The 56520-nt window shown below is 69.9% G+C and carries 56 protein-coding genes (2 of these 56 only partly in view); 38 read left to right on the top strand and 18 right to left on the bottom strand.

What is annotated here, in order from left to right; translation table 11 throughout:
• The 5 genes from dnaK to G528_RS0102315 form a co-directional block, all read left to right on the top strand.
• On the top strand, window positions 1-1575 hold the 3' portion of the coding sequence (gene dnaK / locus G528_RS0102335; protein ID WP_026917569.1) for a molecular chaperone DnaK. It extends 267 nt beyond the left edge of the window; the window shows 1575 of its 1842 coding nt (coding positions 268-1842); the start codon falls outside the window, past its left edge; it ends in the stop codon at window positions 1573-1575.
• Window positions 1572-2198, top strand: coding sequence for a nucleotide exchange factor GrpE (gene grpE / locus G528_RS0102330; RefSeq protein ID WP_026917568.1), 627 nt, complete (start codon window positions 1572-1574; stop codon window positions 2196-2198). Before dnaK ends, grpE begins: the two co-directional genes overlap by 4 nt.
• Before the next feature lie 106 nt (window positions 2199-2304).
• Window positions 2305-3486 carry a molecular chaperone DnaJ gene (gene dnaJ / locus G528_RS0102325; protein WP_026917567.1) on the top strand — a complete coding sequence of 394 codons (1182 nt, stop codon included), beginning with the start codon at window positions 2305-2307 and terminating at the stop codon, window positions 3484-3486.
• A 6-nt stretch (window positions 3487-3492) separates the two neighbouring features.
• On the top strand, window positions 3493-3918 hold the full coding sequence (locus G528_RS0102320) for a heat shock protein transcriptional repressor HspR (protein ID WP_026917566.1): 426 nt from the start codon (window positions 3493-3495) through the stop codon (window positions 3916-3918).
• A 186-nt stretch (window positions 3919-4104) separates the two neighbouring features.
• Window positions 4105-4527, top strand: coding sequence for a DoxX family membrane protein (locus tag G528_RS0102315; protein ID WP_026917565.1), 423 nt, complete (start codon window positions 4105-4107; stop codon window positions 4525-4527).
• A gap of 25 nt (window positions 4528-4552) precedes the next feature.
• Here G528_RS0102315 and G528_RS0102310 read toward each other — a convergent pair whose 3' ends face one another.
• A complete protein-coding gene (locus G528_RS0102310; protein WP_026917564.1) occupies window positions 4553-5707 on the bottom strand; it encodes an FAD-binding oxidoreductase in 1155 nt (384 codons plus the stop codon).
• Window positions 5708-5905: 198 nt separating this feature from the next.
• Here G528_RS0102310 and G528_RS0102305 point away from each other — a divergent pair, with 198 nt between their 5' ends.
• Window positions 5906-7033, top strand: coding sequence for an amidohydrolase family protein (locus G528_RS0102305; RefSeq protein WP_026917563.1), 1128 nt, complete (start codon window positions 5906-5908; stop codon window positions 7031-7033).
• 78 nt (window positions 7034-7111) lie between these two features.
• Window positions 7112-7984, top strand: coding sequence for an SDR family oxidoreductase (locus G528_RS0102300; RefSeq protein ID WP_026917562.1), 873 nt, complete (start codon window positions 7112-7114; stop codon window positions 7982-7984).
• A gap of 49 nt (window positions 7985-8033) precedes the next feature.
• Here G528_RS0102300 and G528_RS16125 read toward each other — a convergent pair whose 3' ends face one another.
• Entirely contained in the window at window positions 8034-8651 is a 618-nt protein-coding gene (locus G528_RS16125) for a TetR/AcrR family transcriptional regulator (RefSeq protein ID WP_051198184.1), read from the bottom strand.
• A gap of 110 nt (window positions 8652-8761) precedes the next feature.
• On the opposite strand from G528_RS16125, the gene G528_RS0102290 reads away from it, so the two are divergent.
• Entirely contained in the window at window positions 8762-9595 is an 834-nt protein-coding gene (locus G528_RS0102290; protein WP_026917561.1) for a sulfurtransferase, read from the top strand.
• A gap of 18 nt (window positions 9596-9613) precedes the next feature.
• Here G528_RS0102290 and G528_RS16120 read toward each other — a convergent pair whose 3' ends face one another.
• The gene (locus tag G528_RS16120; protein WP_051198183.1) at window positions 9614-10219 is read right to left on the bottom strand and encodes a TetR/AcrR family transcriptional regulator; all 606 of its coding nucleotides are present in this window, start codon (window positions 10217-10219) and stop codon (window positions 9614-9616) included.
• Between the two features lie 124 nt (window positions 10220-10343).
• Here G528_RS16120 and G528_RS0102280 point away from each other — a divergent pair, with 124 nt between their 5' ends.
• Window positions 10344-11525 carry an oxygenase MpaB family protein gene (locus tag G528_RS0102280; protein ID WP_084637976.1) on the top strand — a complete coding sequence of 394 codons (1182 nt, stop codon included), beginning with the start codon at window positions 10344-10346 and terminating at the stop codon, window positions 11523-11525.
• A gap of 3 nt (window positions 11526-11528) precedes the next feature.
• On the opposite strand, the gene G528_RS0102275 is transcribed toward G528_RS0102280, so the two are convergent.
• Entirely contained in the window at window positions 11529-12446 is a 918-nt protein-coding gene (locus tag G528_RS0102275) for a TIGR03564 family F420-dependent LLM class oxidoreductase (RefSeq protein WP_026917559.1), read from the bottom strand.
• A gap of 235 nt (window positions 12447-12681) precedes the next feature.
• Between G528_RS0102275 and G528_RS0102270 the strand changes: the two genes are divergently transcribed.
• Entirely contained in the window at window positions 12682-13896 is a 1215-nt protein-coding gene (locus G528_RS0102270) for an oxygenase MpaB family protein (protein WP_026917558.1), read from the top strand.
• 57 nt (window positions 13897-13953) lie between these two features.
• On the opposite strand, the gene G528_RS0102265 is transcribed toward G528_RS0102270, so the two are convergent.
• Window positions 13954-14580, bottom strand: coding sequence for a TetR/AcrR family transcriptional regulator (locus tag G528_RS0102265; protein ID WP_026917557.1), 627 nt, complete (start codon window positions 14578-14580; stop codon window positions 13954-13956).
• An 80-nt stretch (window positions 14581-14660) separates the two neighbouring features.
• Entirely contained in the window at window positions 14661-16091 is a 1431-nt protein-coding gene (locus tag G528_RS16115; RefSeq protein ID WP_051198182.1) for an alpha/beta fold hydrolase, read from the bottom strand.
• A 173-nt stretch (window positions 16092-16264) separates the two neighbouring features.
• Between G528_RS16115 and G528_RS0102255 the strand changes: the two genes are divergently transcribed.
• The 3 genes from G528_RS0102255 to G528_RS0102245 all read left to right on the top strand — a co-directional run bounded on the left by G528_RS0102255 (window position 16265) and on the right by G528_RS0102245 (window position 19280).
• The gene (locus G528_RS0102255; RefSeq protein WP_026917556.1) at window positions 16265-17344 is read left to right on the top strand and encodes a mechanosensitive ion channel family protein; all 1080 of its coding nucleotides are present in this window, start codon (window positions 16265-16267) and stop codon (window positions 17342-17344) included.
• 71 nt (window positions 17345-17415) lie between these two features.
• On the top strand, window positions 17416-18426 hold the full coding sequence (locus G528_RS0102250) for an ABC transporter substrate-binding protein (RefSeq protein ID WP_051198181.1): 1011 nt from the start codon (window positions 17416-17418) through the stop codon (window positions 18424-18426).
• Window positions 18426-19280: an MTB12 C-terminal domain-containing protein gene (locus G528_RS0102245; RefSeq protein ID WP_245569645.1), complete on the top strand. Its 855-nt coding sequence runs from the start codon at window positions 18426-18428 to the stop codon at window positions 19278-19280. The genes G528_RS0102250 and G528_RS0102245 overlap by 1 nt, the downstream gene beginning before the upstream one ends.
• A 4-nt stretch (window positions 19281-19284) precedes the next feature.
• Here the strand turns inward: G528_RS0102245 and ilvD are convergent, their stop codons facing one another.
• Window positions 19285-20997 (bottom strand): dihydroxy-acid dehydratase, encoded by a 1713-nt coding sequence (gene ilvD / locus G528_RS0102240; protein ID WP_026917553.1) that lies wholly within the window; start codon window positions 20995-20997, stop codon window positions 19285-19287.
• 379 nt (window positions 20998-21376) lie between these two features.
• On the opposite strand from ilvD, the gene G528_RS0102235 reads away from it, so the two are divergent.
• Window positions 21377-23185 carry an amidohydrolase gene (locus tag G528_RS0102235; protein WP_026917552.1) on the top strand — a complete coding sequence of 603 codons (1809 nt, stop codon included), beginning with the start codon at window positions 21377-21379 and terminating at the stop codon, window positions 23183-23185.
• Between the two features lie 81 nt (window positions 23186-23266).
• Window positions 23267-24172, top strand: coding sequence for a homoserine O-acetyltransferase MetA (gene metA, locus G528_RS0102230; protein WP_026917551.1), 906 nt, complete (start codon window positions 23267-23269; stop codon window positions 24170-24172).
• 67 nt (window positions 24173-24239) lie between these two features.
• Here metA and G528_RS0102225 read toward each other — a convergent pair whose 3' ends face one another.
• Window positions 24240-24938: a type 1 glutamine amidotransferase domain-containing protein gene (locus G528_RS0102225; protein WP_026917550.1), complete on the bottom strand. Its 699-nt coding sequence runs from the start codon at window positions 24936-24938 to the stop codon at window positions 24240-24242.
• Between the two features lie 216 nt (window positions 24939-25154).
• Between G528_RS0102225 and clpB the strand changes: the two genes are divergently transcribed.
• A complete protein-coding gene (clpB, locus tag G528_RS0102220; RefSeq protein ID WP_026917549.1) occupies window positions 25155-27707 on the top strand; it encodes an ATP-dependent chaperone ClpB in 2553 nt (850 codons plus the stop codon).
• A 201-nt stretch (window positions 27708-27908) separates the two neighbouring features.
• On the top strand, window positions 27909-28397 hold the full coding sequence (locus tag G528_RS0102215; RefSeq protein ID WP_026917548.1) for a hypothetical protein: 489 nt from the start codon (window positions 27909-27911) through the stop codon (window positions 28395-28397).
• 151 nt (window positions 28398-28548) lie between these two features.
• Here G528_RS0102215 and G528_RS17965 read toward each other — a convergent pair whose 3' ends face one another.
• Window positions 28549-29595: a helix-turn-helix transcriptional regulator gene (locus tag G528_RS17965; RefSeq protein WP_051198180.1), complete on the bottom strand. Its 1047-nt coding sequence runs from the start codon at window positions 29593-29595 to the stop codon at window positions 28549-28551.
• Between the two features lie 251 nt (window positions 29596-29846).
• Entirely contained in the window at window positions 29847-30497 is a 651-nt protein-coding gene (locus tag G528_RS0102205) for an NAD(P)H-binding protein (RefSeq protein WP_026917547.1), read from the bottom strand.
• Between the two features lie 62 nt (window positions 30498-30559).
• On the opposite strand from G528_RS0102205, the gene G528_RS0102200 reads away from it, so the two are divergent.
• The 4 genes from G528_RS0102200 (at window position 30560) to G528_RS0102185 (ending at window position 33214) form a co-directional block, all read left to right on the top strand.
• Window positions 30560-31309: an ABC transporter ATP-binding protein gene (locus G528_RS0102200; protein ID WP_084637975.1), complete on the top strand. Its 750-nt coding sequence runs from the start codon at window positions 30560-30562 to the stop codon at window positions 31307-31309.
• A gap of 17 nt (window positions 31310-31326) precedes the next feature.
• Window positions 31327-32097 carry an ABC transporter permease gene (locus tag G528_RS0102195; protein ID WP_051198179.1) on the top strand — a complete coding sequence of 257 codons (771 nt, stop codon included), beginning with the start codon at window positions 31327-31329 and terminating at the stop codon, window positions 32095-32097.
• Window positions 32094-32681 (top strand): TetR/AcrR family transcriptional regulator, encoded by a 588-nt coding sequence (locus G528_RS0102190; RefSeq protein ID WP_026917544.1) that lies wholly within the window; start codon window positions 32094-32096, stop codon window positions 32679-32681. The genes G528_RS0102195 and G528_RS0102190 overlap by 4 nt, the downstream gene beginning before the upstream one ends.
• 137 nt (window positions 32682-32818) lie before the next feature.
• Window positions 32819-33214 (top strand): PPOX class F420-dependent oxidoreductase, encoded by a 396-nt coding sequence (locus G528_RS0102185; protein ID WP_035718538.1) that lies wholly within the window; start codon window positions 32819-32821, stop codon window positions 33212-33214.
• Between the two features lie 66 nt (window positions 33215-33280).
• Here G528_RS0102185 and G528_RS0102180 read toward each other — a convergent pair whose 3' ends face one another.
• A complete protein-coding gene (locus tag G528_RS0102180) occupies window positions 33281-34483 on the bottom strand; it encodes a M20 family metallopeptidase (protein ID WP_026917543.1) in 1203 nt (400 codons plus the stop codon).
• Between the two features lie 68 nt (window positions 34484-34551).
• Here G528_RS0102180 and G528_RS0102175 point away from each other — a divergent pair, with 68 nt between their 5' ends.
• Genes G528_RS0102175 through G528_RS0102165 form a run of 3 tightly spaced genes read left to right on the top strand, consistent with a single transcriptional unit; the run spans window position 34552 to window position 36866 of the window.
• Window positions 34552-35556, top strand: a complete 1005-nt coding sequence (locus G528_RS0102175; RefSeq protein ID WP_026917542.1) for a type III secretion system chaperone family protein — start codon at window positions 34552-34554, stop codon at window positions 35554-35556.
• 58 nt (window positions 35557-35614) lie between these two features.
• Entirely contained in the window at window positions 35615-36169 is a 555-nt protein-coding gene (locus G528_RS0102170) for an orotate phosphoribosyltransferase (protein WP_026917541.1), read from the top strand.
• On the top strand, window positions 36162-36866 hold the full coding sequence (locus tag G528_RS0102165) for a TrmH family RNA methyltransferase (protein WP_245569644.1): 705 nt from the start codon (window positions 36162-36164) through the stop codon (window positions 36864-36866). The genes G528_RS0102170 and G528_RS0102165 overlap by 8 nt, the downstream gene beginning before the upstream one ends.
• 22 nt (window positions 36867-36888) lie before the next feature.
• On the opposite strand, the gene G528_RS0102160 is transcribed toward G528_RS0102165, so the two are convergent.
• Window positions 36889-37614 (bottom strand): DedA family protein, encoded by a 726-nt coding sequence (locus tag G528_RS0102160; protein WP_026917539.1) that lies wholly within the window; start codon window positions 37612-37614, stop codon window positions 36889-36891.
• 141 nt (window positions 37615-37755) lie between these two features.
• Between G528_RS0102160 and fbaA the strand changes: the two genes are divergently transcribed.
• Window positions 37756-38796 carry a class II fructose-bisphosphate aldolase gene (gene fbaA / locus G528_RS0102155; RefSeq protein ID WP_281170324.1) on the top strand — a complete coding sequence of 347 codons (1041 nt, stop codon included), beginning with the start codon at window positions 37756-37758 and terminating at the stop codon, window positions 38794-38796.
• A 103-nt stretch (window positions 38797-38899) separates the two neighbouring features.
• Here the strand turns inward: fbaA and G528_RS0102150 are convergent, their stop codons facing one another.
• Window positions 38900-40135: an Rv0361 family membrane protein gene (locus G528_RS0102150; RefSeq protein ID WP_026917537.1), complete on the bottom strand. Its 1236-nt coding sequence runs from the start codon at window positions 40133-40135 to the stop codon at window positions 38900-38902.
• A gap of 118 nt (window positions 40136-40253) precedes the next feature.
• Between G528_RS0102150 and G528_RS0102145 the strand changes: the two genes are divergently transcribed.
• The 4 genes from G528_RS0102145 to G528_RS16105 all read left to right on the top strand — a co-directional run bounded on the left by G528_RS0102145 (window position 40254) and on the right by G528_RS16105 (window position 43474).
• Window positions 40254-40697, top strand: a complete 444-nt coding sequence (locus G528_RS0102145; protein ID WP_026917536.1) for a DUF3151 domain-containing protein — start codon at window positions 40254-40256, stop codon at window positions 40695-40697.
• Window positions 40698-40708: 11 nt separating this feature from the next.
• On the top strand, window positions 40709-41836 hold the full coding sequence (locus G528_RS0102140) for an FUSC family protein (RefSeq protein WP_026917535.1): 1128 nt from the start codon (window positions 40709-40711) through the stop codon (window positions 41834-41836).
• A 62-nt stretch (window positions 41837-41898) separates the two neighbouring features.
• Entirely contained in the window at window positions 41899-42843 is a 945-nt protein-coding gene (locus G528_RS0102135) for a cation diffusion facilitator family transporter (protein ID WP_026917534.1), read from the top strand.
• Between the two features lie 79 nt (window positions 42844-42922).
• Window positions 42923-43474, top strand: a complete 552-nt coding sequence (locus G528_RS16105) for a polysaccharide deacetylase family protein (RefSeq protein WP_051198177.1) — start codon at window positions 42923-42925, stop codon at window positions 43472-43474.
• Here G528_RS16105 and G528_RS0102125 read toward each other — a convergent pair.
• Entirely contained in the window at window positions 43458-44234 is a 777-nt protein-coding gene (locus tag G528_RS0102125) for a site-2 protease family protein (protein WP_026917533.1), read from the bottom strand. The genes G528_RS16105 and G528_RS0102125 overlap by 17 nt on opposite strands.
• Window positions 44231-44866 (bottom strand): hypothetical protein, encoded by a 636-nt coding sequence (locus G528_RS0102120; protein WP_051198176.1) that lies wholly within the window; start codon window positions 44864-44866, stop codon window positions 44231-44233. The genes G528_RS0102125 and G528_RS0102120 overlap by 4 nt, the downstream gene beginning before the upstream one ends.
• Window positions 44867-44948: 82 nt before the next feature.
• On the opposite strand from G528_RS0102120, the gene G528_RS0102115 reads away from it, so the two are divergent.
• From G528_RS0102115 to G528_RS0102090, 5 genes are all read left to right on the top strand, one after another.
• Window positions 44949-46235 (top strand): adenylosuccinate synthase, encoded by a 1287-nt coding sequence (locus tag G528_RS0102115; protein ID WP_026917531.1) that lies wholly within the window; start codon window positions 44949-44951, stop codon window positions 46233-46235.
• Window positions 46236-46252: 17 nt separating this feature from the next.
• Window positions 46253-47848, top strand: a complete 1596-nt coding sequence (locus G528_RS0102110; RefSeq protein ID WP_026917530.1) for an adenylate/guanylate cyclase domain-containing protein — start codon at window positions 46253-46255, stop codon at window positions 47846-47848.
• Between the two features lie 10 nt (window positions 47849-47858).
• Window positions 47859-49253 carry a formate-dependent phosphoribosylglycinamide formyltransferase gene (gene purT / locus G528_RS16100; RefSeq protein ID WP_156890323.1) on the top strand — a complete coding sequence of 465 codons (1395 nt, stop codon included), beginning with the start codon at window positions 47859-47861 and terminating at the stop codon, window positions 49251-49253.
• 770 nt (window positions 49254-50023) lie between these two features.
• Window positions 50024-50167: a hypothetical protein gene (locus tag G528_RS18360; RefSeq protein ID WP_156890322.1), complete on the top strand. Its 144-nt coding sequence runs from the start codon at window positions 50024-50026 to the stop codon at window positions 50165-50167.
• Window positions 50168-50238: 71 nt separating this feature from the next.
• Entirely contained in the window at window positions 50239-50760 is a 522-nt protein-coding gene (locus G528_RS0102090; protein WP_026917528.1) for a helix-turn-helix domain-containing protein, read from the top strand.
• Window positions 50761-50836: 76 nt separating this feature from the next.
• Here G528_RS0102090 and G528_RS0102085 read toward each other — a convergent pair whose 3' ends face one another.
• Window positions 50837-51910, bottom strand: coding sequence for a FecCD family ABC transporter permease (locus tag G528_RS0102085; RefSeq protein ID WP_026917527.1), 1074 nt, complete (start codon window positions 51908-51910; stop codon window positions 50837-50839).
• Window positions 51907-52881 carry a FecCD family ABC transporter permease gene (locus G528_RS0102080; protein WP_211220591.1) on the bottom strand — a complete coding sequence of 325 codons (975 nt, stop codon included), beginning with the start codon at window positions 52879-52881 and terminating at the stop codon, window positions 51907-51909. The genes G528_RS0102085 and G528_RS0102080 overlap by 4 nt, the downstream gene beginning before the upstream one ends.
• A 247-nt stretch (window positions 52882-53128) precedes the next feature.
• Between G528_RS0102080 and G528_RS0102075 the strand changes: the two genes are divergently transcribed.
• Window positions 53129-53668, top strand: coding sequence for a hypothetical protein (locus G528_RS0102075; protein WP_026917525.1), 540 nt, complete (start codon window positions 53129-53131; stop codon window positions 53666-53668).
• An 84-nt stretch (window positions 53669-53752) separates the two neighbouring features.
• Here G528_RS0102075 and G528_RS0102070 read toward each other — a convergent pair whose 3' ends face one another.
• A complete protein-coding gene (locus G528_RS0102070; protein WP_026917524.1) occupies window positions 53753-55141 on the bottom strand; it encodes an FAD-dependent oxidoreductase in 1389 nt (462 codons plus the stop codon).
• Between the two features lie 202 nt (window positions 55142-55343).
• Between G528_RS0102070 and G528_RS0102065 the strand changes: the two genes are divergently transcribed.
• The 3 genes in view from G528_RS0102065 to G528_RS0102055 are tightly spaced (at most 13 nt apart) and all read left to right on the top strand, a layout consistent with a single transcriptional unit that may run on beyond the window.
• Window positions 55344-55844 carry an Rv0361 family membrane protein gene (locus G528_RS0102065; protein WP_026917523.1) on the top strand — a complete coding sequence of 167 codons (501 nt, stop codon included), beginning with the start codon at window positions 55344-55346 and terminating at the stop codon, window positions 55842-55844.
• Window positions 55841-56254, top strand: a complete 414-nt coding sequence (locus tag G528_RS0102060; protein ID WP_026917522.1) for a rhodanese-like domain-containing protein — start codon at window positions 55841-55843, stop codon at window positions 56252-56254. Before G528_RS0102065 ends, G528_RS0102060 begins: the two co-directional genes overlap by 4 nt.
• A gap of 13 nt (window positions 56255-56267) precedes the next feature.
• Window positions 56268-56520 carry the 5' end (the start) of an O-succinylhomoserine sulfhydrylase gene (locus tag G528_RS0102055; RefSeq protein WP_026917521.1) on the top strand. The gene runs 947 nt beyond the window's last position, so 253 of the gene's 1200 nt are visible here — the first part of the coding sequence; the start codon lies at window positions 56268-56270; its stop codon lies off the right edge, out of view.

The raw sequence follows: 56520 nt of genomic DNA, 5'->3' as shown, positions 1-56520 counted from the left end.
CAGGAGATCAGCGCCCGCACGCTGATGAAGCTCAAGCGCGACGCCGAGAGCTACCTCGGTGAGGACGTCACCGACGCCGTCATCACCGTGCCCGCCTACTTCAACGACTCGCAGCGCCAGTCCACCAAGGAGGCCGGCCAGATCGCGGGCCTCAACGTCCTGCGCATCGTCAACGAGCCCACCGCGGCCGCTCTCGCCTACGGCCTCGACAAGGGCGAGAAGGAACAGACCATCCTGGTCTTCGACCTCGGCGGCGGCACCTTCGACGTCTCGCTGCTGGAGATCGGCGACGGAGTGGTCGAGGTCCGCGCCACCTCCGGCGACAACAACCTCGGCGGCGACGACTGGGACGAGCGCGTCGTCGAGTGGCTCGTCGACAAGTTCAAGGCGTCCTCGGGTATCGACCTGACCAAGGACAAGATGGCCATGCAGCGTCTCCGCGAGGCCGCCGAGAAGGCGAAGATCGAGCTCTCGGCTTCGCAGAGCACCTCGATCAACCTGCCGTACATCACCGTCGACGCCGACAAGAACCCGCTGTTCCTCGACGAGCAGATCTCGCGCAGCGAGTTCCAGAAGATCACCAGCGACCTGCTCGAGCGCACCCGCACCCCGTTCCAGGCCGTGATCAAGGACGCCGGCATCGCGGTCGGCGACATCGACCACGTGGTCCTCGTCGGCGGCTCCACCCGCATGCCGGCCGTCACCGAACTGGTCAAGGAGCTGACCGGCGGCAAGGAGCCCAACAAGGGCGTCAACCCGGACGAGGTCGTCGCCGTCGGCGCCGCCCTCCAGGCCGGTGTGCTGCGCGGTGAGGTCAAGGACGTGCTCCTGCTCGACGTGACCCCGCTGAGTCTCGGCATCGAGACCAAGGGCGGCGTGATGCACAAGCTGATCGAGCGCAACACCACCATCCCGACGAAGCGGTCGGAGACCTACACCACCGCCGAGGACAATCAGCCGTCGGTGCAGATCCAGGTGTACCAGGGTGAGCGCGAGATCGCGTCGCACAACAAGCTGCTCGGCTCGTTCGAGCTGGGCGGTATCGCGCCGGCGCCGCAGGGTGTCCCGCAGATCGAGGTGACCTTCGACATCGACGCCAACGGCATCGTGCACGTCACCGCGAAGGACAAGGGCACCGGCAAGGAGAACAGCATCCGGATCCAGGACGGCTCGGGTCTCTCGAAGGAGGAGATCGACCGCATGGTGAAGGACGCCGAGGCGCACGCCGAGGAGGACCGGACCCGCCGCGAGGAGGCCGAGACCCGCAACCAGGCGGAGTCGCTGGTCAACCAGACCGAGAAGTTCCTCAAGGAGAACGAGGACAAGGTCCCCGGCGACGTCAAGGAGAAGGTCGAGTCGGCGGTCTCGGAGGCCAACGAAGCCCTGAAGGGCACCGATTCGGCGGCCATCCGCAGCGCCATCGAGAAGCTGTCGCAGGAGTCCCAGGCGATGGGCCAGGCGATCTACGCCAGCGCTCAGGCCGAGGGTGAGGCCGACGGCGGCGGCGCCGACGGTGCCGACGACGTCGTCGACGCCGAGGTGGTCGACGATCCCGAGGAGGGTGACGGCAAGTGACCTCACCCGACGACGGTGCGCGCGAGCCGAACGCGGTGACCGACGACGAGCGGGCGGCCCCGGACACCGGGGACGTGCGTGACGGGTCGGCCGCCGGCGGTGAGCCGGAGACCGCGGCCGACGCCGCCGCCGAGTCGCCCGCGGGCGACGAGGCGCAGGCGGCCGAGGCCGACGCCGCGGGAAGCGACGCCCAGGTCGCCGAACTCACCGAGGCTCTGCAGCGGGAACGTGCACAGTTCAACAACTTCCGCCGCCGCAGCGCGGAGGAGCAATTGCAGGCCGCCGATCGCGGCAAGCAGATCCTGGTGGAGAAGCTCCTCCCGATCCTCGACGATCTCGACCGTGCGCGTGAGCACGGCGACCTCGACGAGGGGCCGCTGCGGGCGTTCGCCGACAAGCTCGGCGACGTCCTGGCCGGTGAGAAGTTGGTGAAGTTCGCGGAGCCGGGCGAGGTTTTCGACCCGGAACTCCACGAAGCGATTCAGAATGATGGAAGCGGGGACAGCCCCGTGATCGGAAACGTCTACCGGGTGGGCTACCGCCTGGGCGACAAGGTGATCCGCCACGCGATGGTGACGGTCACCGATCCGGAACCGGCCGCGGAGCCCGCGCCGGAGCAGTGATGTGAGCGCGGGGCCGCCCACGGCGGCCCCGCGACCACACCGCGACACCGTGTCCCGAACAGGAGCGACACATAACAACGACAGACTTTTCAGGAGGTGACGTCTGATGGCTCCCCAGCGTGAGTGGCTCGATCGCGACTTCTACGCGGACCTCGGCGTTTCTTCCGACGCCTCGGCCGATCAGATCAAGAAGGCCTACCGGCGACTGGCACGCGAGCTGCACCCGGACGCCAACCCCGGCGACACGGCGGCCGAGGAGCGCTTCAAGCGCGTGTCGGAGGCGCACAGCGTGCTGGCCGATGAGACCAAGCGCCGCGAATACGACGAGGCCCGCACCCTCATGGCCAGCGGACGTTTCCGCGGCGGCGGGGGCGGTGGCGGCTTCAGCGGTGGCGGGTTCAGCGGCGGAGCCGACGGATTCGACCTCGGCGACCTGTTCGGCGGCGGCGCGGCCGGCGGTGGCGGCGGTGGCCTGGGCGACATGCTCGGCGACCTGCTGGGCGGCCGCGGCCGCCCCGGCGGCACCCAGCAGCGGCAGCGGCGCGGCAACGACCTCGAGACCCAGACGACGCTCGCGTTCCGCGACGCCGTGCAGGGCACCACGGTCAGCCTGCGGGTGACCAGCCCGTCGCCGTGCACCGCCTGCCACGGCAGCGGTGCGCGCCCGGGGTCGAGCCCGCGGACCTGCCCCACCTGCAACGGGTCGGCGTTCGTCACCCGCAGCCAGGGCCACTTCGGTTTCTCCGAGCCGTGCCCCGACTGTCAGGGCACCGGCACCAAGATCGACCAGCCGTGCACCGACTGCGGCGGCAACGGCGTGACGGTGCGGCCGCGGACCATCAACGTCCGCGTGCCCCAGGGCGTCGAGGACGGTCAGCGGATCCGGCTGGCCGGACAGGGCGAGGCCGGGATGCGCGGGGCGCCGTCGGGCGACCTGTACGTGACCGTGCACGTGAAACCCGATGCGGTGTTCACGCGCAGCGGCAACGACCTCAAGGTGCAGTTGCCGGTCAGCATCTCCGAACTGGTGCTCGGCGCGACGGTCTCGGTGCCGACGCTCGACTCCTCGGTGGGGGTCAAGATCCCGGCGGGCACGTCCGACGGTCGTACCCTGCGGTTGAAGGGGCGTGGCGTCCCGAAGCGGTCCGGCGGGTCCGGCGACCTGCTCGTGACGGTCAAGGTGTCGGTGCCGACGACGCTGGACGAACCGGCGATCGACGCGATGACACGGTACGCGGAGGCAGAGAAGGCCAGCGGGTTCGATCCCCGCGCCGGATGGGGGCGGTGATGCACGATGGCTCGCACACACGGTGGGTCCGGAAGCGGACGAGGACACGGCGATGACGCCGCGACGTTCCTGATCTCGGTGGCCGCCGAGCTCGCCGGAATGCACGCGCAGACCCTGCGGACCTACGACCGACTCGGCCTGGTGACGCCGCAGCGCACCCGCGGCGGCGGCCGCCGGTACTCGAACCGCGATGTGGAGATGCTCCGCGAGATTCAACGACTGTCGCAGGACGAGGGCGTCAACCTCGCCGGCATCAAACGGATCATCGAGCTCTCCGACCAGGTGGAGGCGCTGCGGTCGCGCGTCGGCGAACTCCAACGCGATCTGGACGCGGTCCGCCGCACCGGCCGGCCGGGCGCCGAACTGGTCCCGGTGCCCAGGACGAGCGCCCTCGTGGTGTGGCAGCCGCGCGGCAAGAAACCCGAGCGGTGACCCGCGGCGGTCACCCGGTGCGGTGCCGCGCGCAAAAGTGATCTTCGATACGTCTGGGGCGTCGATTTCCGGTGATCGGGAATCGACGCCCCCTCGTCGTCGTTGGACCGCCGTGACACGCACGAGAACCGATGCGCCGACCGTCGGCACGCTCGCCGACCGAGGCCGTGACCCGAAGGGAACCCCATGACCGTGACCGCCCACTCCGTCCTCGGTACCGCCGGCCGACTCCTCACCGGAGTGCCGCTGATGATGTTCGGTTACGAGGCGGCGAGCGATCCGGGGCCGCGGGTGGGGATGGCGGCGCCGCTGCTCGACAAGATGCGCGAGGTGGTTCCGGTGCCGGTCGACAATGAGACCATCGTCCGCGCCAACGGTGCCGCCCAGGTGGTCGGCGGTGCGCTCATCGCATCGGGTGTCGCCCCGGTGGCCGGTGCGGGGCTCATCGCCGGTTCGCTCATCCCGACGACGGCCGCGGGCCACGCCTACTGGGAGATGGAGGATCCGGCGATGCGGAACGCGCACAAGACGCACTTCCGCAAGAACATCGTCCTCATCGGTGCCGCCCTGTCGGCGGCCGCTGCGGCCTCCCGCATCGCGGGCAAGTAGCCGCGCGGCACCGCGCGCCGGACCGTCAGTCGAGGGGGTCGTGCGAGATCGCGTCCCCGGGCACTCCGGCCGCGCGGAGCTGCAGCGCGGTGTGGAAGACCATCGGCGACGGACCGCAGATCAGCACCTGCCGGTCGGTCCAGTCGCGGTATCTGGCGGCGACCTCGCCCACCCGGCCGTAGACGAGTTCGGTACCCCACTGGCGGGGGTCGGCGGCGCCGGTGATCCACCACGGATCCTCGGTCTCCTCGCTGACGGCGGTCACCCGCAGCCACGGATTGGAGCGGGCGAGCTGATGCAGCACGCCGAGCTCGTACAGTTCGCCCGGGTAGCGGGTGCCGTAGAAGATGTGGGTGGCGGGGGCGTCGGCGTTCGTCGCGAGATCGAGCAGTAGGGCGCGCAGCGGTGCCAGACCGCTGCCGCCGGCGATCATGAGGACGGGCCGGTCGGGGTCGACGCGCATGGTGCCGTGCCGTTGACCGAAGGTCCACACGTCGCCGACCGTGGTGTCGCGGACGATCGTCGGGCTCAACCGTCCGCCCTGCACGGCGCGGACGTGGAACTCGAGGTGGCCGTCGTCGTTCGGCGGGATCGCCGGTGAGAAGTTGCGCCACACCCGCGGCCACTGCGGGATCTGCGTCTCGAGGTACTGGCCGGCCGCGAACGGGGGCGCCTCGCCGTCCACGACGAGCCGCACGACGGCCCGTTCGCGGTTGATCGTGAACTTCTGGACCACGCGGGCCGTCCAGCGGGCGGGGTCGGTGACGCTGTCGGCGGCGCCCCGCATCACCCCGGTGGTCAACTGCATGGCCTGCGAGACCGTCTCGGTGGTCTCGGGGGTCCAGCGGTCGCCGAAGACGTATTCGAACTCCGACATGAGGGCCTCGTACATGAGCCAGTAATGCTCGCCGAGGACCCCGTATTTGCGGTGGTCGCGGCCCAGCTGCGCCAGGAAGTCGACGAGTTCGTCGTGCCCGCCGGATGCGGGGATGGCGTCCAGGACGTGGTCGATCACGTCGACGAACACCGAGCGCAGCTCGGCCATCTCGACGGGGAACAGTTCGCGCAGCCGCGGCTGGAGTGCGAAGAGGCGTGCGAAGACGCTGCGCGCGAATCGATCCGGGTCCGCGGCGATCAGCGAGCGCGCCTGCGCGAGGATGGGTTGCCCCGGCTCGGTCACTGTTCCGCCTCCATCGCTGCCGTTCCCATCGCTGCCGTCCCGATCGCTGCCGTTCCGATCGCTGCCGTTCCGATCGCTGCCGTTCCAATCGCTGTCAGTGGCCCCGCGGTTGGTGCACGGCTCACTGTAGTCGCGTGCGGGAATCGAACCCGCCATCGACAGGCGCGCGACGGCGTGCGGTGTGGCACTCTATGCGATGTGACGACGCTCGACGGACTGCTGCCCGGGATCGTCGATGCGCACGTGCACTACTTCGATCCGACGCGTTCGTCGTGGGCGTTGGCCCGCTTCGCGCGGATCGCGGCGCTGCCCATGCGTCGACTGGTCCCCGGTCCGATCCTGCGGGCCTCGGCGCGGTTCACCGATCCCGACGAGCGTCGTCTCCTCATCGATCCGGCGGTCCTCGGCGCAGCGTACGAGCCGCCGCAGTATGCGATCGACGTCGGCAACCTCATGGCGTCCACCGGGGTCGGCACCGAGCAGGTCGTCGCCGTCGAATCGCAGTGGCGGCCCGAACCGGACCCCGAGGTCGTCATGGCGCGTGCCGCCGCGGAGCTGACGTATGTGACCGGTCTGCCCAATGGGACGCATGGCCCGCGGCTGGGTGCCGTCGTCACGGCCGCCGATCCGCGGCACCCGCAGTTCGCGACGCACCTCGACCGGCAGCTGGCCGAGTCCGACCGAGTGCGCGGGGTGCGCGTCAAATGGGCGCAGCATCCGGACCCGGATCTCCTCGACTGGTGCGCCGAACCCGACTTCGTGGCGTCGACGGCCTTCCTCACCGGTTTCGAGGCGCTCGCCGACCGCGGTCTGAGCTTCGTGTCCCTCGCGTACTCCCATCAGCTCGGACAGCTCGATCTGCTGGCGCGTCGGTTCCCGGAGACGACGATCGTCATCGACCACCTCGGGTTGCCGGCGGGGATCTTCGGGCCCACGGGCGCACGCACCGGCACCACGGCCGCGGCGCGTGCCGAGATCCACAATCTGTGGCGCGAACGGATGACGATGATCGCGCAGAACCCGAACGTGGTGGTGAAGGTGTCGGGCCTCGGGCTCGGCGTGCTCGGCTACGGCCGGGAGACGGCGGGCAACATCGGCAGCAGACGGGTTCTCGCCGACATGATCGGTCCGCTGGTACTGCACGTGGTGGACCATTTCGGGCCCGACCGCGTGATGTTCGGATCGGACTCACCGGTCGACAAGCCGAATGCGCCGATCGGGATGGTGGCCGGCGCGCTGCTCGACGTCCTCGGCGACCGCGGTGAGCACGTCGTGACGCAGTTGTTCGCCGAGACGGCGCGGCGGGTGTATCGGCTGGACTCCTGACACGGTTGCGGCGGGGCCTGTAGAACTGGAACTCCGGGTGGCACCGACACGGGTTCCACCGATGAGCGAGGTGGATCTGTGGGCGGTTTTCTGGTGACCGGGTCGGCGTCGGGCATGGGCGAGCAGGTGGCGAATCGGCTCCGCGCCGACGGGCACGAGGTGATCGGCGTCGACGTCGCCGATGGCGCCGACGTGGTGGCCGACCTGGCGACCCGGGAGGGACGGTCCGCGGCGATCCTCGCGATCCGGGAGCGGTCGGGCGGCGTGCTGGACGGCGCGGTGATGGCCGCCGGCGTCGGAGCCATCCGCGGCCGCGAGCGGCTCACGGTGGAGGTCAACGTCCTCGGAGCGACGGCGCTGCTCGAAGCGTTGCGGCCGCAGCTCGCCGCCGCCGACAAGGCGAAGGTGGTGGTGTTCGGGTCGAACTCCACCACGTCGACCCCGTTCGTGCCGCGCCGGGTGGTGAGTCTGCTCGAGCGGGGCGAGACGGAGCGGGCCGCGCGCTGGATCGGGCGGCTGGGCGCACTGTCGGCCCCGGTCGCCTACGCGGCGTCGAAACTCGCGGTGAGCCGGTGGGTCCGGCGGGCCGCCGTGACGCGTGAGTGGGCGGGGGCGGGCATCCGGATGAACCTCATCGCACCGGGTCCGGTGCTCACGCCGTTGCTGCGGGCGCAGCTCGCGAGCGGGTCGGGCAGGCACGTGCGCTCGTACCCGGTGCCCGCGCTGGAGTACGGGACGCCCGAGCGCCTCGCGGACTGGGTGATGACGATGCTCTCGCCGGCCGCGGACTTCATGGTGGGCAGCGTGGTGACCGTGGACGGCGGCACCGAGGCGCTGCTGCGTCCGACGGCGTGGCCGGCGCGGCTGCCGGTGCGCGGGGTTCCCCGCATGCTGCGGTTGCTGCGGGAGGCGCCGCGGCGCGGTCAGGTGGCCGACTACTCGGACATCTGACTACTGGAACATCTGACTACTCGGGCCTCTGACTACTGGGGCCTCTGGGTTATTGGGACATCTGGGCCACCGCCCCGCCCGAATCGGGTGACCGCCGCGGTGCGGCGAGGATGTCGTCGAGCAGCCGCGTCAGGACCCGCGCGAAGGTGTCGGGCGAGATGTCGGTGGAGCATTGGTAGCCGATCAGCATCATCATCGACTGCGCGGCCCAGTCCGCGGCGTGATCGGCGTCGTCGAACAGGTCCGCGGTGAATTCGGCGATCGCCGCACGGCGAGTCGCGTCGATCTCGGCGACCGCCGCCGCCACGGCGGGAGCCTTGGCCGACCACACCCGCAGCGCGCGTTCGGTGGCGTGCGGAAGGTCGACGGCCGCCCGCAGGAGGGCCCGCGCGCGGGCTTCGGCACCGTGGATGCCGCGCAGCTGGTCGACGACCCTCGCGGTGGACTCGACCTCCCAGTGGGCGATGAGTGCCGCCTCGAAGTCCTTCCAACTGCGAAAGGCGTGGTAGAAACCGCCGGTGGTGAGGCCCGTCTCGGCGCAGACGGCGGCCTGTTTGAAACCGCCGTACCCGTCGCGCGCCAGGACTCGCATGCCGGCGTCGAGGAAACGGGAGCGCAGGCGATCAACGGTTCCGGTGGCCGGGTCTGCGCGGTCGGGGACTGACATGGCCCGATTGTCGCATGCCTCGCCCGACGGTCGAGTCCGCCGGATTCCGGTGCGGGCCTAGAGTCGAGACGGGATCATCCGGCGAATGCGCAGAGACGAGGCGAGGCACGATGACGACGACCGAGAACACGGTGCTGACGACGGTCGACGATCTGGTGGACGCGATGCTGTCGGCGCATCCGCCGGTGGTGCTCGACGTGCGGTGGCGGCTCGGCGACCCGGACGGTGCGGCCCACTACCGGGAGGGGCACCTGCCCGGGTCGGTGTACGTCGACCTGGAGACCGAGCTGGCGGCGCCGGCCACACCGGACGCGGGGCGGCATCCGCTGCCGGCGATCGAGGATCTGCAGGAGGCCGCGCGGCGCTGGGGCGTCACGGTCGGCGACCGCGTGGTCGTGTACGACGACTGGGCGGGCAGGGCCGCGGCCCGCGCCTGGTGGCTGCTGCGATGGGCGGGCGTGCAGGACGTGCGCATCCTCGACGGCGGACTGGGGGCGTGGCGGTCGGCGGGCATGCGGCTCTCCACCGGTGATGCGACGCCGCGCGTCGGCTCCGTGGTCCTCTCGGCCGGACAGCTGCCCGCCGTCGACATCGACGACGTCGACCCGGACGCGACGCTGCTGCTCGATGCGCGGGCGCCGGAACGCTTCAGCGGCGAGTCCGAGCCCGTCGACCCGCGTCCCGGCCACATCCCCGGTGCGGTCAACGCGCCGACCGGAGCCAATGTGGCCGACGACGGCACCTTCCTGCCCGCCGACCGGTTGCGGCGACGGTTCGAGGAAATCGGCGTCGGCGAGCGACCGACGGTGGTCTACTGCGGGTCGGGTGTCACCGCGGCCCACGAGATCGCGGCACTCGCGATCGCCGGTTTCCCGGCGACCCTGTATCCGGGGTCGTATTCGCAGTGGTCGGCCGACGAGTCGCGGCCGGTCGCGACCGACTGAGAGGTCCCGTCCGCGGCGTCAGGGCGCGGGGTGGTGGCCGTGGGCGGCAATCTCCGGGACCAGTGGCAGCAGGCGCTGTCGCGCGTAGCGTTCGGCGGCCTCCCGCGTGTCGAGGCGATCGTGGGCGCGGTCGGTCAGCACCAGCGAATGACAGAGGCGGACGAGGATCTCGGCTGTCTCGCGGGGATCGTCGATGGCCGCGCCCGCGCGTTGAGCGCCGTTGCGCAGGTGGGCGGCCAGATAGTCCGTCGCCAGTTCGATGATCGGACCCGCTCCCGTGGTGAGGGCCGGGAGGGTCGTCTCCGGGTCGGTCTCCAGTAGTCGGGAGACCAGCCGATGGCGGCCGAGCCGCCAGTAGATCGCGACGAATCCGGAGATGAACTGGTCTTCGATCGACGTCATGGTCGAGACCTCGGCGTCGACCTCGGCGAACACCTCGTCGGCGATCTGCATGAACACGGCGGTCAGCAGGTCGCGTTTGGTCGACCACCGCCGGTAGACGGTCATGTGCGACACGCCTGCGCGGCGAGCGACCTCTTCGACGGCGCCGCGGCGGATGCCGAACTCCATCATGACGTCCAGGGCGGCGTCGAGGATTCGCTGGTCGGTGGCATCGACGGTCATGCCTCGATTTTCGCATGCGGGTTGCGCGCCACCCCTGCCCGGTGGTTACGATGTTAGTGAACTACTAACTCACTAACATCATGCCGCGGTGGCACATCCCCGCGGTGCACACGAAGGAGGGGGCATGACCACAACATCCGAGAACGGTCCCGCAGTGGAGGCCGTCGACCCCGCAACGGAGATCGACACCGCGCGCGGGATCGACCCCGCACGCGAGATCGACACGGAATCTCAGATCGACCCGGTGCCCGGGCTCGTCGACGACTCCGAAGGAGCGTCACTGCTCGTCGGTCCCCACCTGCGGTCGGCCGTGATGGCCGACTTCCGGAGGCACGTCGGCAGCGTCTTCACCGGAGTCTTCGCCGGCGTCCTCTACGACCAGGTCGCGTACGTGCCGGTGGCCGCGTCGGTGGACCGCACTCGCCGGTTCCGTGACAACTTCACCGACCGCGCGCTGCGAAGCGCCTTCACCGGCATCCCGGTCCTGGTCGGCGACGCCGAGGAACGGGCAGCGGCCAGCGAGTGGCTGATCGAGCAGCATCGGCCCGTGCACGGCACGGGCGTCGGTGAGTACGAGGGGGTGCGTTACAGCGCGCTCGACCCCGACCTGTGGATGTGGATCATGGCCAGCACGATCCACTCGCTCCTCGTGTCGTTCCCGGTCGCTACCGGGCGCGCGTTGCGTCCGGCCGAGGCCGAAGCCGCCTACCAGTACCTGCGGTATCTGTTCACCGATCTCGAACTGCCGAGTAAGCGGAGTCGTCTGCCCCTCGACTACGCGGCGTTCAACGCCTACTACGAAGACGTCGTCACCACGAAGTTGGAGTCCAACGGCTTCCTTCGGGACCAGTTCTCGGGCCTCACCCGGCTGCCGCTTCCCACCATCATCCTCCCGCCGGTGCTGCGTCCGGTCGTGGCGCTGCCGTGGGCGGCCATCCGGCCGCTCCTCGGGCGGGTGGTGCAGATCTGCTCGGCTCAGATCATGCACCCGCAGGTCTTGGAGATGATCGGTTTCGAGTTGCGACGCCGCCACGACTGGGAGTTCGCGGTGTATTCGGGACTGCTCCGTACGGCGTGGCGGGCACTGCCCGACCGGCTCCGGGTGGAGCCGATGCTCTACAACCGGCTCCGGGTGGAGGCCGCCCGCGAACAATTCGACGGGTCGGCGCGCAGCAGGGCACGGCTGCGGCGGGCGGAGCGCCGCAGCGATCGTCAGCGCGGACCGCTGCTGGACTTCTACCACCGGTACCGTCTGGACGATTTCGACGTGCCGGAACAGTATCGGGGCGGCTGCCCGATGGGCTGACCGTCAGTCGATGCTCCGCAGGAGGGCGCGGGTGCGGCGGCGGGCCTCGGGGTCGCGGTCGAACAGGATGCCGACGAATTCGTCGACGCCGAACGTTCCGAGTTCGGTGATCTGCTCGGCCACGCGGTGTTCGTCGCCGATGAAGGCGGTGTCGGCCGGTCCGTCGGCGCCCTCGCGGTCGAGCATCGCCCGGTACGAGGGGAGCCCGTTGTACATGGCGAACGTCTCGGCCGCCGCGGCGCGCGCCCCGGCGGCGTCGTCGGTGACGCTCACCGGGAGCATCGCCACGGTCCGGACGTCGGATTCGGCGCGGCCGGCGTCGACCGCGGCACGACGCAGTGACGGCACGATGTGGTCGCGGAGTGTCGCGCGGCCGGTCATCCAGGTGACGGTGCCCGCGGTGCGGCGACCGGCGACGCCGAGCATCTTCGGTCCGAGGGCGGCGAGGTAGACCGGCGGTGCGGCGATGTCGGCCATCGTCAGTTCGCCGCGGGTGGTGAGGATCTCGCCCGCAGTGCTGACCTTCTCGCCGGCGAGCAGCGGCAGGAGGCCGTCGAGGAACTCCTCGGTGCGGCGGACGGGCCGCCCGTACGAGATGCCCCACATCCCCTCGGTGACCACCTGGTGGCTCAGCCCGAGACCGAGGTGCAGGCGGCCGCCGAGGATCGCGGACGTGGTCAGGGCGCGCTGTGCCAGCAGCATGGGGTGCTGTGCCTGCATGGGCAGGACGCTGGTGCCGAACTCGATGTCGGGGACTTCGCGGCCGGCGACCGTGAGCATCGTGAGCGCATCGGGTTCGTTGGGCATCTGCGTGCACCACACCCGCCCGAAGCCCTCGTCGCGGATCTCCGCGAGGGAGGCGACCGCCCGGTCGATGGAGGCGGTGCGCGCGTTGATGGTCCAGACGAGACTGACGTCCATGATCGATCCTGACTGTCGGGGGCGTTCACGCCAGTCTCCCCCACGCCGAAGGGTCGGGGAGTGCGACCCGCGTGGGAAGCCAGGCCGGTGGGATCGCAGACGGATGAGATCACAGACGGATGAGATCACAGGCGGGTGGGAGCACCGATGTATGAGACTATTTGTCGAATCAGTCTCATACATGGCCTCCGGCGTCGTACGCTGGAGTCGTCCGACGACCGACAGGGGGCACACGATGGAACTGACGATCTCACCCGCGCACCAGAAGCTCCGCGACCGCGTGAAGAAGACCACCGGCATCGACCTGCTGCCCACCGAAGCCGTGCAGCGCGCCTTTTTGGCGGGGCACACCGCAGGCGACCCCGTCGCCGAACGATTCGTCGCCGAGACCTACCACGGGTCGATGGGCGGCGACCGCGCCCGCGAACTGCTCGACGAGGCGCTGCGCGTCGGCATCGACAACGTCCCCGAGGCGCCGGAGTCGATGCGGGAGCTGTTCGCCGAGTTCGAGACCATCCCCGACTGGGTCGACCCCGACCTCATCGAACAGGGCGCTGCCGTGTGGCGGCGCTGGGGATACAGTCTCGGCGCCGTCGGAAACGCCGGAACCATGGACACCTACACCGAGGGATCCCTCGCGGTGCCGCTGTCGCTGTCGGGCGGCTACGCCGGCGCCAGCGCGCTCAACCGGTACCTCGAGACCAGCAAATGGTGGCTCGAGGTCTGCCGTCCCGGCGCCGTTCTCACCCCGGGCTCCACGGCCCGCGAAGTGTCCCTGAAGCTCCGCGTCATGCACGTGTCGGTCCGCGCCCGCGTCGCCGAACACCCCGAGTGGGACGCCGACCGCCACGGCCTGCCGATCAGCCAGAGCGAGATGATGCTCACGCTGCTCGGCGGCAGCGTGGGGCCCGCGTTCGGCCTCACCGCGCTCGGCTTCCTCACCACCCCGGCCGAGGCGCGCGCCGTCCTGCACTTCAACCGCTACCTCGGCCACCTCGTGGGGTGCAGCGTCGACGACATGTATCCGCGCACCTACGCCGACGGACTCCGGCTGCTGTTCTACTTCGACGCCACCCGCAAACACGATTCGGGGGCGCTCGGCCCCGAACTCGTCGAGGCCTTCGTGCCGTCGTTCGAGCCGCCGCCGGGGATGCGCGGCGTCGACCGGTGGCGAGCACTGCTGCACCTGCACCTGCAGGCCGGCTACACCCGGTTGTTCATGCTGCCGTGGAACCGGCGGAGATACCGGCTGCCCAGCGGTATCCCCGGCCTGGTGATGCTCGTCGGGCGGGCGCCGCTGATCGCGACGATCGACGTGCTCCGACATGTGGTGCCCGGGCTGGACCGGTGGTGGCAGCGCGGCTCACTGCGCCGCTGGCGGCGGTGGCACTCGTGGCACATGGGTCACCGGGAGGCGGCGTTCGACGCCACGAAGGCCCTGCGGCGCTGACGGGGTGACGTGGCAGGCCGGGACCTGTCGGGCCGGGGTCTCTCGGCCCGGGGCCGGTCAGACGGCGGCGCGCAGCGACCGGTAGACCATCTCGCCCAGGAATTCGCCGAGATCGTCGGGCGTCCACGCGTCGTCGGCGAGGAGGGTGCGGACACCGCCCTCGGCCACCGACACCCACAGTTCCACCATGGCCAGCAGCTTCCGGTCCACATCGGGGGCGGACATCCCCCACGCGTGCAGCGTCGGCCGCATCAGGTGGATGCATCGCGCGACCGCCTCGGCTCGGCCCCGCCCGAACAGTTCGGCCACCTCCGCGTCGGGCGAGCCGTAGAGCAGACGCCACGCCCGAGGCTGCTCGGCGACACTGTGCAGCAGGGCGCGGAATCCGTCGGCGAAGACATTGGCGTCGGCGTCGACGGCGCGCCGCCGCAGCACCGACCCCACCGACTCGCGGAGCCGGTTCTCCTCACGGGTCACCAACTCGGCGATGAGGTCGACGCGGTTGTTGAAGCACGCGTATACGACGGGCCGGGTGACGTCGATGCGGTCGGCGACCGACGCGATCGTCACCGCGGAGATCCCGTCGGACACAGCGATGTCGAGCGCCGCGTCCAGGATCTGTGGACGTCGGCGCTCGGGGCCGAGATGTTCGGCTCGCCGTCGGGGAGCAGTGAGGGGGGCCATCGGGCGATGAGTCTAATCTCATCGCCCGACGGCCGCCCCCGCTTGGTGAATTGCGGCTCACCGTGCGTGTTCGCCGCCCCTCACACCGCGGCTTCGTGCAGGTAGTCGGTGACGGCCGCGCGCACCGCGGGGTCGCGGATCGACCCGCCGTGCCCCACACCGTCGACGACGAGGTGGCGGGCCCGGCCGCCGAGCGCCCGCTCGACGCGCTGCGCCCACGCGATCGGGGTGGCCGTGTCGATCCGGTGGCTGAGCAGCATCACCGAGACGTCGCCGCCGAGCGTGACGGGGTTGGCCGCCGACTCGGCCGGGTGCGGGGCTCCCGAACACACCACGGAGTAGGCGTAGGCATTCGTGGAGTAGGGGATCTGGGCGTTCCCGCGGGCCGCGGCCGCCGCGGTCCGCCGGGCGGTGTCGGCGTCACGGATACCGAGGTCGAAGTCGGAGCAGACGATCACGTCGGGGTACGGCAGCAGGGTGCCCTCGGCGATCGCGGTCCCGTGGTCGCGGATCGGGTTGCGCCGGGCCGCGAGCTCGGCCAGTGTCCGGGCGGCGGCCGGGAAGTCGTCGTTGCCGATCGACGTCTGGACCTCGGCGAGGACGCCGGCGCCGGCCCACCGCCTGCCCATCGCGTCGACGCCGGGGATCAGCCCGCGGTCGGCGACGCGACGTGCCGTCGCCAGTGTGCGGGCGGCGTCGCGGTGCGGGACCGTGCACCGGCGGTCGGTGCGGCACCATGCGGCGAACTCGTCGAATCCGGCCTGGTCGCCCCGTGCCGCGACCGTCTGGAACGAGACCGGGTCCTCGCCGGGATTCATCACTCCGTCGAGGACGGCGCCCGCCGCGTGGTGACCGAAGAGCTCCAGGTACCGGAAGGCCAGCAGGGTGCCGTACGACGTGCCCGTCGTCACCACCCGGTGGCCGCCGAGCGCCTGCCGGAACGCTTCGGCGTCCTTGGCGTTGCTGTAGGCGTCCATGTGGTCGCGCAGCGACGCCGGCTCGGTGACGCAGCTCGGGGCGATCGCCGTGCGGGCGTCCCGGGTGCGGGCGAACGCCGCCGGGTCGGCGGGCGTCACCAGCGGAGCCTTCAGGATGGCGGACGCCGAGCACTGCACCGGGGCGGTGTCGGCGACGCCGCGCGGGTCGATGCCCACGAAGTCGTATCCCGGTGCGAGGTCGGCGAGCTCGGTGAGCCCGACGTCTGCCGTCGAGCCGGGGCCCGACGGGAACGACATGATCGTTCCCCGCCGCGGACCGTCGGCCGCCTGGCGGTAGACGTGCGTGGTGAAGGTGTCGCCCGACGGGCGGCTCCAGTCGACCGGCAGCGTCATGGTTCCGCAGCGGACGGTGTCGCTGAGGTTGTCACGGCGTTCGTCGCTGCAGTCGTCCCACGTGATCTCGTAGCCGTGGTAGGCGTCGTCCGGCGACCGCTCGGGGGTGCATGCGGCCACCGATGCGAGTGCGGCCGCGGCGATGAGCGTGGAGAGGGCGGAGGTGAGGGCGTTTCTCATGCCTTCGAGTACAGCCGTCGGGGCCCGGCGGGCACATCGGCGCGCGGATGTATTCTCCGGCGGCCCGCGTCATCCCGGAGGTGTCATCCTCGCGGCGGATGCGCCGGTGAGATTCGGCACCGTCGGGCAGCCGGCCGCGGGGTCCCGCCGTCGGCGATCCGTAGCATCGTGACATGAACGAGCTAGCGTTTCGACTCACGGACACAAGCCGGGACTGGTTGATCGACAAGCCCGTCCACATCGCGATCTACATCGTCCTCGCGCTGGTGGTGCGGTATGTGCTGCACCGCGCGATCGACCACATCACGCGCCCGCCGGAGCGGGGCGGGTCGTCGCGCACGCGGCGTCGTGCGCTGCGGCGTCGGCGGCGTCGCGAGGAGGCCGATGAGGCCGATGCGCAGCAGGTCGCCGACGAGAGCGCGGCCGCGGCGCCCGGGAAGCAGAAGGTGCGAGCCGATGACGGCAGCGGGCTCACGGCGGCGTTGCTCCGCAAGAATCTGCGGCACCGCAGCGCCGAGGACGCGCGGGCCGAACAGCAGCGTGACGAACGTCGTGCGCAGCGGCTCGCGACGATCGGGTCGGTGCTCAAATCGCTGGTCTCCTTCCTGGTCCTGCTGTGGGTGATCCTGCAGACGCTCGGCATCCTGGGCGTCAACGTGGCGCCGTTCATCGCATCGGCGGGCATCGTCGGCGTTGCGCTCGGTTTCGGTGCGCAGGCGCTGGTCCGCGACTTCCTGTCGGGGCTGTTCATGCTCTTCGAGGACCAGTACGGGGTGGGCGACTGGGTGGATCTCGGGGAGGCCTCCGGAACGGTCGAGACCGTCGGCCTGCGGGTGACGTCGGTCCGCGATCTGCACGGAACCCTCTGGTACTGCCGTAACGGCGAGATCATGCGGGTGGGCAACTACAGCCAGGACTTCGGTGTGGCGTTCCTGGAGATCCCGGTCTCGTACACCGCCGATGTGGATGAGGCGTGCCGCATCGCGCTCGACACCGCCCGCGCGGCCGTGCGGGAGGAGCCGATGAAGTCGAACATGCTCTCCAAACCCGAGCTGCAGGGTGTCAACCAGCTCGACGCCGACTCGTGGACGTTGCGGATGACGGCGGTGACGCGCGCCAACACGCATTGGGCCACCGAGCGTGAGCTGCGGCGACGCATCCGGTTGGCGTTCGACGAGGCGGGTATCGATGCGCCGTATCCGGGCGGTCTGCCGGTGACGCCGCTGCGCGGGGTGGCCGAGAAGCAGGAGTGAGGAGCCGAGCCCGACCGGGCATTGAGGGCACCCTGTCCTAATTAAGGGTTGCCTACCTATACTATTGCCCCATGAACAGTGCTCGATCGTCCCTCCCGCGTCGCCGCAGACGCAGTTCACGGGCCCCGCTGGGCGCCCTCCTGGCCACCGCGCTCGTCGCGACGGCCGCCCTGACCGCCTGCAGTCCACCCGACGACGACCGGACCGGCGAGATGATCCAGGTGAACACCGCGCAGGGATCCGTCCAAGTCACCGGCATCCCGAAGCGCATCGTCACCCTGGGCAGCCAGTGGATCGACACCGCGCTCGCCTTCGGGGTGACCCCCGTCGGCTACCTCGACCAGTCCGAAGTCGTCTCCGGGACCACCGCGCCGTGGGTCGGCGACCGATTGGCCGACTCGAAGAAGATCGACCCCGAGAACATCGTCGCCGAGATCGCCGCACTCGACCCCGACCTGATCCTGGCCGAGAAGTTCATGGCCGCCGCGCAGCCCGACAACTTCGCGAAGGTCAAGGACATCGCGCCGACGATCCCCGGCATCACCGGCAAACAGATCGACCCGTGGCAGGACCAGGTGACCCTCTTCGGCACCCTCACCCGCGAGACCGACAAGGCCGAGAAGATCACCGCCGGGGTCGACGGCCGGATCGAGAAGGTGAAGTCGGACCTCCCCGGACTGCGGGGCAAGACGTACTCGCTGGCCTTCATGTTCTCCTCCGAGGAGATCCAGGTGATGGCAGATCCGACCGACGGCGCGGGCGTCCTCTTCGCATCACTCGGGCTCGAGGTGGCGCCGAAGCTCGCCGCGGAGTTCGCCGAGAACAAACAACCCCGCTTCCCGATCTCGACGGAGAACGTGCCGATGCTCGACGCCGACATGCTCGCCGTCACCGCGAGCAACCAGGCGCTGAAGCGTCAACTGGTGCGCCTGCCCGGCTACTCGTCGCTGCGGGCCGTCCGTAGCCACGCCGTCGCCGAGCTGAGCCTGGCCGAGATCACCGGCCTCAACCAGCCGACGGCGCTGTCGATCCCGCACATGCTCGACGTGCTGCGGCCCGTCCTGACGAAGGTGGCCCAGTGATGCGCGACGACGGGGTGATGAGCGATGACGGGGTGATGCGCGACGACGGGGTGATGAGCGACGACGGGGTGATGAACGATGACGGAGTGATGGGCGACGACGGGGTGACGAGCGAGGACGAGGTGAACCGCGACGGCGGCGTCGACCGTGAAGACGCGGCCGCCCCCGGCGGCAGCGGAATCCAATGGTCCACCGTGCTCGCATCGGCGGGCGTCGCTGCGGTGATCTCGGCACTGATCGTGTCGATCGGACTCGTCGGCGTCATGGTCAGCGGGTCGCCCGCCCGCACCGCAGCCGACGCATCGCCGGCCACCGTGGTCAACCTGGGCGACGCCCAGACCCCGGCCGCACCCGCGCAGGCGACCGCACCCGAAACACCCGCCGACGACACCCCCGTCGCCGACGACGCCCCCGAGGGCACCGCACCGCCGTCCGGCGCCGGCGCACCCGACCAGAACCCGTCGCAGCCGAGTCCCGCGACCCGGTCGTCGAACGACGGCGGGCCGACCACGCCCACGCTGGCCATGTTCAACGGTCAGCTCTCCACCCTGTCCGGGGCGTCGTCGACCGCCCAGAAGGCCGCCGTGCTCGAAGGTGGCACCGCTGCGGTGACACCGATATCGAAGGTGCTCAAACTCGCCAAGCAGTACGCGTACACCGGACTGACCTACAAGATCGTCGGCCCGCTCAAGGTGAACGGCACCACCGCCACCGCGCGCCTGCAGATGTCGGTGCCCACGATGGGGACCCGCCACATCCCGCTCACCTGGGTGTGGAAGGACGGCGCGTGGAAGCTCACCAACAAGTCGGTGTGCGCCATCGCCGCCTACTCGCAGCAGGAGTGCAACCTGTGACGCCCTACTCGCAGACCGCGCCCCGCGACGCCGACGTCACCAGCTTGGCGTACTTGGCGAGCACCCCGCGGGTGTAGCGCGGCGGCAACGGCTCGAAACCTGCTGCGCGTCCGGCCAACTCGTCGGCGTCGACCAGCAGGTCGAGGGTGCCCGCACCGACGTCGAGGCGGATCCGGTCGCCGTCGCGGACCATCGCGATCGGACCGCCGTCGACGGCTTCGGGCGCCACATGCCCCACGCACAGTCCGGTGGTGCCGCCCGAGAACCGGCCGTCGGTGAGCAGCAGGACGTCCTTGCCGAGGCCCGCGCCCTTGATGGCGCCGGTGATCGCCAGCATCTCCCGCATGCCGGGACCACCCTTGGGGCCCTCGTAGCGGATCACCACGACGTCGCCCTCCGTGATGGTGCCGTCCTCGAGGGCGTCCATCGCGGCGCGTTCACGGTCGAAGACCCGCGCGACGCCCTCGAAGACGTCGGAGTCGAATCCCGCCGACTTCACCACCGCCCCCTCGGGGGCGAGGGAGCCGTGCAGGATCGTGATACCGCCGGTGGGATGGATCGGCGCGTCGAGGGCCCGCAGCACGAGACCGTCGGGGTCGGGCGGCGCGATGTCGGCGAGGTTCTCGGCGACCGTCCGGCCCGTCACGGTGAGGCAGTCGCCGTGCAGCAGACCCGCGTCGAGCAGCGCCTTCATGATCACCGGGACGCCGCCGATGCGGTCGACGTCGGTCATCACGTGGGCGCCGAAGGGCTTCACGTCGGCCAGATGCGGGACGCGTGCGCCGATGCGGGCGAAGTCGTCGAGCGACAGTTCCACCTCGGCCTCGGCGGCGATCGCCAGCAGGTGAAGGACCGCGTTCGTGGAACCGCCGAACGCCATCAGGACGGCGATCGCGTTCTCGAACGCCTCCTTGGTCATGATGTCGCGGGCGGTGATGCCGCGGCGCAGCAGTTCCACCACGGCGGCACCCGATTCGCGCGCATACCGGTCGCGGCGGCGGTCCGGGGCCGGCGGCGCCGCGCTGCCCGGCAGCGACATCCCCATCGCCTCGGCGGCGCTGGCCATCGTGTTCGCGGTGTACATGCCGCCGCACGCGCCCTCGCCGGGGCAGATGGAGCGTTCGATGGTGTCGACGTCGTCGCGGCTCATCAACCCGCGCGCACAGGCGCCGACCGCCTCGAAGGCGTCGATGATCGTCACCTGATGCTCGGAACCGTCCGACAGGGTGGCGTAACCCGGCAGCGTGGAACCCGCATAGAGGAACACCGACGCGAGGTCGAGGCGCGCCGCCGACATGAGCATCCCGGGCAGCGACTTGTCGCACCCGGCGAGCAGCACCGACCCGTCGAGGCGTTCGGCGCTCATCACCGTCTCGACGCTGTCGGCGATCACCTCGCGGGAGACGAGCGAGAAGTGCATGCCCTCGTGGCCCATCGAGATGCCGTCCGACACCGAGATGGTGCCGAACTCCAGCGGGTAGCCGCCGGCCTCGTGGACGCCTTCTTTGACGCCCTTCGCCAGGCGGTCGAGCGACAGGTTGCACGGGGTGATCTCGTTCCACGACGAGCCGACGCCGATCTGCGGTTTGGCCCAGTCGTCGTCACCCATGCCGACGGCGCGGAGCATGCCGCGCGCCGCCGCGCGTTCGAGGCCGTCGGTCACATCGCGGCTCCGCGGTTTGATGTCCGGATTCTCGGGGTGATTCGTGTCAGCCATGCCTCCACGATAGGAGTCCGTCCGCGGGTGCGTCGCCGATCGGTCGGGGGCACGGTGCCCGCTGCGTCCGCGCGCCGCCGCGCGCCGCAGCCCGTCGACGGGGGTTCGTGTGGGCGATCCGGCCACGATGCTGACCGTAGATTCCGCGACCGCCATTCGCGCCGACGACATCGGGAATGGGCTGCTTAACAGCAGCTCATGGGTGGTTTTCGGTGTCCTCCCCGCAGGCTTTCGCGCGGCTTGGTCAGCCCGAGGGGGCTGGCTACTCTCGGGTGAGCCGAGTCGCACGACACCCCCGCGACAGTGACGATCCACACCGCTGTCCGCACCGTGTTCCCGCGACCCGTGCGCGGCGGTCGAGCGAGTGGAAGGTGCAGTGATGTGTGACGAATGCGAGACGATCTCGTGGCTGAGCCCCGCGAGGTTCTCGCGGCGCGACGCCCTGAAGTTCGCGGCCGCCGTGGCGGCGTCGGCGGGTGCGGTGGCCGCCGGGGCCGGTGCGCCGGGGGCGGCGGGCGTCGCGTCGGCGGCTCCGTTGGCGCCGCGTCCGCGGCCGGTCGCGCGGCGGGCGATGGTCGGCGCCTCGGTCTTGACGATGACCGACGGGCGGCCCGCGGCGGAGGCGATCCTCATCGAGGGCGACCGGATCGTCGAGGTCGGATCCGACGCAGCCGTGCTGCGGTCGCTGCGCCGTCGCGGCGGCGGGGAGGTGACGCGGATGAACGGCCGCACCGTCGTCCCCGGGTTCATCGATCCGCACGGGCACTTCCTGCTGGAGGGGATGTACGGGGCGCTCACGGTCGATCTGTCGTCGCCGCCGCTCGGGCGGATGCGGTCGATCACGCAGGTGCTCGACCGGTTGCGCGCCGACGTCGGGACGCCCAAGCCGTTCCCCGGATTCTTCTGGACCATCGGCACCCTGTTCGACGACACCGCGGTCCGCGAGAAGCGGTTCCCGACGATGGCCGAGCTCGACCGGGTGTCGCGCCGAGACCCGATCATGGTGGTGCACAATTCGATCCACGTCGCGACGGTGAACTCGGCCGGGCTGCGCGCCCTCGGACTGTCCCGGTCGACGCCGAATCCGCACGACGGCGAGTACGGGCGCCGGGCCGACGGCTCCCTCGACGGGATGCTGTACGAGTCGGTCGTCGAGAAGGCGATGACCTCGGCGCTGCCGTCCCTCGCTGGGGAGGGACTCCTCAACGTCGTCGGCGACGCGATGGAGCGGTCGCTGCGCAACGGGGTCTCGACGGCCCTCGACGCGTCGGTGAGCCCGATCCTGAAGATCGCCTACAGTGCGCTGGCGGCCACGCCGTTCCTCGCGTGCCGGATGGGGTTGTGGCTGTCGGCGGCGTCGAATGCCGACCTCCGGGCGGCGTTGGCCGATCAGCCGAACGCGGCGCCGTGGGTGGAGACGATCGGCGTCAAGGGCTTCGCCGACGGCTCCATTCAGGGGTGGACGGCGGCATTGCGCGAGCCGTACCACACGCTGCCGTCGGGCGGGGCGCCGCAGGGGCCGCGCGGAAAGTTGCGGACCAGCGTCCCGAAGCTCACCGAACTGATGGTGATGGCCGCCGAGAACGGCCTGCCGAGTGCGATCCACGCGAACGGTGACGCGGCCGTCGACGCGGTGATCGCGGCGACGAAGGCGGCGCGTGCGGCGACGTCACGGCGTGTCCGGGTGATGATGCAGCACTGCCAGGTGGTGCATCCCGAGCAGATCGTCGAGATGAAGCGGCTCGGGATCACGGCGTCGGTGTTCTCCCGGCACATCGCCGTGTGGGGTGACCGGCATCGGGACGTCTTCCTGGGTCCGGAGCGTGCCGCCGCGATGGGGCCGTCGCGGTCGTTCATCGACGGCGGGATCTCGTTGACGCTGCACACCGACACCCCGGTGACGCCGTTGGAGCCGTTGACGGCGATGCGCGACGCGGTGGAACGTCGTACCGGGTCGGGGGCGGTGTTGGGGCCCGCGGAGCGGATCACGCCGCGGGAGGCGTTGGCCGCGTACACCTCGGAGGCGGCCGCGCAGCTCGGTTTCGCTGATCGGGGTCGGATCGCGCCGGGCCTGCTCGCCGATCTCACGGTCCTCGGCGACGATCCGCTGACGACTCCGCTCGACAAGGTGCGCGTGCATCAGACGTGGGTGGGTGGTCATCGGGCGTGGTCGCGGAACGGGGCCTGACCCGCCGGTCCGGGTGGCGGGGATCACCCGTCGGGTGAGGCCGGACGGCCGCATTCCGGTGCGCGGTGGCAGTATTGATGCATGCCGGTGAACATTCCGCGGGATCTCCCAGCTCGCGCGATCCTCGAGGGTGAGGGCATCTTCGTGATGTCCGATGAGCGTGCCCGCTCGCAGGACATCCGGCCGCTGCGCATCGCGATCCTCAACCTGATGCCGACCAAGCAGGCCACCGAGACCCAGCTGTTGCGGGTGCTGGGCAGCACTCCGTTGCAGGTGGAGGTGACGTTGCTGCACATGGCGAGCCATGCGTCGCGCAACACGCCGCCGGAGCACCTGGAGGCGTTCTACGCGACGTTCGCCGATGTGGCCGACCAGTATTTCGACGGGATGATCGTCACCGGCGCGCCCATCGAGCGGCTCGACTTCGAGGACGTCGACTATTGGCCGGAGATGGCGCAGATCCTCGACTGGAGCATCGAGCACGTCTACTCGACGATCCACATCTGCTGGGGTGCGCAGGCCGCACTGTATCGGCACCACGGTGTCGCGAAGTACGAGCTGCCGGAGAAGTTGTCGGGCGTGTACCCGCATCGGGTGCTGCGGCCCGAGTCGGCGCTGCTGCGCGGGTTCGACGACGTCCTCGCCGTGCCGCAGTCGCGGTACACCGAGGTTCGCGCCGACGACATCGAGGCCACCGGGGCCCTCGACGTCCTGGCCGTCGGTGACGAGGCGGGCGTCCTGCTGGCCGCGACCCCCGATCTGCGGCAGGTGTTCGTCACCGGCCATCCCGAGTACGACCGCGACACTCTCGACCGCGAATACCGCCGCGACCTCGAGGTGGAGTCCGCACCGGCGGTGCCCGCGAACTACTACCCGGATGACGACCCCGGGCGTGAGCCGGCGGTGACGTGGCGCGGCCACGGCGTGCTGCTGTACGCGAACTGGCTCAATCACTGCGTGTACCAGCGCGTCCCCTTCGAACCGTGAGACTTCGGCGACTTTCCGGTTCGTGTGAACCGGAAGATCGCCCGAGTTCAGCGCCGGCGGCGACCGGTCAGCGCGCCCCGGCTTCGAGGGCCTCGACGACCTTCTTCGCGGTGGCGGTGGCCGACTGCGGGTTCTGCCCGGTGACGAGGTTGCCGTCGGTCACGGTGTGGGGGACGAAGGGCAGTGCGGCCTTCCGGTATCGGGCTCCGCGATCCTTGGCCTGCTGTTCAGCGTTGTAGGGGACGAGCTTGGCGACGCGGGCGAGCACCTCCTCGGTCCAGGCGAAGCCGGTCATCGCGCGGCCCGCGATGAGGTGGGTGCCGTCGGAGAGCCGCGTGTTGAGCAGACCGCAGTAGCCGTGGCAGACCGACGACACGATGCCGCCGCGCTCGTAGATCTCGCGGGTGATGCGTTGCAGGCCGTCGCTGTCGGGGAAGTCGTACATCACCGCGTGTCCGCCGGTGAAGTAGATCGCATCGTATTGTGACGCGTCGATCTGGTCGGGGCTCGCGGTGTTCTCGAGGAGGGCGGTCTTCGCCGGGTCGGCACGCCAGGCTTTGGCCGTCTTGTCGTCGTTGGGGAACTTCAGTGCACGGGGCTCCAGGGGCACGGCGCCCCCGGCCGGGCTGACGAGTTCCTGTCGGTAGCCGCGCTGGTCGAAGACGTGCCAGGCGTGGGTGAGCTCGGAGAGCCACAGTCCGGTGCGGTGAGCGGGGTCGTCGTAGTGGGCGACGTTGGTGACGACGTGGAGGATGCGCTTGGTCATCGGGTGTCCTTCGCGGTACGGGTCGGTCATCGGTGTGCCGTGTCCATTGTCGCCGCCGGCCGGACCATCTGACGTGGCGCACCTCACCCCCAGCGCAAACCTAAGCGGAATAGACTCAACTTCTGACGGGTTGAACAGAGCGTGAGGTTCAGTTGAGCCTCGTAGACTTAAGTTCACGCATCGAACGATCTCGACCCGACAGAAAGGCACGTGTCAGTGGACAGCTTCACTCCGACCACCAAGACGCAGGCTGCGCTGCAGGCTGCCGTCCAGAACGCGGCCGCCGCGGGCAACCCCGACGTGCGGCCCGCCCACATCCTCGTCGCGCTCCTCGAGCAGACCGACGGCATCGCATCCCCGCTGCTCAAAGCGGTGGGCGTCGACCCCGCGCGCATCCGCGGGGAGGCCGCGGCGCTCGTCGACCGGGCGCCGACGGTCGCCAGCACCAGCGCGCAGCCACAGCTGTCGCGCGAGTCGATCACGGCGATCACCGCGGCACAGAAGCTCGCCGGCGAACTCACCGACGAATACGTCTCCACCGAACACCTCATGGTCGGGCTGGCGACCGGCGACTCCGACGTCGCCCGCATCCTCAGCGGCGCCGGAGCGACCCCGGAGGCCCTGCGCGACGCCTTCGTCGCCGTCCGCGGCACCGCCCGTGTGACCAGCGAGAACCCCGAGGACACCTATCAGTCGCTGGAGAAGTACTCCACCGATCTCACCCAGCGTGCCCGCGCCGGCGACCTCGACCCGGTGATCGGCCGCGATTCGGAGATCCGCCGCGTGGTGCAGGTCCTGAGCCGCCGCACCAAGAACAACCCCGTCCTCATCGGCGAACCCGGTGTCGGCAAGACCGCCATCGTCGAAGGCCTCGCCCAACGCGTCATCGCCGGCGACGTCCCCGAATCGCTGCGCAACAAGACCGTCGTCTCACTCGACCTCGGGTCGATGGTCGCCGGCGCCAAATACCGCGGCGAGTTCGAGGAACGCCTCAAAGCCGTCCTCGACGAGATCAAGGCCTCCGACGGGCAGATCATCACCTTCATCGACGAACTGCACACCATCGTCGGCGCCGGCGCCACCGGCGAGTCGGCGATGGATGCGGGCAACATGATCAAACCCATGCTGGCCCGCGGTGAACTCCGCCTCGTCGGCGCCACCACCCTGGAGGAGTACCGCCAGTACATCGAGAAGGACGCGGCCCTCGAACGCCGCTTCCAACAGGTGTACGTCGGCGAACCGTCGGTGGAGGACTCGATCGGCATCCTCCGCGGACTCAAAGACCGCTACGAGGTGCACCACGGTGTCCGCATCACCGACTCCGCGCTGGTGGCCGCCGCGACCCTCTCCGACCGCTACATCACCTCCCGCTTCCTGCCCGACAAGGCCATCGACCTCGTCGACGAGGCCGCCTCGCGGCTGCGGATGGAGATCGACTCGCGGCCCGTCGAGATCGACGAGGTGGAACGCGTCGTCCGCCGCCTGGAAGTCGAGGAGGTCGCCTTGGAGAAGGAGACCGACGACGCCTCCAAGGAACGCCTCGACAAACTGCGCGGCGAACTCGCCGACCAGCGGGAGAAGCTCAACGAGCTCTCGGCGCGCTGGCAGAGCGAGAAGACGGCCATCGACGCAGTCCGCGACGTGAAGGAGAAGCTCGAACAGCTCCGCGGCGAAGCCGATCGCGCCGAACGCGACGGCGACCTCGGGCGTGCGGCCGAACTCCGGTACGGCCAGATCCCGGGCCTCGAGAAGGACCTGGAGGCCGCGATGGAGAAGTCCGGCACCGACCTCGACGAGGACGTGATGCTCAAGGAGGAGGTCGGGCCCGACGACGTCGCCGAGGTGGTGTCGTCGTGGACGGGCGTCCCCGCGGGCAAGATGCTCGAGGGCGAGACGGCCAAACTCCTGCGGATGGAATCGGAGATCGGGCGGCGCGTGGTCGGGCAGACCGACGCCGTGCAGGCGGTCTCGGACGCGGTGCGCCGCGCCCGCGCCGGCGTGGCCGATCCGAACCGACCGCTCGGCTCGTTCCTGTTCCTCGGCCCCACCGGCACCGGTAAGACGGAGTTGGCGAAAGCCTTGGCGGAGTTCATGTTCGACGATGAGCGGGCGATGATCCGCATCGACATGAGCGAGTACGGCGAGAAGCACAGCGTGGCCCGGCTCGTCGGCGCCCCTCCCGGCTACGTGGGGTACGAGTCGGGCGGGCAGCTCACCGAAGCGGTGCGCCGTCGTCCCTATTCGGTGGTGCTGTTCGACGAGGTCGAGAAGGCGCACCCCGACGTCTTCGACGTGTTGCTGCAGGTCCTCGACGAAGGCCGTCTCACCGACGGGCAGGGCCGCACCGTGGACTTCCGCAACACGATTCTCATCCTCACCTCCAACCTGGGTGCGGGTGGCGACAAGGATCAGGTGATGGCGGCCGTTCGCGCGGCGTTCAAACCGGAGTTCATCAACCGCCTCGACGACGTGGTGATCTTCGATTCGCTGAGCCCCGAGCAGCTGGTGTCGATCGTCGACATCCAGCTCGCCCAGCTCGGGAGGCGTCTCGAGCAGCGGCGCCTGGAGTTGGACGTGACCCCGAAGGCCAAGGAGTGGTTGGCCGACCGCGGTTTCGACCCGCTGTACGGTGCGCGTCCGCTGCGTCGACTGGTGCAGCAGGCCATCGGCGATCAGCTCGCCAAGGCGTTGTTGGCCGGCGACATCCGCGACGGCGACCCCGTGCACGTCGACGTCACCGGCGACGGCGAGGGGTTGACGATCAGCTGACCCCCGTCCGGTGCCCGGCGGCCCCGCCCTCCGAGTCCACTCGGGGGCGGGGCCGAGTCGGTTCTGCGGGTGGGTCGATCCGGCCACGCGCGAGGAGATTCCGGACGGAATTTGCCCAGCTAGCGGGGGTGTCTCATGGTGGAGGGGCAACCATCGACGGGATGCGGGGAGCCCGATCACTCAGACGAAGGGGAGAAACCAATGAGGATCACTCGTCGAATCGCAGCCGCCGGTGCGGCTCTCGCCGTGGCCGCAAGCGCCGTCGTCGGCGCGTCGGCACCCGCGGAGGCCGCGCCGGCCGAGGGAACGCCGGTGCACGTCGACATGATGAATCCGACGGCGATGTGGATCGGGTTCATGATGATCCCGAACGGCGTCGGTGTGGGCATGCAGGCCAAGCGCGTCGGGCCCGGCGCGGTGGAACTGCGCGCCGACATGACCGAGGACACCTGCCGGACGGCGGGCGGCCACGCCCGGCTGAACGTCTCGTACCTCAACGTGAACACCGGTCGGAGCGGGTCGGCGTCGATGCTCGCGTGCGAACTCGATCCGGTGCCCGATTCCGCGATGCGCGCGACCATCAGGCCCGGTGCCGGCCGCGTGATCCTCTCGGTGGGCCTCAGCGAGGTGAACGTGACGCAGCCCGGCACGCTGTACCTCCCGGGTGCGGCGACCTTCCGGGTGGGCTGACCGGCCCGCCTCGCGGTGGCCCTGAATCTCACCGGCCCGCCTCGCGGCGCCATTGAGTCTCACGGTCACCACTGACGAGAACGCCCGCCGCGGACACTGTCCGCGGCGGGCGTTCTCGTCTCGGCGGGGTGGGTCCACCGGCCGGCCGGGGTCAGCCGTCGGTCCACCGCCGGTAGGCGCGGCGGAACTCCCGCGGATCGTGGAAGCCGACCTCGGCGGCGACGTCGCGCATCGCGAGCCCGGCGGCGAGGAGCTGCGTCGCCCGATCGCGGCGGAGGCGGGTGAAGATGCTCCGGAACGATTCGCCGGACTCGTCGAGGCGGCGACGCAGGGTGCGTTCGCTGATCCCGAGTTGGCGGGCCAGTCCGGTCATCGTCAGTGGTCGGGTGAGGTCGCGCTGGAGCAGTTCTTCGACGGCGCGGCGGTAGTCGTCGCCGCTCGGTTCGCCGGTGGACTTCTCGCCGACGACCCGACGGCAGGCGGCCACGGCGGCGGCATGCACGCTGGGGTCGCGTCCGGGCATGGGGGAGTGCAGGATCTCGGCCGACGCGATCAGTCGGGTGACCGGCGCGTCGAAGCGGATCTCGCAGTCGAGGTGCTCCGCGTAGGCGTCCGCGTAGACCGGTGCCGGGTAGCCGAATTCGGCGCGCGTCAGTGCGAAGCTGTTGTCGCGCAGCACGGATCGGACGAGGCACACGGCGCTGAAGACGTACTCCTCGCTGAGGAACACCGCGACCCGGTGGGGGAGTTCCGGGTGGTGGCGGGCGGTGATGATGACGTGGTCGCCGTCTTCGTGGGCGCTCAGATCGAGGAGGATTCCGCCGCTGTGCTGCAGGCTCATGGCGACGGCGAGGGCGTCGCGGGCGGTGTCGGCGGTCGCGATGGCGATGGCGAGCATGCCGAAGGAGTAGATGCGGGGCCGCAGTTCGCCGACCTCGAAGCCGAGCGGCAGGGTGGGGTCGACGGCGGTGGCCGCGGTGATGATCGATACGGCCTGGGCGGGCTCGATGAGGTCGGTGGCGTCGGCGATCTCGCTGCGCCGCACGCCGGCGGCGGTCAACCAGTCGTCGACGGGCCAGCCGCGGGCGTCGGCGACCTCCACGAGGTGGGCGACGACGATGGCCGGGATCTGGTCGGGGAGCGTGGATCCGAATGAGGCGGGCGCGACGACGGTCGGGTCCGCCGCCGGCTCACGCATTCGGGCCCCGGGTCGGCACGAACAGGCTGGTGCGGACGCACTGCGTGGTGGTGATCATTCTTCCCCTACGACGACTCGACTCTCCCCGGACCCGTCGGCGATCAGGATATCTGGTGCAGAGGTCAGAAAATTGATAGGTGGCCGAATGTCCCCACCCGCGGCCGAATTGGCCTGCGCCGGAATGTCCGGTCGCACCGGGACTTTCGGGATGGTCGCGTCGGCGGCTGTCGTTCGGGTGGATCGCCCGGGTCTCAGCCGAGAGCGTCGGCGATCGGGACCGGCCCGTCGGTGAAGGGGACGTCGCGGTGGATGCTCGACGGCGACGCGAGTGCGGCGGCGGCCGCCAGGGCCACGTTGGCGCGGGACGTGCCGGGATTGTCGGCGGCGCGGGTGGCGTCGGGGTCGATGGACCCGGTGGGCTCGTCGAGGGTGAGCCGGCCCGGCATCAGGACGGTCCAGTCGAGGTCGGAGTCCCGCAGGGCGGTGTCGGCGGCGGCCTTGGCCTCGGCGTACGGGAAGAAGGAGCTGTCCTCCGGTGTCCCGTGGTCGGGTCCGGCGCCGAGGTACGAGACCATCACGAATCGGCGGACGTCGGCCGACTGCGCGGCTGCGATGGTGCGGATCGCCGCGTCGCGGTCGACGGCGTGGGTGCGGGCGGGGTCGCCGCCGCCGGCGCCCGCGCTGAACACGACGGCGTCGGAGCCTGCGATCACCTCGGCGATCCGGTCGGTCGACGCCTTCTCGACGTCGAGGACGACGGCGTCGGCGCCGGTGCGTTCCACGTCGGCGGTGTGGTCGGGATCGCGGATCACCGAGCGGACGGTGTCGCCGCGCTCGATGAGCAGGGGTGCGAGCAGGAGGGCCACTTTGCCGTGGCCGCCGATGATCGTGATGTCAGCCATGCATCGACGGTACCGGGGCGGGGTGTTGACAGTGGTCGGCCGCGGGGAGTTTAATTCACCACATGATGAGTTCATCGAATGGTGAATTACCGTCGGCGTCGACGGGACCGGCGATCGAGTGCCGCGGCGTGAGCGTCCGCCGCGGCCCGGTGACCGCCGTCGACGACGTCTCGGTGACGGTGCCGCGCGGCACCGTCACCGGACTCCTCGGCCCCTCGGGCTGCGGCAAGACCACCCTCATGCGGGCCGTCGTCGGCACCCAACGGCGGGTCTCCGGTCGTGTCGAGGTCCTCGGCCGTCCCGCCGGGTCGCCCGAACTGCGCGGAACGGTGGGATACGTGACGCAGGCCGCATCGGTGTACACCGACCTCACGGTGGAGCAGAACGTCCGCTACTTCGCCCGCCTCGTCGGGGGCGTCGACCGGGCGGATGCCGCCATCGACGCCGTCGACCTCGGCTCACGCCGCCACCATCGGGCCGGGGCGCTGTCCGGGGGTCAGCGCAGTCGCGTCTCGATCGCATGCGCGCTGGTGGCGCGACCGCGGCTTCTGGTCCTCGACGAGCCGACGGTGGGTCTCGACCCCGTGCTGCGCGCCGACCTGTGGCGACGATTCCGCGCCCTGGCCGACGACGGCGTGACGCTGCTGGTCTCGAGTCATGTGATGGACGAGGCCGCCCACTGCGACGATCTGATCCTCATGCGGGAGGGCCGGGTGGTCGCGCAGTTGACGCCCGAGCGGCTCCGGTCGCGCACCGGGCGCGAGAACCTGGAGGACGCCTTCCTGGCGCTGATCAACGAGGCGGGGTCATGAATCAACGAGGCGGGGTCATGAGCGGGGTCGGCGTGCGTCCGATCTTCGTCGGGGCGACGGCGCTGCGGGTGCTGCGCCAGCTGCGGGCCGATCCGCGCACCGTCGCCCTCATCCTCGCCATTCCCGTGGTGCTGATGGTGCTGCTGTACTTCATGTTCTCGCAGATCCCGCATCCGCCGGGCGGGCCGGCGCCCTTCGACCGCGTCGGCACCGTGATGCTCGGCATCCTCCCGTTCGTGACGATGTTCCTGCTCACGTCGATCGCGATGCTCCGCGAACGCCGGTCGGGCACGCTGGAACGCCTCCTGACCACCCCGATCAGTCGGCTCGACCTGATCGCCGGGTACGGCGTCGCGTTCTCGGTGGTCGCCGCGGTGCAGGCCGTGGCCGCCGTCGGAGTCTCGTACTGGCTGCTGGGTCTCACCGTCGAGGGCGCGGTGGGGTGGGTGTTCGTCATCGCGATGCTCGACGCCATGCTCGGGGTGGGGCTCGGGCTGCTGTGCAGCGCCTTCGCGCAGACCGAGTTCCAGGCCGTGCAGTTCCTGCCGATCGTCGTGATCCCGCAGCTGTTCCTCTGCGGCCTGTTCGTGGCCCGCGACCAGCTTCCCGGCTGGATGGAGGGGCTCTCGACGGCGATGCCCCTGACGTATGCGGTGCAGGCGTTGCAGGAGGTGGCGGCCCACCCGGGTGCGACGGCACTGATGTGGCGCGACCTCGGGGTGGTCGCCGCGTGCATCGCGGCGGCGCTCGCGCTGGCGGCCGCGACCCTGCATCGGCGGACGCCGTGAGCGGCCGGGCGGGTCGCCGCCCCGGGTCGCCCGACACTCGGGGCGCCATCCTGGCGGCGGCGTCGGAACTGTTCGCCCGCAAGGGTTTCGACGGGACGTCGGTGCGGGCGGTCGCGGCGGAGGCGGGGGTGGACTCGGCGTTGGTCCACCACTACTTCGGCACCAAGCGAGACCTGTTCCTGGCGGCGGTCGCGATCCCGGTGGACCCCGCCGAGGTCTTGGCGCCGCTCGCCGAGACGCCGCTCGACGAGGTGGGCGAGCAGTTGCTGCTCACCGTGGGGGCGCTGTGGGAGGGCGACCTGCGGCACGCGGCCGTCGCCCTGCTCAAGTCGACGCTCGCGGCGCCCGAACAGGGCGTCATCCGCGGCTTCCTGGAGAACCTCGTCCTCGCGGCGTTGGCCGAACGGCTCGGCGGCGCCGACGACGATGTGCGTCTCCGCGTCTCGCTGGTCGCCACGCAGATGCTCGGGTTCTTCCTCATCCGGTATGTGGTGGAGGTGGAGCCGCTCGCGAGCCTGCCGCTGCCGGAGGCGGCGCGCCTCGTCGCCCCCGGCGTGCAGCGGTACCTCACCGGCGAGCTCTGAGAGCCTCTTCGCCACGGTCCTCTTTCGCCACGGTCCTCTTTCGCCACGGTCCTCTTTCGCCGCGGTCCGCTTTCGCTGCGGCGGACCCGATCGTCGGGTCTGGCCGTATCTTCGGGGCTGTCCGTATCCTCGGGCGCATGGCCCCAACCCCCGAGACGGCGACGGTCGCGCAGGTCGCCGCCGCGCAGTACGTCATGCTGACCACCTACAAGAAGGACGGCACGCCCGTCTCGGCGCCCCTGTGGGCGGCGCCCGACGGTGACGACATGCTCCTGTGGACGGTGACCGACTCGTGGAAGGTCAAACGTCTGCGCCGTGACGAGCGGGTGCTGGTGCAGCGCTGCGACGTCCGGGGCCGCAAGACCGGCGGACCGCAGGTGCCCGGTGTCGGGGAGATCGTCGACCGTGAGACCGCGGTGCGCGCCATCGTCAAGAAGTACGGGCTCCTCGGTCGGCTCATCGTGACCGGTTCGGCGCTGCGGCGCGGCTCGGCGTCGACCATCGGCATCCGGGTGCGCCCAGTCGCCGGGTGATCAGTCGCCGGGCAACCGGTCGCCGAACAGCCGGGCGCCGAGTAGCCGGGCGACGAGTAGCGGCGATCAGGTCAGCAGCGTGAGCGCCGCCCGCAGGTAGGCGTGCGCCGCGGTGACGAGCTCGGAGAGCGGCACCGACTCGTCGGGTTGATGAGCCTGGCCGTTGATGTCGCCGGGACCCATCACGACCGTCGGAATGCCGAGGGCGGTGGCGGTCCACCCGCCGTCGCACGCCGCGGTCCACCCGCCGACACTCGTCGCTCCGCCCGCATCGCGGACCGCCTGGGCGGTCGCCGCCACGAGCGGATGGTCTTCGGGAGTCTTGAACCCCGGCAGATACATCGTCGGCGTCACGCTGACCCCCACGCCGCCGGTGTCGATGCCCGCCGCGCGGATGTCGGCGGCCAACCGTCGGCCGATCTCGTCGACGTCCTCGCCGGGCATGAGGCGGCGATCCACGCCCATCGCACACGTCGGGGCCACCACGGAGATGCCCTGACCGCCGCTGATGGTGCCCACGTTCCAGGTGCCGAAACCGAGCAGCGGGTCGGGGTCGGCGGCCATGCGACGCTGGTCGTCGCCGATCAGGGCGATCACGGCGGCCGCGGCGTCGATGGCGCTCACCCCGTCGCTGGGGCGTCCCGAATGCGCGGCGCGGCCGGTGACCTCGATGTCGAAGTACGACGCACCGCGGCAGCCGCGGACCACCTGGAGTCGCGTCGGTTCGGCGACGATGCACCCGAGATGCTCGCCGGGCGGCGGATTCTCGACCAGCTGCCGCATCCCCGCGCCGTGCTCCTCCTCGTCGACGGTCACCACGAGCCGCACCGGGCCGGTGAGCCGGACGCCCGCGTCGCCGGCGTGCGCGAGCGCGCTCATCGCGGCGACCGCCGCCGCGATGCCGCCCTTCATGTCGGCGGTGCCGCGGCCGATGATGCGGTCGCCGTCGCGGCGGGGCGCGAACGGATCGCCCGTCCAGCCGGGGCCGGCGGGCACCACGTCGGAGTGGCCGAGGAGCATCAGGCCGGGCCCGGGCGCATCGGCGTCGACCGTCGCGATGAGGTTCGGCCGGCCGGGCGCCACCTCGATCACCTCGACGGTCAGCCCCGCGTCGCGGCACGCACGCGCCAGGACCTGCACCGTCGACTCTTCGGTGCCGCCCGGGTTGATGCTCGGCTGCGCCACCAAATCGCAGGTCAGCGCCTCGATGGCGGCGGAATCGATCCGTGCGCCGAGAGCGGAGGCGGCGTCGGCCGATCGGGTGTTCATCGGATCCCTTTCGTCAGGAGCGTCGGTCGTCGGGCGAACCGGCGGCGCTCGATAGTAGGCTATGCCCGATGGCCACTGTGTATTTCGTGATTGCGGCGCTCGCCCTGGCGGGAGCGGGCGCGCTGCTGTGGATCGACCGGAATCGATCCCAGGAGGTGCACCACCAGCGTGCTGTGTGGGGCGAGAAGCATTCCTTCAAGTTCCGGGAGACGGACAGCAAGCTCCGCACCGTCTTCCATCGTGCCGGTATGGACGCTCCCGATCACGTCCGGGTCCGCGACGTCGCCTACGGCCTGTACGAGGACGCCGAGGCGGTCGTGTTCGACCTCGAGGGCACGTCGACCGTCGTCGCGGTCCGGCGCCCGTCGGCGTCGTCGGTGCACGTCGACCTGCGGCACGAGGATGTGCTGGCGCCCGCGGAGGAGGACGTCGATCTGCTCGGCGCGATGGGTTCGCGGGTGATGTTCGCGAGCAACCTCGACGCCGCGCGCCGCATCTGCGATCGCCGGATGGTCACGCTGGCCACCGAGACGCCGGCGTTCGTCGAGATCCTGTGGAACGAGGGCAACTGGGCGCTCGGCGCCATGCCGGTGACGACGGACGACGATCAGCTCGATCTGGCTCTCGACACCGTGCGGCGCTTCGCCGATCTGCTGCGCGTGCTGCCGCCGGCGGTGGTGCCGCAGGACGCGCCCGATCCGCGCGACCCGCACGGGCCGACCAATGAGGAGCTGGCCGACGAGAAGACGGAGTCGCTGCGGGATAAGGAGCGCCGTCGCCGCATGCAGGAGCGTCAGGCGCGGCAGGCGATGCTCGACGACGATGAGCCGCCCCGCCCCGTGTCGCGGCCGTCGCTGCTCGATGCCACGCCCCGCCCGCCCGCCGATGCCACGCACCGCCCGCCGGCCGATGCCACGCACCGCCCGCCCGCCGAGCCGCCCCGCCCGCCGGTCGATCGGCCGCGTCCGCAGGGCGAGCCGCCGGTGATGGAGCCGCGCCGTCCGGCACGCCCGGTGCGCGACCGTCCGGCGCCGCCGGATCTGCCGCCGCTGCGCGATCCGCGCGATCGCTGACACCCGAGATCCCTGACACCCGAGATCCCTGCCCCGAGATCACAGAAGCTGGTGACGCATGTCCGCATCCACCGTCAACTCCGCCGACCGGACCCGTCTCGCCGAGCTGGTCGCCGACCTCGCCGTGGTGCACGGCCGGGTGACCCTCTCCTCGGGCGCCGTCGCCGACTACTACGTCGACCTGCGCCGCGCCACACTGCACGCGGAGGCGTCGCGGCTCATCGGCGCGCTCATGCGTGAGCTGACGGCCGACTGGGATTACACGTCGGTCGGCGGTCTGACGCTCGGCGCCGACCCCGTCGCGACGTCGATCATGCACGCGCCCGGCCGTGCGATCGACACCTTCGTGGTGCGGAAGGCCGCCAAGACCCACGGGATGCAGCGGCGCATCGAGGGGCCGGACATCGCCGGTCGGCGCGTCCTCGTGGTGGAGGACACCTCGACCACCGGTGCGTCGCCGTCGCAGGCCGTTCAGGCGGCCCGGGAGGCCGGCGCCGAGGTGGTGGGCGTGGCGACGGTCGTCGACCGGGCCACCGGCGCCGACGACGTGATCACCGCGCTCGGGGTGCCGTACCGCAGTCTGCTGGGCCTGGCCGACCTCGGCCTTGCCTGAGCCGCACATCCCGGAGCCCGAGGCGGGAGGCGGGGACGCGGCGGGTCCCACCGAGTGGACGACGGGCGTCGGCCCCGCGGTGGGCGTCGGACCGTGGCTCGACGAGCACGGCACCCCGCTGCCGGACGACCCCCGCTACGATCCCGAACTGCTGGCCGAGGGCGACCGCCGCAACGTGGTGGACGCCTACCGCTATTGGCGTCGGGAGGCGATCGTCGCCGATCTCGACACCCGTCGCCACGCGTTCCACGTCGCCATCGAGAACTGGGCGCACGACGCGAACATCGGCACGGTGGTCCGCACGGCGAACGCCTTCCTGGCCGCGGAGGTCCACATCGTGGGCCGTCGGCGGTGGAATCGGCGCGGCGCGATGGTCACCGACCGTTACCAGCATCTCCGGCATCACCCGGACGTCGCGGACCTCACGAGGTGGGCGCGCGACGAGGGCCTGGCCGTGGTGGCTGTCGACAACACGCCCGGCGCCGTGCCGGTGGAGCGGATCGCGCTCCCGCGCCGCTGCGTGCTCGTCTTCGGGCAGGAGGGGCCGGGGGTGAGCGCGGACACTCAGACGGCGGCCGACCTCACGGTGTGCATCGCCCAGTACGGGTCGACCCGCAGCATCAACGCGGGTGTCGCGGCGGGCATCGTCATGCACGCCTGGGTGGCGCAGCACGCCGATCCGTCGACCGCCTGGTGAGGTCGGCGTCGCCGACCCGGCGTCACTCGGCGTCGGCGACGGGCTCGGCGTCCGCCGGCGCGTTCTTCGCGTTGCGGCGGCGACGCAGCCACTCGAAGACCATCGGCAGCACCGAGACGAGCACGATGGCGATGAAGATCGGCTCGATGAGCTTCTGCACGATCTCGAACTGGCCGAGGAAGAACCCGAGCAGCACGATGCCCGCACCCCAGACGATGGCGCCGACCACGTTGTAGATCACGAACACCGAGTACCGCATGCGGGCGGCGCCGGCGGTGATCGGGGCGAGGGTCCGCACGATCGGGACGAACCGCGCCAGGAAGATCGTGATGGGGCCGTGCTTCTCGAAGAAGTCGTGCGCCTCGTCGATGTACCGCTGTTTGAGGAAGCGGGCGTCGGGCGTGAACATCGACGTCCCGGCGTAGCGGCCGATCAGGTAGCCGATCTGGCCGCCGATGATCGCCGCGATGGGGATCGACACCATGAGGATCCACAGGTTGAAGTTCGCGTCGGAGACCTTCTGCGCGTGCTCGCCCGTCTGGCTGCCCGCGGCGATCAGACCGGCGACGAACAGCAGGGAGTCGCCCGGCAGGATCGGAAACAGGACACCCGACTCGATGAGGACCACGGCGAGCAGACCGATCAGTGCGAACGGTCCGAAGTACCCGATGAGGTTGAACGGATCCATGAAGCCGGGCATGAGGCCGGCGACGTCACTGGTGGTCTCGGCCAGGAGAGAATCGATCACAGGCCCACATGCTACCGGGTGGAACCTGCGATTCTCCTTAACGACCCTGTTCGCAGGGGACCGGCCCCGCGTCGGGGGAGACCTGGCAAACTGTGGGGGAACCCCGTTTCGAGTGTGGACGACCTCCACCGGATCAAGGACGTGAGAATGCCAATCGCAACCCCTGAGAAGTACGCCGAGATGCTGACGAAGGCCAAGGAGGGCGGCTACGCGTTCCCGGCCATCAACTGCACGTCGTCGGAGACCGTCAATGCGGCCATCAAGGGATTCGCGGACGCCGGAAGTGACGGCATCATCCAGTTCTCCACCGGCGGTGCCGAATTCGGTTCCGGCCTGGGCGTCAAGGACATGGTGACCGGCGCTGTGGCGCTCGCCGAGTTCGCGCACGTCGTCGCCGAGAAGTACGGCGTCACCATCGCGCTGCACACCGACCACTGCCCGAAGGACAAGCTCGACGGCTTCGTCCGCCCCCTCATCGAGATCTCGCGCGAACGCGTCGCGAACGGCGGCAACCCGCTGTTCCAGTCGCACATGTGGGACGGTTCGGCCATCCCGATCGACGAGAACCTCGAGATCGCCAAGGAACTGCTCGCCGCGACCCGTGAGGCGAACATCATCCTCGAGGTCGAGATCGGCGTGGTCGGCGGCGAGGAGGACGGTGTGGAGAACGCGATCAACGAGAAGCTCTACACCTCGATCGACGACTTCGAGAAGACCGTCGAGGCGCTCGGCACCGGCGAGAACGGCCGCTACCTGCTGGCCGCGACGTTCGGCAACGTGCACGGCGTCTACAAGCCGGGCAACGTGAAGCTGCGGCCCGAGATCCTCAAGCAGGGGCAGGACGCCGCGGTCGCCAAGCTCGGCCTCGCGGCGGGCGAGCAGCCGTTCGACTTCGTGTTCCACGGCGGGTCGGGGTCGGCGCGCAGTGAGATCGAGGAGGCCGTGAGCTACGGCGTCATCAAGATGAACGTCGACACCGACACCCAGTACGCGTTCACCCGCCCGGTGGCGTCGCACATGTTCAGCAACTACGACGGTGTGCTGAAGATCGACGGCGACGTCGGCAACAAGAAGGTCTACGACCCCCGCAGCTACCTGAAGAAGGCCGAGAGCGCGATGGCCGAGCGCGTCGTGGAGGCTTGCCACGACCTCGGTTCGGAGGGCAAGTCGATCAGCGCCTGATCGACGTGCCGCCCGCGCCGCGGGATCGATGACGAAGGGCCGCCCCGATCGGGGCGGCCCTTCGCGTCGGTGCCGGTGGTGTCCGCCCGGCGGCGGGAGTCCGTCAGGGCTTCTCGCAGACCTTCCACTCGTCACCCGACTTGTGCAGGGTGATCTGTGCGGGGACGGTCTCCTCGGGCTGACCGCTGTGGTAGATGTCCACGCCCACGTGGGCGACGTCGCCGTCGATGCTCACGGCCTTGACGTCGTCGAACGTCATCAGCTGGTTGGTCGACTTCTGGGCCTCGTAGGCGCGGTCGAAGTCCTCCTGCGAGAGGTTGGCGTAGTACTCGTTCTTCTCACCGCAGGTGATGTCGCGCAGCGTCTGCAGGTCGCCGTCGTTCATCGCCTTCTGGTAGTCCTTCGCGGCGTCGGCGACCTTGTCTTCCGGCGCGTTGCCGATGAGCAGGAACCACAGGGCGACCGCGACGGCCGCGATCACCACGACGGCGGCGATGAGCAGGGCGATCAGCTTGCCGCGTTTGGAGCCGCTCGTGCCGCCGTCGTCGCCGGCGACGACCGCGGGTGCCGGCTTGTCCTGCGGCGCGGGGGCGGCGGGCGGCTGCTGGGGCGGGGCCTGCTGGGGTGCCGCCTGCTGGGCCTGCTGGGCCTGGGGCGGCACCGTCATCTTGGTGGTGGGGGCCTCCGAAGCGGGCGGCTCCGAGGCGGGCGGTTCCGAGGCGGGCGGTTCTGAGGTGGTCGGTTCCGGGGCCGGCTGTTCGGTGTTCGCTGCGCCCGCGGCGGCGGCGACCTCCTGGGCGGAGATCTGCTCGGTGGGGGCGGACGACGGGTCGTCGGCCGTCGTGACGGACTCCTCCACGAGGTCGGCCTTCTGCGCGGCGTCCGACTCGGCGTTCGGCGCGGCGGCGGCCTGACCCCGGACGGGGTCGCCCACGACGTTCTCCTCCACCAGGTCGGCGGTCCCGGCGTCGCTGTCGGCGGTGTCGCTGTCGGTGGCGTCGTTGCCGGTGGTGTCGCCGGGGGCGTCGGTCTTGTCGGCTGACTTCTCGCCCGAGGCGGCAGCCGCGGCGGCGGCGACCTCGGTCGGCACCGCGAACGCGCGGGTCGGGCTCTCCGACGAGCCGCCCTGCGGTTCGGGGGTCTGGCTCTTCTCGAGCTTGGTGACCGGAGTCGGCTTGTCGGTGGACGACTCGTCGGACTGCTCCGCCGACGTGTCGGCGCTCTCGGTCGACGTCGCGTCGGCAGCGCCGGAATCGGACTTGCCCTGCTCGCGCCGTGCGCGGAAGGCGTCGACGGCCTTGTCGACGGCTGACGAAGTGTCCTTGTCAGAATCAGACATCTACTCAAGTTCCAATGCTCGCGGGACTGGTGCGTGAAGACACGCGCAGCGTCAGGATATAGGACTGTCGGGCGCCGAGCCTCGTCGGAGGACGGCCTTCGAGTGATTGAATGAGGTCGTGACTTCATTCGGAGACTTGCTCGGACCCCCGCCCACACTGCTGCCCGGTGACGACGACGCCGAGTCGGATCTGTTGAACGGCGTCGAACCGTCGGCCGTTGCGGCGGCCCACCCGTCGGCGTCGATCGCGTGGGCGCATCTCGCCGAGGCGTCGCTCGACGGGGCGCTCGACGGCGCCGAACCCGACCTGGCGCGGGTGGTGGCGGCGTACGCCTATGCGCGGACCGGTTACCACCGTGGCCTCGACCAGTTGCGGCGTAACGGGTGGAAGGGTTTCGGCCCGGTGCCGTGGAGCCATGAGGAGAACCGCGGTTTCCTGCGGTGCGTGGGTTCGTTGGCGCGTGCCGCGAAGGCGGTCGGTGAGGAGGACGAGTACCTTCGGTGCCTCGACCTGCTCAACGACAGCGACCCGGTCGCGATCCGCGAACTGGGTCTCGACTGAATCGAGGGTCTGTGAACGCGACGATCCGGGAGCGTGCCTCTCGGATCGTCGCGGATCTGCCGCCGCCGGTGCGGGTGCGTGTCCGTCGGCTGCGGTTGTCGCTGGTGCCGATCGCGCAGTGTGCGATCGCTGCGGGGTTGGCGTGGTTCGTCGCGTTCGACCTTCTCGATCATCCGCGGCCGTTCTTCGCGCCGATCGCGGCGGTCGCGTCGCTCGGTTTGTCGTTGGCGCGGCGCTGGCGGCGGTCGGTGGAGTTGATCGCCGGGGTGTCGCTGGGGATCCTCGTCGGCGACCTGGTGATCGCCCGCATCGGGTCGGGCGCCTGGCAGATCAGCATCGTCGTCGCGGTCACGATGGCGGTGGCGGTGTTCGCCGACAAGGGGCCGATGATTCCGACGCAGGCGGCGTCGTCGGCGGTCCTGGTGGCCACGTTGTTGCCGCCGGGGAATGCGGCGGGCCCGATGCGTGCGGTCGACGCGTTGATCGGTGGTCTCATCGGTTTGGCGGTGGGCGCGTTGGTGCCGGTGAATCCGGCGCGCCGTGCGCGGCGCGATGCGGCGGGCGTGTTGCAGACGTTGCGTGATCTGTCGGCTGATCTCGCGGAGGCGCTCGACGCTCGTGACGAGGACGCGGTGGCGCGGGTGCTCGACAAGGGGCGCGGGACGCAGCCGGCGATCGACACGATGCACAACGATGTGTTGGCCGGTCGTGAAGTCGGCACGTTGTCGCCGCTGTATTGGGCGTCGCGCGACCGGCTGCGCACCATTGCGGCGACGGCGGAGCCGATCGACAATGCGATGCGCAATTTCCGGATCATCACGCGCCGTGCCCTCGGGCTCACGCAGCGCGGGGTGGCGGTGGAGCAGCCGATCATCGAATTGGTTCGGGATATCGGGGAGTCGTTCGAGCTGTTGCGGCGCATGATGCTCGCGGCGCCGGGCCGCGAACCCGATCAGGCGGACGCCGCGCGCCGGGTGCGGTCGGTGGTCCGTAAGGCGCGGACGTCCCTGGCCGACGATGTGGACGACATCTCGGAGGCCGCACTGCTGGTGGAGCTGCGGTCGCTGCTGGTGGATCAGTTGATGGTCGCCGGCCTCAAGCGGTCGTCGGCGATCGCGCAGTTGCACCTCAATCGGTGACGGGCGCGTCGCTCGGGGAGCACCCGTATTGACATATGCGAACAGTCGCATATATTGAGGTCATGGGTACCACTCACGACCACGACGGGCATGCCGGGCACAGCCACGGGCCCACCGCGGCCGATCTGGCCCGCCCCGACGGCGCGCGCCGTCGCCTCTGGCCCCTGGCCGTCTCGCTCGGGCTCATCGGCACGTTCTTCGTCGTCGAGCTGACTGCGGGCCTGCTCTTCGGGTCGCTGGCCCTGGTGGCCGACGCCGGTCACATGCTCACCGACCTGGTGGCGCTCTCGATGGGGATGACGGCGCTGCTGTTGGCGCGGCACGGCCGGGTCACCGACGGCCGCAGTTTCGGGTGGTACCGCGCCGAGGTGTTCACCGCCGTCCTCAACGCCGTGCTGCTGTTGGGGGTCGGCGCCTTCGTTCTCATCGAGGCGATCCGGCGGCTCGGCGACGACCCGGAGGTGCCGGGCGGTCCGATGATCGTGGTGGCCCTCCTCGGGTTGGCGGCCAACGTGGTGGTGATGCTGCTGCTGCGCGCCGACTCCGACTCGTCGCTCGCGATCCGCGGCGCCTACCTGGAGGTGTTGGCCGACGCCGTCGGCAGCGTGGGTGTTCTCGTCGCGGGCGTCGTCGCCCTCACCACCGGGTGGGGGTACGCCGACGTGATCGTGGCCGTCCTCATCGCCCTGTGGGTGGTGCCGCGGGCCGTGCGGCTGGCGCTCGACGCCCTCAAGATCCTCAACCAGCAGGCGCCCGAGCACGTCGACCTCTCGGAGCTGCGCGCCGAACTCGAAGAGCTGCCGGAAGTCCAGGACGTGCACGACCTGCACGTCTGGTCGGTGACCACCGGGATGGACGTCGCCAGCGTGCACGTGACCAGTTCGGGCGATCACTGCGACGCTCTCACCGCCGCCCAGCGGGTCTTCTCCGCGCACGGCCTCGACCACGCCACAGTCCAGGTGGAACGACCCGGCGGCGAGGGGCGCTGCGAAAGCCTGACCTGGTAGATCGCGCTATTCTGGCGGGGGTGGACAGGCGCACGTTCCTCGGTCTCATCACGACGGGTTCGGCAGCGTTGCTGACCGGGTGCGGAGCACAGGAATCCGGGCCGTCGGGCGGTTCGACGCCGCACCCGACGACGGCTGCGGCGCCGAAGGCACTGACGCCGCGCCTCCCGGCGTACAAGACGCCCGCTCCGCACGGCGCGATCGATCGGCTTCCCGGCCGAACCACACGTGGACCCATCCGGCACTCACCTCGTTGACGGCGCGCGGCGTCACCGACGAACTCGAACGGACCCGCCGGTTCCTGCGCAACGACTTCGGCGTGGAGTCCGCCCCGTACTTTCGCCCACCGTTCGGATACCGCGATGCGGCCGTCGACCGCATCGCCGCCGATCTCGGGTACACCGTCCCGGTGCTCTGGGACGGATCGCTGTCGGACTCCGGGGTGATCACCGAGAAATACCTGATGGCGATGGCTCGCCGCTATCTGCGCGCCCAGCGCATCGTGATCGGGCACGCCAACCACGCGCCCGTCACCCGCGTATTCGGGGAGCTTCAGGAGATCGTCACCGAGCGTCGCCTCAACATGCTGACCCTCGACGACTACTTCCAGCGTCCTATCGCCAGAAGGTGAACAGCCCGAGGCCGTAGCCGACGGCCCCCGGGGCGACGCCGGCGGCGTCGATGACGGCGTACACGGCGTCGAAGAACAGGGCGTTGAGCTGCGGGACGAACAGCAGCAGGAAGACGATGAGGAACCCGTAGGGGGCGATCTTCGCGGCGGTCGCCCGCGTCTCATACGACAGGTACGGCTCGATGGCGTTGTAGCCGTCGAATCCCGGGACGGGGATGAGGTTGAGGATCGTCGCGGTGATCTGCAGGAACGCGAGGAATGCCGTGGCCGCGTACAGGTTCGCGACGCCTGCCGGATCGGTGACGGCCAAGACCACCAGCAGCACCGCGCCGATGACGAGGTTGGTCGCCGGACCGGCCAGGCTCACCGCCGTCCGCTGCCGCCGGGAGAACGCGGCGGTGTTCAGATATACGGCCCCGCCGGGGAAACCGATGCCGCCGAGCGCCACGATCAGCAGCGGCAATCCGATCGACAACCCGGGATGGGTGTACTTGAGCGGATTGAGCGTCAGGTATCCGCGGATCTCCACCGACCGGTCGCCGTACCGGAACGCGGTGAACGCGTGCGCGAACTCGTGCAACGCCACCGAGATCACCCACCCGCCGAGGACGAACAGGATCGCGCCGCCGATCGCAGTCGCAGTGCGGTCACTGCCCGACGACGCCAACAGGTAGCCGCCGGCGATCACGGCCACGCACAGACCGAGGAACACCGGTCCGGGACGGATCGACTTGAGGGCGGTCGACGTCGGCGTCGTCACGGCGTCACCAGCAGCCAGTCCTCGTGATGGCGGTAAAACGTGGAGCGCTTCACGACACGGTCGGTGAGCACACCCTCGCGTTCGACGACGAGATTGGTGCCGCCGGTCTGCACCGCCCGGCCGGCACGCCAGCCGCCCGGCAGAAGACGCGCCGCCCGGCCGCGCACCCCGGGCTCATCGGTCATCGGCTCGATCTCGACGGCCTTCGCCGTCCCGTCGACGATCCGCTCCGAATCGACGATCGTCTCACCGTGCAGCTTCTCCCCGTGGGCGCCGAGATGACGGGCACGGCCGACGAGGACGACGGCGGCGTCGTCGCGGATCAACGGCAGCGGGCGCGCCGTCCCGCTGATGGCGGTCTCGCGGGCCGACGCACCGTGCGACAGGCCGTACACGCCGGTCGCCGGTGTCCGCTCGGGGGCGACATAGCCGATCTCCACATCGAGGCGTTCGAGTTTCATCACCGCCGACACCACCGCCGAGAAGAAGGCGTCGGGCGGCATCGGGCCGTCGGCGGCAGGCGCCACGATCAGCCGGGTGACGGTCGGGTCGTCGATGAGGCCGGCCACCCGGCGGGCCAGGGACGTCGGGTTCTCGTCGCCGGGGCGGGCGTCGATGAGCTGGTGGGGCACGTCGACAAGGGTATACGCGGTGCGAAGCCTCCGAGGCGGAGGCGACACAGTAGGGTGGGCACGTTAGGAGGAGCACCGGACTATGGCTGCGATTGTGCTCATCGGCGCCCAGTGGGGCGACGAAGGCAAGGGTAAGGCGACGGATCTGCTGGGCGGACAGCTGCAGTGGGTGGTCCGCTACCAGGGCGGGAACAATGCGGGACACACCGTCGTCCTGCCGAACGGCGAGCAGTTCGCGCTGCACCTGATCCCGTCGGGGATCCTCACGCCGGGCGTCAACAACGTGATCGCCAACGGTGTGGTCGTCGACCCCAGCGTGCTGCTCGACGAACTGAAGGGTCTCGAGGAGCGCGGCGTCGACACGTCGTCGCTGATGCTCTCCGCCGACGCCCACCTGCTGATGCCGTACCACGTGGCGATCGACAAGGTCACCGAGCGGTTCCTCGGCAACTCCAAGATCGGCACCACCGGCCGCGGCATCGGCCCCTGCTACCAGGACAAGATCGCCCGCGTCGGCGTCCGCGTGGCCGACGTGCTGGACGAGAAGATCCTCGCCCAGAAGGTCGAGGCGGCACTGGAGATCAAGAACCAGATCCTCACCAAGATCTACAACCGCAAGGGTCTCGACCCGGCGCAGGTCGTCGACGAGACCCTCGAATTGGCCGAAGGATTCAAACACCGCATCGCCGACACCCAGCTCCTGCTGAACAAGGCGCTCGAACGCGGTGAGACGGTGCTGCTCGAAGGTTCGCAGGGCACCCTCCTCGACGTCGACCACGGCACCTACCCGTACGTCACCTCGTCGAATCCGACGGCCGGCGGCGCCGCGGTCGGATCCGGGATCGGCCCGACGCGCATCACCACGGTGCTCGGCATCCTCAAGGCGTACACGACGCGCGTCGGCGAGGGTCCGTTCCCCACGGAACTGTTCGACGAGTGGGGCGAATACCTCGCGGTGACCGGCGGCGAGGTCGGTGTGACCACCGGCCGCTCGCGGCGCTGCGGCTGGTTCGACGCCGTCATCGCCCGTTACGCGACGCGCGTGAACGGCATCACCGACTACTTCCTCACCAAACTCGACGTCCTGTCGGGGATCGAGGAGATCCCCGTGTGCGTGGCCTACGAGGTCGACGGTGAGCGCGTCGAGGAGTGGCCGATGACGCAGACGGGCATCCACCACGCGAAGCCGATCTTCGAGACGCTGCCCGGCTGGTCGGAGGACATCTCGGGATGCCGCGACTTCGCCGAGCTGCCGGCCAACGCGCAGGACTACATCCTTCGCCTCGAAGAGCTGTCGGGCGCCCACATGTCGTGCATCGGTGTGGGGCCGGGCCGTGAGCAGACCATCGTCCGCCGCGAGATCGTGTGACGGGTTAGCGTAATGCCATGAGTCGCGACAGGGGGTGGCCGCGGGTCCGGTTGAGCCGTGACTACGGCTCCACGTTGCTCGGTTCCGCCGACGACAGTCCGCGCAAGCAGCGGATCCGCATCCAGCTGCTGCTCACCTCCACGATCGTGATCGCTCAGCTGATCGGCATCGCGATCTCGTTGACCCTCGCGCTGGTCGGCATCCCCGACCCGTCGTTCCTGCGCCGCGACCTGGTGTGGGCGAACTTCGTCGGGTTGCCCGTCTACATCGTGTGCGCGCTCGTGTTCGGCGTGGTGATCGGGACGGTGACCACGGTCCGCTCCCTCAAGTGGGCGCAGTACGACGATCCGCCGACGCGCGCCGACGTGCGGCGCACCGTGTGGGCGCGCCGGAAGCTCACCGCATTGCAGGGGTTGCTGTGGGCGGGCGCCGTGGTGATGGTCGGCGCCTGGTACGGCACGGTGGATGTGGCGCTCGTCCCGAAGGCCGTCCTGATCACGTCGGGCAGCGGTCTGGTGGTGATCGCGATCGTCAACGTGTTCGTCGACGTGATCCTGCGGCCGGTGTACGCCCGCATCCTGGAGGCCGGTCTCACGGTCCGCAGCAGTTCGGTGCGCACTCGTGCGCTCAACGCGTGGCTGGTGGGGACGGGGGTGCCGTTGGCGGGCATCTTCATCGTCATGCTGTTCGGCACGGTCGGCGGTCAGATGACGCGGACGGCGCTGCTGGTGTCGGTGACGGTGCTCGTGGTGATCGCGGTGGTGGTCGGGCTGCTGGTGATGTTCCTGTTCTCGTGGGACGTCACCGGCCCCATCCGCAATGTGCAGGCCGCGATGAACAAGGTCCGCGACGGCGACGTGAGTCCCCGCGTCGACCTCGTCGTGTACGACGCCTCCGAGTTGGGGGCGTTGCAGCACGGGTTCAACACGATGGTCGGCGGTCTGCGCGAGCAGGAACGGATGCGCGACATCTTCGGCCGGCATGTGGGCCGCGACGTGGCGGCCGCAGCGCTGCGTCAGGACCCCGAACTCGGCGGTACCGAGCAGACGGTGGCCGTGGTGTTCGTCGACGTCATCGGGTCCACGACGTTGGCGATCGAGCACAGTCCGACCGAGGTGGTCGGCCTGCTCAACCGGTTCTTCCAGGTGATCGTCGAGGAGGTCGAGGAGCAGCGGGGGCTGGTCAACAAGTTCGAGGGCGACGCGGTGCTGGCGATCTTCGGTGCGCCGCTGCACCTCGACGACCCGGCCGGTGCCGCGTTGGCGGCGGGCCGTCGGATCTCCGAACGTCTCGGCCGGGAGGTCGCCGAACTGGCCGCCGGTATCGGCGTGAGCTACGGGCCGGTGGTCGCCGGGAACATCGGAGCCATCCAGCGGTTCGAGTTCACCGTCATCGGCGACCCGGTGAACGAGGGCGCTCGCCTTTCGGAGGCCGCGAAGGACGCCCCGCATCTGCCGTTCGCGTCGGGGCGCGCGGTGGCTGCGGCCGACGCCGACGAGGCGTCCCGCTGGCGGGAGCGGACGGCGACGGTGCTGCGGGGCCGCAAGGAGCAGACGACGATCTTCACTCCGGTCGCCGATCGTGCGACCGACGCCGTCGAACCGTCCCCGTAGACTCGGGCGCATGGTTGCACAGGTGATCGGGACGCCGTTGAGCCCGACCGCGGTGAAGGCGCTGCTCCTCGGTTCGGGTGAACTCGGCAAGGAGGTGACGATCGCGCTCCAGCGTCTCGGCGTGGAGGTGATCGCGGTGGACCGGTACGAGAACGCGCCCGCCCACCAGGTGGCCCACCACAGCGAAGTGATCGACATGACCGATCCGGCGGCTGTGCGCGCGGTGATCGAGAGGCATCGGCCGCACTATGTGTTGCCGGAGATCGAGGCGATCGCCACCGACGCGCTCGAACAGGTGGAGGCGCAGGGGATCGCAGAGGTGATTCCGAGTGCGAAGGCGGTCTCGGCGACGCTCGATCGTGAACGGATCCGGCGGCTCGCCGACGAGGAGTTGGGGTTGCCGACGTCGCCGTATCTGTTCGCCGGCTCGTTGGAGGAGGCTCGGTCGGCGGCGATCGGCGTCGGTTTCCCGTGCGTGATGAAGCCGGTGATGTCGTCGTCGGGCAAGGGGCAGACGGTGCTGCGTGGTCCGACGGATGTGGATGCGGCGTGGGAGGCGGCGCGGACGGGTGCCCGGGTGACGAATGATCGGGTGATCCTCGAGGGGTTCGTGGAGTTCGATTACGAGATCACGTTGCTGACGGTGCGGGCCGTCGATCCGGCGACGGGCCGGTTGGCGACGTACTTCTGTGATCCGATCGGGCATCTGCAGGACGGCGGCGATTACGTCGAGAGTTGGCAGCCGCAGCCGATGAGCCCGGAGGCCTACGACATCGCGCGGTCGATCGCGGCGCGCATCGTCGGCGCGATGGGCACCGGCGGGCTCAGCGGCCGCGGGGTGTTCGGTGTGGAGCTGTTCGTCAAGGGCGACGAGGTGTATTTCTCGGAGGTCAGTCCCCGCCCGCACGACACCGGGCTGGTGACGATGGCCTCGCAGCGGCTTTCGGAGTTCGAATTGCATGCGCGCGCGGTGCTGGGGCTGCCGGTGACGGTGGCGGCGGTGGCGCCGGGTGCGTCGGCGGTGATCTACGGCCGCCATGATGCGCCGGCGATCGCCTACTCGGGTGCCGCGGAGGCGTTGGCCGACCCGGACGTCGACCTGCGGTTGTTCGGAAAACCGGAGAGTTTCGCGCGGCGGCGGATGGGCGTGGCGGTGGCGACGGCGCCGACCACCGATGCGGCGCGGGAGAAGGCCAAGCGCGCGGCGGCCGCGATCGTGCCCCTGCGGTCCGATGAGGTCGGCGACGACACCGCCACCGATGCGATCCGCGTCGGCGGTGCGAACGGCAGCGGCGCGAACGGCAGCGGCGCGGCGACCGGTGCCGTGGACGGTGATGACGTCGGCGGTGCCGCCGACGAGGCGCCGACGCAGCTCACGCGGCTCCCCGATCGACCGGCGCGGTAGATCGTGTGCGCGCTGGGGGTGTGTGGGAACTCCCACCCTCACACTCCAGGGTGCATCGACATGTCGTGATCGCCGGCGCTCGTCCCGAACCTCATTCTTAGGTCCGAAGAGCCGATAAAGTGCTGCGCGGTGGAACTGGTTTGCAGGGCTGTGTCGATCTCGAGGTCTTTATCAAGATCTTGTGCTCGACCATGTCGGAGATCCGTTCGCCGGAGGGAATTCGGGCGGGTTTCGAGTCGGTGTCCAGGAGTGTGACTGTCTACCTCCAGTTCGGCGATGATGAAGCGGCGAGCGACCGTGTTCGATGGACAAGTGTCGGGATCCGTTACTCGAGTTGCGTCGCCGGTACTGATCGGCGAGTGCGTTCATCGGCCGTCGAGGGGAGCGGTGTCGGCTGGCCGGAGGCGGCCAGGCGTACCGTGGCCTGCGGTACCGCGGAGTCGACGAAGGGGGCGACGGTGGAGATGACGAAGTCGGGTGGTGGTCCCATCCGGAAGGGGGCGGAGAATTGGCAACTCTAGTCAAACCATCCTGGAATCCGGACTATTTCTACGTAGGTATTGTCTCAATAATGTGTGTCGAGCCGGTTTTCAAATTGGCTCGGGGGAACGATTTCGGTGTCGGCGATTGGGTGGTCTTGGGTTGCTGGGCCGCAATAGTGGCGATCGCGATCTACCGGGCCGTCAACAGGAGGATTGAACGGAAATCCTCGGCGGCCTGGCGTCCACCGAGTTCGAAACCGAACTGACCGAGGCGCTCACGTCTGCGAAGTGGACGTGAACTGTTACCAGTTCTTCGCCGTCACACGGCGATGCGGCGCGGCGACCGGTGACGTGGACGGTGATGACGTCGGCGGTGCCGCCGACGAGGCGCCGACGCAGTTCACGCGGCTCTCCGATCGACCGGCGCGGTAGAACCGAGACGAGACGGCCCCGGCTGAATCGTCGTCGATCAGGCCTTCGTCGCGGACGAACGGGCGCTTTCAATGTCTACAATGAGATACATGCCTGCACGGAGTCCTCGAGTCAGCGACCGCACCCAGCGGGCTCTGCGCTCACTGGGCGGTGCTCTACGGGTTCGACGCGAGGAACTCGGCGTGACCGCGGTGGTTGCCGCGGAGTCGGCAGGGATGTCTCGGGTTACGCTGCATCGCATCGAGTCCGGTTCGGCGTCCGTCACGATCGGCGCCTACGCCAATGCCGCAGCCGCACTCGGCATGCAGTTGACCTTCACTGATGCGATGCCGGACCGGTCCGCGGAGGTCGGCCCCGATGCTGCACAGAGTGCTGACCAGTCGGCGACGGAGAAGGTCCGTGTCGGTGACTATCCGCAGCTGCGAGTGATTTGTTGGCAGCTGGATGAGGACGCGGAGCTGTCACACGAGGAAGCCCTCCACCGGTACGAACGGGGGTGGCGCCACGTCGACCGGGCCGCTATGACCGAACGTGAGCGCTCATTCGTCCAACGGCTTGCCGACGAGTACAGCGGGGGTCTTCTCCTTGTTTGAGCGTCCGCATCACGTTCGCATCGCCGGACTCACCCGGACCGCGACCTGAAACCAACCCTCGCCCGGTTCGTCGCCGTCACACTGCGGTGCGGCGAGCGGTCTGGACGATCAGGAAGACGAGGAAGGGTCCGCCGACCGCGGCGGTGACGACGCCGACGGGGAGTCCGCCGGGCAGGAGAGTGCGGGTGAGTATGTCCGCGGCGAGTGTCATGGCGGCGCCGACGGTGCCCGAGAGGATCGGTGTCGGCTGGCCGGAGGCGGCCAGCCGGACCGCGATCTGCGGTGCCACGAGACCGACGAAGGCGATGGGGCCGGCGGCCGAGACGGCGAGGGACGCGACGATGACCGCCGTGAGCAGGGTGCCGTACACGGTGACGCCCAGACGCACACCGAGGCCGGTGGCGAGGTCGGGGCCGAGGCCGCTCACACCCAACGGCCGGGCGATCACGACGGTCCAGCACACGCCGACGGCGACGGCCGCGGCGGCCGCCGGGACCGCACTCCACCCCGAGTCGGCCAACGATCCGACCATCCACGTCTGCGCCATCTGCGCGTCGTAGATGTTCGCCCGCACCAACAGGTAGCCGGTCACCGACTGCAGCGTCCACGTCATCCCGACACCGATGAGCACCAGCCGCATCACGCCGGCCACCACCTGGCCGCGCCGCCACGCCAACGCGTACATCACAGCGGCGGTCCCGAGACCGCCGAGCAGAGCGGCCGTCGGCACACCCAACGTCCGCAGCGCCGAACCGACACTCGACGCCGTTGCCGTTAACGCCAGAACGGCAGCCGCCCCGGCTCCCGCCGTGATGCCGAGCAGATCGGGCGTCGCCAACGGATTACGAGTGATCACCTGGGTGAGGCAGCCGGCCAACCCCAACCCGAAACCGACGAACCCCGCGACGAGCACCCGAGGCAGCATGTCGTCGAAGATCACCACGTTCTCGGCGCGGGTCCCGCCGCCGAGCAGAATGCGGGCCACATCGACGGGCGTGGTGAACCCGACGGCCAATCCCGTCAGCGCCAACACCACCGCGACGACGGCCGCGAGCAGCGACCACATCGCCAGCCGGCGACGGATCACCCACGCGGTGCGGCCGACCGACACGACGGTGGCGCCGCCGACGACCGTGCGAGTGCGACTCATACCGACGCCACCGTCCGTCGCCGCGCCATCACGATGAGAGCGGGCCCGCCGAGCAGGGCGAGCACCACGCTCACCTGCAGTTCGGCGGGACGGCTGATCAACCGGCCGGCCACATCGCACACCAGGATCAACACCGCGCCCAGCATCGCCGAATACGGGACGAGCCACCGGTAATCGGCACCGGTGACGACGCGCGCCACATGGGGGACCACGAGGCCGAGGAAGACGATCGGCCCGCACGCGGCGGTCGCGGCCCCGGCGAGCAGCGTGATCCCGACGATCCCGGTGGCGCGGATCAGCATCACCCGGCCGCCGAGCGCCACCGTCATCGCGTCGCCGAGCGCGAGGACGTTGAGCAGCCGCCCGCTGACGAACGCCAACACCAGCCCGACCGCGACGAACGGCACCGTCGCCCACAAGATGTCGTCGCCGCGCCCGGCGAGGGCCCCGACATTCCAGTACCGCCACGTCTGCAGGGTGGCGCCGTCGCTCAACACCAGGGCCGACGAGACGGCGGTCAGGCAGGCGCTGAGGCCTGCGCCCGCCAACACGAGGGTGGCCGGCGACGACCCCGTCACCGACGACAGTCCGAAGACGGCGGCCGCCGCGACACCCGCGCCGACGAGCGCCATCGCCGTATTCGGCAGGGGACCGGCGAACCCGAACACGAACACCCCCGTCACCACCGCGCACGCGGCGCCCGCATTGATGCCGAGGAGCCCGGGGTCGGCGAGCGGATTGCGGGTATGGCCCTGGGTGAGAGCGCCGGCCGCGCCGATCGCGAGCCCCACCACGAGGCCGAGGGCGGTGCGGATCACCCGGTTGTGGATCAGGACGTCGAGGTCGCCGTCGGTGGGCGCCGTGCCGACGAGCGCGTCGACGACGTCGCCCGGCGGCACCGTCCGGCTCCCCACGGCGATGGACGCCAGGGCGGCCGCGGCGAGCACCACGGCCAGGACGCCGACACCCATCCACTTAGTCACGAAGGGAAACCTTACCTAATGTCCGGGTCGGTGGAACGGGTGGTTTCGGGTCGACTTCCGATGAATTCGTGTCACTCAGGTAACACTCAGGCGTGCAGGGGGCGATAGCAACGGTAAGGGCGCACCGTCGACCCGAGAACGAAAAACAGTGAACAGGTCATCGGGGGGATCCGACCGCGGGACGTGAGCGGCCGGACGACAGAAACACCGTCAGAGGAAACGAAAGGTTCTCGACATGAAGAAGACCCTGAAACGAGCAGCGGTCGCCGTCGCGGCAGCGGGCACGCTCGGTGCCGGCAGCATGGTCGCCGCACCGCAGGCGCAGGCCGCAGGTCCCGGCGACCTCCAGATCATCGGTGGCGTGAACTGCACCTTCAAGGCATGGGGCCCCAACTGGAGCGACGGACCGCAGTGGCAGATGCACCGCTGGATGGGCGTCAAGAACGTCGGCGGGTCGACCATGACCGGCGTGACCGTCAGCGAGTTCGGCGGCGCCAACCGGTGGGTGCCCGCAGGCAAGTACACCCCCGCGAAGGGCAAGACGGTTAAGACGAAGCGCGGCGAGCTCAGGGCGGGCCAGACCGCCATCGTCTTCTCCACGAAGTGGAAGGGCTGCTGGCCGTCGTCGATCTCGGGCTACACCATCGGACAGCAGGTGGAGAACCCGTTCAACAACGTCGGCTTCTGGCAGAACGTCCGCAAGGCCAAGCCCAAGGACGACAAGGGCGGTAAGCAGACGGATCCGGCGACCTCCGGAGACGACGCCAAGGAGTAGGCTCCGACGGCACGGCAAACACAGATCCGCCCCGAGGAAACCCTCGGGGCGGATCTGTCTGTCGCGGCCCGCGCGGGCCGCGCCCTACTTCTCGAGCTTGTGCGGTTCGGCGGCGGCGAGCATGTCCTCCCGCTCCACCACCTTGATCCGCTCGCGCCCCTCGGCCGCACCGAGCGACCGCTCGTGCTCATCGAGGCGGTACCAGCCGTCCCACGTGGTGTACGGAATCTTCCGCTCCTCGAGCAGATCGATCACCGCCGCCTCCGACGCGTCCTCGGGAACGTTGAGCTTCCCGTTCGTCATGTCGTTGACGATGCACTCCACCGTCTCGCTCGCATCACCCTTGGTGTGGCCGATCAGGCCCACGGGGCCGCGCTTGATCCAACCCGTCGTATACAGGCCCGTCAGATGCTCGCCCTCGTCGAACACGCGACCCGCCTCATTGGGGATCACACCCGCCTGATCGTCGAACGGGATCTCCGGCAGATTGTCCGACAGGTAACCCACCGCGCGGTACACGGCCGTCACATCCCAATCACGCGTCCGGCCCGTCGGCTTCACATTGCCGGTGCCGTCCAGCTCGGTCCGCTCGGTCCGCAGACCGACCACCTTGCCGTCGTCGCCGAGGATCTCGACCGGATTCTCGAAGAAATGCAGGAACAGCTTGTGGATCGCACCCTGCTTGGGTTCGCGGATCGCATAGTTCTCGATGATCGTCGCGACCTGATCGGTGATCTTGCTCGACCGGCGGGCGACAGCCGAACCCTCGTCGTACTCGATGTCCTCCGGGTCGACGATCACCTCGATGTTCGGCGAATGATCGAGCTCCTTGAGCTCCAACGGCGTGAACTTGGCCTGCGCCGGCCCGCGCCGCCCGAACACGTGCACCTCGACGGCCTTATTGGCCTTGAGCCCCTGATATACGTTGTGCGGGATCTCCGTCGGCAACAGCTCGTCACCGGTCTTCGCGAGCACGCGCGCCACGTCGAGCGCCACATTCCCCACACCGATGACGGCGACCTTCTCCTGCTCCAGCGGCCACTCGCGCGGAAAGTCGGGGTGCCCGTCGTACCAGGCGACGAACTCCGCCGCACCGTAACTCCGCTCCAGATCGACGCCCGGAATCTTGAGCGCCCGATCGTCGGTGGCCCCGGTCGAGAAGACGACCGCATCGTAATGCCTGCGCAGATCGGCCAACGTGATGTCGGTGCCGTAATCGATGTTGCCGAGCAGGCGCACCTGAGGCTTGTCGAGCACCTTGTGCAGCGCCGTGATGATGCCCTTGATCCGCGGGTGGTCGGGCGCGACGCCGTAGCGGATGAGACCGAAGGGGGCCGGCATCCGCTCGTACAGGTCGATGCTCACGCCGCGCGCAGCGGCGGTCTCCGACTTCATCAAGGCATCGGCGCAGTAGATGCCAGCCGGTCCGGCGCCGACGATCGCGACCCGCAACGGGCGGCTGTTGTCACTCATGAACAGGTGCTTCCTCAGCTGGATGGATAGTTGTCCCTCTACGGTAGGACGTGACGAGCGCCTACCAAAATTTCATTGTGAGGTTCACCTCAGTAGTGCACGGGTTGCTCCAAACCCTTGACGAAACGCCCGCCATGGACGTGTCCGCTTCGGGGAGAACGCCGGCGAACGTGCAGGACGCAGCCCGATACACTCGACGATCATGAGCGACGATCCCGAGCAGGACGATCCCCAGCAGGACGCCCCACCCGCCGACCACGAACCCGACGAACCCCGGTCGTGGAAAGCCGCGCTGCCGTTCATCATCGGCGGCGGCCTCGTCCTGATCCTGCTGCTCTGGGTGCTCATCGTCAACGTGGTGCGCCCCACCGAGGACCGGCTCACCGACTCGGCCAAAGTCCAGCACGTCGTCGACGCCGTCTACAGCGCCCGCAGCACCCTCGCCTACGACCGGTACCGCGACGCCTTCTGCGACGCCGACCGCGCCGCCGCCGACTTCCCCGACTCCGTCCGATTCGCCGCCGAGAACCGCAAGGCCAACGACGCCGACGGCCGCCTCGTGGTGCCCGACATGAAGGTCGAGGTCACCGGCGACCGGGCCACCGCCACCGTCACCTGGCATCGCGAGAACAGGACCGACGAACAGAAGACCACGATGACGCTGGTCAAGGTCGGCGACGACTGGAAGGTGTGCAGCCGATGAGCTACTCCGGCGACATCACCGCCCGCGACGCGTGGCGCCGCTTGTCGGAGAACCCGCGCGCCGTCCTCGTCGACTGCCGCACCCGCGCCGAATGGACCTTCGTCGGCGTCCCCGACCTCACCGAACTCGGCAAACACGTGATCTTCGTCGAATGGATCGACTACCCCGACGGCGCCCTGAACCCCGGTTTCGTCGCCGACCTGCGGGCCGCGGGCGTCGACGACGGCGACGAGGTCCTGTTCCTGTGCCGCTCCGGACACCGGTCGATCGGCGCAGCGGAGGCCGCCACCGCGGCCGGTATCGCGCAGGCGTACAACATTCTCGAGGGATTCGAAGGAGCCATCGACGCTGCGGGACACCGCGGCGCCGGCGGTTGGCGAGCGGACTCGCTGCCGTGGCGTCAGTCGTGAGGAGTACAACCAGATGAGCCGTGACCTACCCGAATGGGTGTCGCCCGAGACCATCGCCGTCCGCGGCGGCATCCTGCGGTCGGAGTTCTTCGAGACGTCCGAGGCGCTGTACCTGAACAGCGGATACGTGTACGAGACGGCCGAAGCCGCCGAACGCGCGTTCACCGGTGAGGACAAACGGTTCGTCTACACCCGCTACGGCAACCCGACCGTCGCGATGTTCCAGGAACGGCTCCGGCAGATCGAGGGCACCGAAGCCTGCTTCG

This window comes from Gordonia shandongensis DSM 45094 (assembly GCF_000423025.1).
In the GTDB taxonomy this organism is placed as follows: domain Bacteria; phylum Actinomycetota; class Actinomycetes; order Mycobacteriales; family Mycobacteriaceae; genus Gordonia; species Gordonia shandongensis.
This window is presented reverse-complemented; position numbering and strand designations above follow the sequence as displayed.

Bases quoted from the DNA above. Each gene is read 5' to 3' on its own strand.
- dnaJ (WP_026917567.1), top strand. From the start codon at position 2,305: ATGGCTCCCCAGCGTGAGTGGCTCGATCGCGACTTCTACGCGGACCTC.
- G528_RS0102320 (WP_026917566.1), top strand. From the start codon at position 3,493: ATGGCTCGCACACACGGTGGGTCCGGAAGCGGACGAGGACACGGCGAT.
- G528_RS0102315 (WP_026917565.1), top strand. From the start codon at position 4,105: ATGACCGTGACCGCCCACTCCGTCCTCGGTACCGCCGGCCGACTCCTC.
- G528_RS16125 (WP_051198184.1), bottom strand. From the start codon at position 8,651: ATGTCAGTCCCCGACCGCGCAGACCCGGCCACCGGAACCGTTGATCGC.
- G528_RS0102290 (WP_026917561.1), top strand. From the start codon at position 8,762: ATGACGACGACCGAGAACACGGTGCTGACGACGGTCGACGATCTGGTG.
- G528_RS16120 (WP_051198183.1), bottom strand. From the start codon at position 10,219: ATGACCGTCGATGCCACCGACCAGCGAATCCTCGACGCCGCCCTGGAC.
- G528_RS0102280 (WP_084637976.1), top strand. From the start codon at position 10,344: ATGACCACAACATCCGAGAACGGTCCCGCAGTGGAGGCCGTCGACCCC.
- G528_RS0102275 (WP_026917559.1), bottom strand. From the start codon at position 12,446: ATGGACGTCAGTCTCGTCTGGACCATCAACGCGCGCACCGCCTCCATC.
- G528_RS0102270 (WP_026917558.1), top strand. From the start codon at position 12,682: ATGGAACTGACGATCTCACCCGCGCACCAGAAGCTCCGCGACCGCGTG.
- G528_RS0102265 (WP_026917557.1), bottom strand. From the start codon at position 14,580: ATGGCCCCCCTCACTGCTCCCCGACGGCGAGCCGAACATCTCGGCCCC.
- G528_RS16115 (WP_051198182.1), bottom strand. From the start codon at position 16,091: ATGAGAAACGCCCTCACCTCCGCCCTCTCCACGCTCATCGCCGCGGCC.
- G528_RS0102255 (WP_026917556.1), top strand. From the start codon at position 16,265: ATGAACGAGCTAGCGTTTCGACTCACGGACACAAGCCGGGACTGGTTG.
- G528_RS0102250 (WP_051198181.1), top strand. From the start codon at position 17,416: ATGAACAGTGCTCGATCGTCCCTCCCGCGTCGCCGCAGACGCAGTTCA.
- G528_RS0102245 (WP_245569645.1), top strand. From the start codon at position 18,426: ATGCGCGACGACGGGGTGATGAGCGATGACGGGGTGATGCGCGACGAC.
- ilvD (WP_026917553.1), bottom strand. From the start codon at position 20,997: ATGGCTGACACGAATCACCCCGAGAATCCGGACATCAAACCGCGGAGC.
- G528_RS0102235 (WP_026917552.1), top strand. From the start codon at position 21,377: ATGTGTGACGAATGCGAGACGATCTCGTGGCTGAGCCCCGCGAGGTTC.
- metA (WP_026917551.1), top strand. From the start codon at position 23,267: ATGCCGGTGAACATTCCGCGGGATCTCCCAGCTCGCGCGATCCTCGAG.
- G528_RS0102225 (WP_026917550.1), bottom strand. From the start codon at position 24,938: ATGACCAAGCGCATCCTCCACGTCGTCACCAACGTCGCCCACTACGAC.
- G528_RS0102215 (WP_026917548.1), top strand. From the start codon at position 27,909: ATGAGGATCACTCGTCGAATCGCAGCCGCCGGTGCGGCTCTCGCCGTG.
- G528_RS17965 (WP_051198180.1), bottom strand. From the start codon at position 29,595: ATGCGTGAGCCGGCGGCGGACCCGACCGTCGTCGCGCCCGCCTCATTC.
- G528_RS0102205 (WP_026917547.1), bottom strand. From the start codon at position 30,497: ATGGCTGACATCACGATCATCGGCGGCCACGGCAAAGTGGCCCTCCTG.
- G528_RS0102200 (WP_084637975.1), top strand. From the start codon at position 30,560: ATGATGAGTTCATCGAATGGTGAATTACCGTCGGCGTCGACGGGACCG.
- G528_RS0102195 (WP_051198179.1), top strand. From the start codon at position 31,327: ATGAGCGGGGTCGGCGTGCGTCCGATCTTCGTCGGGGCGACGGCGCTG.
- G528_RS0102185 (WP_035718538.1), top strand. From the start codon at position 32,819: ATGGCCCCAACCCCCGAGACGGCGACGGTCGCGCAGGTCGCCGCCGCG.
- G528_RS0102180 (WP_026917543.1), bottom strand. From the start codon at position 34,483: ATGAACACCCGATCGGCCGACGCCGCCTCCGCTCTCGGCGCACGGATC.
- G528_RS0102175 (WP_026917542.1), top strand. From the start codon at position 34,552: ATGGCCACTGTGTATTTCGTGATTGCGGCGCTCGCCCTGGCGGGAGCG.
- G528_RS0102170 (WP_026917541.1), top strand. From the start codon at position 35,615: ATGTCCGCATCCACCGTCAACTCCGCCGACCGGACCCGTCTCGCCGAG.
- G528_RS0102150 (WP_026917537.1), bottom strand. From the start codon at position 40,135: ATGTCTGATTCTGACAAGGACACTTCGTCAGCCGTCGACAAGGCCGTC.
- G528_RS0102135 (WP_026917534.1), top strand. From the start codon at position 41,899: ATGGGTACCACTCACGACCACGACGGGCATGCCGGGCACAGCCACGGG.
- G528_RS0102115 (WP_026917531.1), top strand. From the start codon at position 44,949: ATGGCTGCGATTGTGCTCATCGGCGCCCAGTGGGGCGACGAAGGCAAG.
- G528_RS0102110 (WP_026917530.1), top strand. From the start codon at position 46,253: ATGAGTCGCGACAGGGGGTGGCCGCGGGTCCGGTTGAGCCGTGACTAC.
- purT (WP_156890323.1), top strand. From the start codon at position 47,859: ATGGTTGCACAGGTGATCGGGACGCCGTTGAGCCCGACCGCGGTGAAG.
- G528_RS0102090 (WP_026917528.1), top strand. From the start codon at position 50,239: ATGTCTACAATGAGATACATGCCTGCACGGAGTCCTCGAGTCAGCGAC.
- G528_RS0102085 (WP_026917527.1), bottom strand. From the start codon at position 51,910: ATGAGTCGCACTCGCACGGTCGTCGGCGGCGCCACCGTCGTGTCGGTC.
- G528_RS0102080 (WP_211220591.1), bottom strand. From the start codon at position 52,881: ATGGGTGTCGGCGTCCTGGCCGTGGTGCTCGCCGCGGCCGCCCTGGCG.
- G528_RS0102075 (WP_026917525.1), top strand. From the start codon at position 53,129: ATGAAGAAGACCCTGAAACGAGCAGCGGTCGCCGTCGCGGCAGCGGGC.
- G528_RS0102070 (WP_026917524.1), bottom strand. From the start codon at position 55,141: ATGAGTGACAACAGCCGCCCGTTGCGGGTCGCGATCGTCGGCGCCGGA.
- G528_RS0102065 (WP_026917523.1), top strand. From the start codon at position 55,344: ATGAGCGACGATCCCGAGCAGGACGATCCCCAGCAGGACGCCCCACCC.
- G528_RS0102060 (WP_026917522.1), top strand. From the start codon at position 55,841: ATGAGCTACTCCGGCGACATCACCGCCCGCGACGCGTGGCGCCGCTTG.